The following is a 57,671-nucleotide window of genomic DNA, read 5'->3' as shown; positions in this document are numbered from 1 at the left end:
CCCACCTACATCGATGATTACATGATAATTGGGATCATGAAGTACACGATAAATTTCCCCTGAAACAATTGGTAGATCAGCAGTAGCGAGTTGCCCCTTTGGAGCAATCAGTTCTATCCCTTTTTGTTCAAAAAGAGAATGAGCCTCCCTAGAACGAAAGTAAGGATTGATGACATCTAAATCACTAATTGCAACTTTTAGAAATTGTTCTTTCTCCTTCAAACTTAAATTGATAGAAATCTCCGTTTTCCCGCTGCCAAAGTGACCAGTGATAATGGTTATTCTAGCATTATGATTCAACATAAACTTCCTCTAGAGCGTATTCTTTTACTTGTTCATACCCACGGAGTACCCTTAAACCACCTTCAGCTAATGCCTGCAATTCATTTTCCCCAGGAAGTATTTTCACAGGTGCGATCCATGCAATATACTCTACCAATTGGTCAATAAAGGTTTTACTGTATGCAATCCCCCCTGTTAATATAATTGCATCAACCTTTCCTTTAAGTGCTGCACTACTTGCCCCAATTTCCTTTGCGATTTGATAGATCATCGCATCCCAAACCAGTTTTGCTTTCTCATTGGCGTTTGTAATCATCTTCTCAACATCAACCATGCTATTTGTGCCTAAATAGGCAACAACTCCACCCTGGCCACTTATCTTTTTCTTTAATTCTTCTTGGGTAAATTGTCCTGAAAAACCTAATGAAAGTAAATCTCCAACAGGTAAACTTCCTGTACGTTCTGGAGAAAATGGACCCTCGCCATCTAAACCATTATTAACATCGATCACTTTCCCATGATGATGAGCACCTACCGTGATTCCACCACCCATATGACATACAACAAAATTTGCTGATTCATAAGTGAGGTTAAGTTCAGTTGCTACTTTACGCGCAACTGCTTTTTGATTGAGAGCATGGAAAATTGACCTGCGTTTAATTTCTGGTATACCACTGATTCTTGCAATCGCTTGTAATTCGTCTACTACAACTGGATCTACAATATAAGCAGCAATATTTAATTGTTTTGAGATTTCGTATGCAATCATCGCTCCTAAATTAGACGCATGTTCTCCATATCGAGCATCCTTCAAATCTTTGACCATATGTTCGTTCACTAGATATGTTCCACCCGGAATAGGTTTTAACAACCCCCCCCTGCCAACAACCGCATTTAATTTGGTTAAATTGATACCTTGGTTGTGAAGGGTTTCTAAAATCATATTTTTACGAAAATCATATTGATCGATTACTTTATTAAATTGCTTCAACTCATCGAGGTCGTGTCTTAATGTTTCTTCAAAAACTGATTTTTCATTATCATATAACGCTATTTTAGTGGATGTTGACCCAGGATTGATTACCAATAAACGAAAAATTTGCTCCATCACTTCCACTCCATTTCTTAGAGAAGGTGAAAAGCACTTGATAAGTGCTTTTCACTCAATAAGGTCTAACGGCCTAGAATACTTTTTTCTTGTCTAATAAAATTACTGCGGATCTTACGCATTTGATCAATTCTTTCCTCAGCCATTTTATTAGCCGCTTTATAGGACGGAATTCCATCTCTTTCAGCAATCTCAAACACTTTTAAAATATTATCATAGATGGTCTCTACCTTTTTCATTGCCCGATCACGATTATACCCGTTTAACTCATCAGCTACGTTAATCACACCACCAGCATTGATGACAAAATCAGGTGCATAAATAATCCCTTTTTCCTGAAGAATATCTCCATGTCTTTCCTCTTTTAATTGGTTATTTGCTGATCCTGCGATCAATTTTGCCTTAAGTTGTGGGATAGTATCATCATTAATCACTGCACCTAATGCATTCGGTGAAAAGATATCACATTCAACACCATATATTTCATTGATACCTACAGCCTTGGCTCCAAATTCTTTTACTGCTTTATTTACATTATCTTCATTGATATCGGTAACGATGAAATTTGCTCCTTCTTCATGTAAATGTTTGAGAAGATTGTAAGAAACATTTCCTACACCTTGAACAGCTATTGTTTTACCAGATAAATTATCGCTACCAAAAGCTACTTTAGCAGCAGCTTTCATTCCACGGTAAACTCCATATGCTGTGACTGGTGATGGATTACCGCTACTACCAAATGCTGGGGATATGCCAGTTACATAATCAGTTTCTAAATGTATATAATCCATATCTTGAACCGTAGTCCCTACATCCTCAGCCGTAATATAACGTCCATTAAGACTTTGTACATATCGTCCCAACGCTCGGAATAATGCCTCACTTTTATCTTTTCTTGGGTCACCTATAATTACCGTTTTCCCACCGCCTAGATCTAATCCGGCAGCAGCATTTTTGTAGGTCATTCCCCTTGCTAAACGCAAGACATCAATAATCGCTTCTTCTTCAGAAGCATATGTCCACATCCTTGTCCCACCTAATGCAGGGCCTAACGTAGTATCGTGAATAGCGATAATTGCTTTTAGCCCTGAAGCCTCATCGTGAGCAAATACCAGTTGTTCATAATCAAATTTCTCCATGTAATCAAAAATTTTCATTCTTTCTTCCTCCCATTTAAATAAATTTATATCTTAATAGAAAAATAAAAACTAAATATTTGCTTGTTGTGATAAAAGAACCGCTAATGCAATAGAATTTAACTTTGTTTCAAAAGAATCAGCCCTTGAAGTTAATACAATGGGTGATTTTGCTCCGGTAATCACTGCACCAACCTTGACCTTTCCAAAATAAACAAGGGATTTGTATAAAGTATTTCCCACTTCAATATTAGGAACTAATAAAATATCTGCTTGGCCAGCTACTTTACTTTTAATTCCTTTATGCATTGCAGCCTCCAAGGAAATTGCATTATCAAGTGCTAATGGCCCATCAACAATCCCACCACAAATTTGTCCTCGTTCAGCCATTTTTGATAAAAGTGCAGCATCCAATGTAGCGATCATATTAGGATTTACAGTTTCTAATGCAGTAAGAACAGCAACTTTTGGTTCTGTGAGTCCTATAATACGAGCAAAGTCAATCGCATTTTGAGTAATTTGTACTTTTTGTTCTAACGACGGAGATATATTCATTGCCGCGTCTGTTAAAAAGATCAAACGATCAAGTCCTTCTACTTCAAATAACGCGATATGACTCAAAATTCGATGGGTTCTAAGACCTATTTCCTTATCTAGAACCGCTTTTAAAATAATTGGAGTTGGTACTAATCCCTTCATCAAAATTTGCGACTCTCCAGTATTCACCGAATTTACCGCTTTAAGACTCGCCTTAACATAATCTCTCTCATCTGTAATCTTCACTTGATCTAGTGGGATCATACTTTTTTCAGCTAGCTGCCTTATTTTGCTTTCATCTCCAAACAAATGAAAGCGAGCAAATCCTTTCTCTAACGCGTTTTGTACAGCAATTAAAACCTCCTCATCTTCAGCAACGGCAACCGCAACTTGAGTTAGGGCATCCCTTTTTATCCTCGAGATGATTTTTTTAAAAGAATTCATTTAAAACCACCTTCATTCAACAACACATTTTATCTTTTCAATATAACAAATAGCAAAAACCATGCCAAGATTTTCTTTATGAAAGCGCTTTACTTTTTCAGGTTTAAATAAGTTTATATTAAAATACTGCCTGCAAAAAATTGCACATACGCAAATTTTTGCAGGCAGTATTTTTCATAATTATTCGTTATAATCCGTATTTTTCCAATTTATAATATAAGTTTCTGATCGAGATTCCTAGAAAATGGGCTGCTTTCGTCTTATTTCCATCTACTTTCTTAAGAACATGTTTTAAATACATTTTTTCCATCTTAGAAATCATGTCACTTAATGGAAGAATATGATCTTCCAAAGGAACGGTTGTGACCTTTTCGTAATTGGAAGGAACAATACTCTTTCCTAAAGAAGGTAAGTGTTCTATTTGAATAAACGTTTCGTTAAAAGTCATATTCATAATCGCACGGCCAATAACATTCTCTAGTTCCCGAACATTTCCTGGCCAAGCATATTCAAGGAAAATATGCTGGACTTCTTCTGCTATCCCTTCCACTTTTCTCCCGTATTCAATATTTAACTTTTTAATTAAATAACTTACTAATAAAGGAATGTCCGACTTCCGATCCCTTAGAGATGGAATCATAATCGGAAGAACATTTAGACGATAATATAAATCTTCACGGAATTTCCCATTCCGTATTGCTTTTTCCAAATTTACATTTGTCGCTGCAATCACTCTAACATCAATAGGTATTGGCTTTGTGCCACCTACTCTAACAATTTCCTTTTCTTGTAGGACTCGCAGTAATTTGGCTTGGGTGTTTAATTCTAATTCACCAATCTCATCAAGAAAAATCGTTCCACCGCTAGCTACTTCAAAAAAACCTTTTTTTCCACCTTTTCGAGCACCAGTAAAGGCTCCTTCTTCGTAGCCGAATAATTCACTCTCTAGCAATGAATCAGAAATGGCTGCACAATTCACTCTTACAAATTGGTTATATTTACGATCACTGGCATTATGAATTGCATGGGCAAAGAGTTCTTTTCCAGTTCCTGATTCTCCTCTAACTAATACTGTTGCATGGGTTAACGCTGCTTTTTTAGCTGTCTCTATAGCTAATCTCATTTCTTCACTACTGCCTACAATGTCATCAAAGGTATATTTAGCTTCTAACGTACGAATAATTCTTCTTGCCTTTTCAAGTTCTTCTGTTAGCTTTTTGATTTCTGACGTGTCATGAATGATTCCTACACTACCTTTTAATTTTCCATCCACAAGAATAGGTGCAACATTGACAACAACATCTCTACGTTTGGGACCAACTTTTAAATGAACGCCACGCACTGGTTTTTTCGTACGCAATACTTGCATATGCATGCTTTCTCCTTCAGAAATATCCACATCAGCTGGTTTATTGATCACTTCTTCTGCTGTTAGACCTGTTAGTCTTGTGTATGCCGGATTAATCATCAATCCTTTTCCCTCATGATCGACAACAGATATGGCATCCTCAGAAGAATTGATAATCGCTTCAAGCATGCTTTGTATCGATTTTAAATCGGAGACTTGTTCTGATAAGTTAGATACTTCACTTATATCTCTAAATACTGCTACAGCACCTATAATCTCTCCATCTGCATTAATCATCGGCACTCGGTTGGTCACAATTTTTTTATTATTATCCAATTGTTGTTCTTGATTTAATTCTGGTTTCCCTGTTTGTAAAACCAAGTGTAGCCTAGTATTTGGAATAGAGACTTGTGCTAACGTACCCAAAATAGACGAAGATTTTTTGTCTAATAGAAGTTCAGCCGCTCGATTAAATAGTGTAATTCTTCCGTCTTTATTGACTGCAATCATGGCGTCATGGGTTGAATTAAGAATCACATCTAGTTCCCTTTGTTGCCGCGTTAATTCCTGAATTAAACTTTCCTTCTCTTCAATTAAGCTCATAATAATATTAGCGATGGTTCCAGGAATGATAACAGTGTGCTCTGGTTTATGATTCTGAAGCTCCTCAAATACACGTACATCTCCTGTCGCATCAAAAATGACATCTATATTCTCATTTAAAAAAGAATAAAATTCTAATGAAACCTCAATTCCTAATTCTTTTGCTAATTGAATCCCTGGTGCTAAAAGATTCTGATCAACGATAGCCACAATTTTAAGTTTTTCCATTCCTTGTAAAGCCTTAAGCAGGGAGCTCCCACCATTACCAGCACCTATAATTAAAACTTTTCTTACCTTCATTTCCCCACATCCTCTATACCGTACCCCGACGGCCCCATAAATCTATCCTTTTTAAGATTTTATTATTTTCTATTAATCGAGAAAGCGAATAGCGTTCTGTGTAGATATGTAAACCAATTAAAAAAAGAATCATTATCCATTTTCCACTCATTGAGAAATACATACTATACCAAATCCCAAGGTGTAAACCGATTAGATTGGCTCCACTATCACCTAACATTATTTTAGCATGAACATCTTGAAAGAACACTATTGTTAATATTGTAAAAACCACTAAACCTAACTGATTTTTAGATAAAAAAGTGCTAGATATGCTTAACAAAAAAAATAAAATAAAAAAAACCTTAAGCGCTCTCCCTGGGCGAAGGTCAAACAAATTAATCGTATTGATCATAAATAATATAAGTAAAAAGTTCGTTACTTTAACTAAGTTTGAATCACCGATATAGATAGCTAGAAATAAAGCGATCAGCCCTCCTATAGCTGCTTTTAAAAATCCAGAAGTGATCTTCCCATGAAAGAAAGCCTTTATATGTCCTCGTAGTCCTTTTACTTTAGTATCACCAAATAAATCATCATATGTACCTATAAGAGTTATAATTAACAATGAAATCCATATATACCTATTTTCGTTTAATTGATATAAATAAATGATGATCGACTCGATCAAAAAAATAAAGCCTCCAAAACTAACAGGAATTATTTGTTTTTGAAAATTAAATCTTAAGCTACCAAACCTTATTAAAAATCTTTGATAAAACGGAAAGAATACGAACGTCACAAAAAAAGTAACAAATATTATAATCATCGTTGCTGCCTCCACTTAATAAATAAAGCTTTTGCCACCGCAATAAATTCTTTCCCCCTATGAATAAACCCTTTTAAATCCCTGCCCGTTTCTCGATGGTAAAGAGCTACTTCAACTTCTTTTATTTTAAACCCCATTCTAAGTACATCAATGGTTAAACCTACTTCTATTCCAAAACCACTAACTAATTCTGTGATTTGATCGATTACTTTTCTTTTCATTGCCCTTTGACCAGATAATGGGGCAATAGGTTGATAACCTGTCATGAAATAGATTCCACTCCTAGCTAATTTTTTAACTAGACCAAAACCTGCCTTCATACTTGATCGCGGAAGAATAGCAATGGTCATATCTGCATCATTCTTAAAAATTGGATCAAGCAAACGATCAGCATCCTTTGCGGAATCACCAAGGTCAGCATCTAAAAACATAATCACTTCTCCTTCAGCTTGTTTAACACCTGCCTTTAGAGCCTGTCCTTTTCCTTGGTTTAGTTTAAGAAAAATTGGCTTTACCACTGAATCTGAAGCTATTTTCATTAAAATCTCTTTCGTCTTATCAGTACTTCCATCATCAACTATAATAATTTCTTTATCATAGGTCCACTTACGAATCGCCTGAATCGTACTTTCGATATATTTTTCTTCGTTAAACGCTGGAACAATAATCGAAATCTTGGGTTGAGTCATTAAGATTTCTCCTCAAACAAGTTTTTAAGAAAAGTAATAAACTGATACTGGTCATTAAATGATTCGATATTGATCTTCTGTTCATAAACTTCTGCTTCTAAATCCAATTTTTCAATCCACTCATTTGATTGATTGGCCATATAAATGACTGGAATTCCATATTGAGCTAGTTGTTGGCTTTCCTTTAATTGCTCATTATTCTCTGGAACAAATATAATCGCGTCGTACTGTTTAGAGGCATTCATTGAAAAAGATGACCCCTTCATCACAACAGTACTAATCTCATGATCTAATTCATAAATAATTCCCCCAGCGATTTTAATTGATCGTTTTATCGATTCAAAATCTTCATTCGTTGAGTTAATCCATAAGAGTTTGCGACCATCAATTGTATGAGAAATGCTTTTAGTGAAAAGAATTTGAAAATCATCTTTTAAGGACTGATATGAGGACAGTAATTCATCATTTTTTTTCTCTAAATCTTGATTGGTTTTTTGTAGTTCTTCTGACTTTGCTTTAAAATAGGAAACCAGTTTTTGTTGGTTGTTATTAATCCATTGTTGGCCTAATGTTCCTCCAATTAAAATTCCCAAACTTAAAGATAAAAAAATTGCAATGATCGTTGTAATGTAATATTTATTGGTAATCAATAGTTTCACCTACGTAAAAAGCATTTTTATATTGAGCCACATCATTTCTAAAAGTCTTACCATATCTTGATTGATTAAGCTAATCGCTAAGATTGGGGTAATTGCCGCAATTCCGATTAAACTAATTGATTTCCATTGTGTACTTGGATGATACAGCTGACTAACACCTTTTGCATCCACCAACTTGGTGCCAATTTTCATTCGAACCAATACTGTGCTAGCCATTCCCTTTCTTCCTTTTTCTAAGAAATCAATCATATGGGAATGGGCGCCTAGTGCCACAATGATTTCCGCTTGTTGTTCATATGCTAATAACATCGCCACATCTTCACTGGTCCCTAATGAGGGAATCACCTTAGCCTCAAGCCCCAATTCTTTAACCCTTGTTATCCCTGGCGCCCTGCCATCTGGGTAAGCGTGGACTATAATTTCAGCGCCTGATTTTAGGGCTTCATCCGATACACTATCCATATCCCCTAGAATCACCTGAGGGATTAAACCATGCTCCATTAAAGCATCTGCACCACCATCTACACCAACTAAAATCGGATGATAATCTTCAATATAGGAGCGAATGGCTGCCAAATCTTCTCGGTAATGTTTTCCTCTTACAACAACAACAGCATGTTTACCTTTAAATTTTGTTTTTAGAGGTGGAATTTTTAACGGTTTTAAAACAAAATCTTTTTCTCTTGATGCGTATTCTAAGGTATTATCAATGAAATTGTTCAGTTCTTGTTCAATATTCTCTGTCGCGACTCTATAAATCTGTTTCCACTTATCAAAAGTCCACTCTTGAATTGCTACTTCCATTTGCGACTTCCAAATTGAATAAAAAAATGCTATATTTTCATCAAAATTAATTTCAACTTCATTTTCATCATGTAATTGTTCAAATATATGATAACCTTTTAAAACATCAAAAACAGGGATTTTTGCTTCTAATAATGTTTTTAACCCTAATGTAGGATATCTACCTGTCATCGTTTGAGAAAAATTAATAATTGCTTTTACTTTTTTTTCAATAAAACCAGATGCCGCAATCTCATCAATATCCGAATGACGAACGACTGCAATTTGATTGGGTTTGATACGAGTTAATAAGTGTTTTGTTTTTTTATCCACAATATAGGTACTTTTCATTGTTTTATTAGTTTTAGTAAATATCATCAAAATCATTCCCTTACTTTTTAGCTCTTTTATAGTATTTGCATAATATTAAATGCCATTCTATGGAAACAAAAAAAGCAAAACCACAAGGGTTTTGCATAATTTAGATATTGTTATTTTATCCTACTTTACTTTCAATTCTTAACTTGTCTGCCACCATGGCGATGAACTCTGAGTTCGTCGGCTTTGCTTTACTAATATTCACGGTATAACCAAATAAGTTCTTAATAGCATCTACATTTCCTCTACTCCAAGCCACTTCAATAGCATGGCGAATGGCACGCTCGACACGACTTGGCGTTGTGTTAAACTTTTCTGCAATTTTTGGATATAAGACTTTTGTTATCGAGCCAAGAATTTCAACATCGTTATAAACCATAGTAATTGCTTCACGTAAATACATATAGCCTTTAATATGGGCAGGCACCCCAATTTCATGGATTATATTCGTAATATTGGCATCCAAATTTTTGGTTTTTACAGGAACAGTAATCATTTGATTAGTTGTTAATTTAGTTGGAGGAGTGACAATTTTGTTACTAACAACCTGCCTAATACGATTTGTTAATACATCCATATCAAATGGTTTTAGTATGTAATAAGATGCTCCCAATTCAACAGCTCGCTGTGTAATATTTTCTTGGCCAAAAGCGGTGAGCATAATGATTTTTGGCGGCTTTGAAAAATGAATTTCTTTCATTTTTTCTAAAACCCCAAGTCCGTCCAAATGAGGCATAATAATGTCTAAAATCATAACATCGGGGGTTTCACGTTCTAATATTTTTAAAACCTCATTCCCATTATATGCTACCCCTATCACTTCAATATCTGACTGGGCTAGCATAAATTCTTTTAACAAATCTACAAATTCTTTGTTATCATCTGCAATTAAAATTTTAATTTTTGACAAGTTTTTTCCTCCTTCAGCCTCGCCCTAAACTTTTCCATTTTTTATTTCTGTTAAAAATTATTCGACATCTAGAACTTTTTTCCTTCTTGTCGAAAAAACTTTTTCAGCATTTTTTTCCGTATTACGCCCGTATTCTCAACTTTTCACTTATTTTTTATTAACGGAGAAAAACCCAAGGCTTAGCTTGCCTTGAGTTTTTCATCATCTAACATCCCTGCATCTCTAATCATCCATTCGATAAAGGAACCATACCCAGATGTTGGGTCATTAACAAAGACGTGAGTAACTGCCCCAACAAGTTTGCCATCTTGAATGATTGGACTTCCACTCATTCCTTGGACAATACCACCTGTTTTTTCTAATAATTTTGGATCCGTGACTTTGATAATCATCCCTTTAGTAGCGGGATATTTTTGGGGAACTACATTAATTATCTCAATCTTAAATTTTTCTACTTTCTGGCCTTCAATCACCGTTAAGATTTCAGCTGGTCCTTCTTTTACCTCTTCAGGAAATGCAATTGGAATTGATTGGTTGATTACACCATTGATCGGCTGTTGATCCATCTTCCCAAAAATACCGAATGGCGTATTTTTACTAATGTTTCCGATTACATGATCTTCATCTACAAATATGGCTCTTTTTTCGCCAGGTTTTCCACTTATCCCCTTATCAATCGAAGTTACGTTTGAATATAAAATTTGACCATCGCCAACAATGATTGGTTCTTGAGTATCCATATCCGTGATCACATGCCCCAGTGCGCCATAATTATGGTTTACAGGGTCATAAAAAGTTAATGTACCAACTCCGGCAGCTGAATCACGTATATATAAACCTAGACGATAAAGCTGAGCCTTTTTGTCATATAATGGATTTACTTTTACTTTTATTTTCTCCCTATTTCTAACGATATCCAGTACAATTTCTTCTTTCTTTTTCCCCATTTTGTTGACGATTTCAGCCACTTCTGTGACATCTTTTATCTTTTTATTTCCGATTTTAATAATTAAATCCCCTGCTCGAATACCTGCCTTTTCTGCAGGAGACACAGTGACACCATTCTCTTGTTGAATAACATGGTGCCCAACAACCATAATACCAGCGGATTTTAATTTGACGCCAATGGTTTGTCCACCAGGTATTACTTTAATATCCTTCATCACATTTACATCAAGTGATTTAAAAGGAATAACCCCAAATAATTTAACTGAAACTTTTGTGTTTCCGTCTTTCTTCGGCTTTACTGTTAAAGGATAACTTAAATTTGCCTTAAATTCATCTTGATGACCATTTACTTCTAAAATCTCAGGATTACTTGAACTTACTATTACTGAAAGTGGTAAAGCTAATTTTAATTGTTTAATTGCAGATTCAAACATGCGAATTTCTTTAGGAAAATTGACAAAGGACTGAAAGGATGAAGTAAAAGAGAAAACAACAATCAATGTTGCAACAAATAACCCAAACCATTTACGCTTATTAAGGGACAATCACATCACTCTCCTAGGCCACCTACCTGTACACCTCCAATTTCTCTGTACACTTAAGGTATCCTTTCTCAAATTGATTTAAACATCTAAATCATTCCTTTAGCGGTAAAGATATTATTCCCACAAAAGTGACGATCTCCTTCGAAGCGTATTCCGATTACTTTGTGGGGTCACAATTAATAATGAAAAAAAAGAAAGCCACCATAAAAGACAGCTTTCCCCTAGCTCAATTTATTTTTGTTTTTTTAAAGGATGAAGCTTTTTCAAGCATTTCTGTAGCATGTTTCTTTGTTAATTCTGTCATTTCTACACCACTAAGCATACGAGAAATTTCATCCACTTTTTGTTGATGGTTAAGAACTGTTACTTCTGTAGTAGTAGTCTGATCCTTTATATGTTTTCGAATCAAATAATGATGGTCTGCCATAGAAGCAACTTGTGGTAAATGGGTAATAACAAAAATTTGCTTATTCTTTGCAACTAACGCTAATTTTTCTGCAATCGCTTGTGCTGCACGACCACTTACACCAGCGTCAATTTCATCATAGATAATGGTTTCTACTTCATCATTATTTGCCAAAATGGTTTGAATCGCTAGCATGATTCTAGATAATTCCCCACCAGAGGCAATTTTTTGAATGGCTTTTAATGGTTCTCCTGGGTTAGGAGCAATAAGAAAATTAACTTTATCAATACCTAAATGGTTTATATGTAGCTTTTTTCCATTTATATCAATACCATCTGTATCTTCTTTATAATAAATGTCAATATTAAAAATTGCATTTTTCATTTCAAGATCACGCAATTCGTATTCAATTTTTTGACTTAGTTCTTTAGCTAATTTTTTCCTTTGATTAGATAACTCAGTAGCCTCAAGAATTAAATCATGTGTAATATCTTTTAATTTTTGTTGTATATGTTGAAGGTGTTGATCCCTATTTTCAATCACGTCGATTTCATCCTCAATAGAGGCGGCATATTCTAAGATAGCATCAACAGATTCACCGTATTTCCGTCTTAAATGGTGAATAACCGATAAACGTTCTTCAATTTGGTTAAGCTGGTTCGGTTCAAAATCCATCTGATATAACATTTGATTAAGTTGAGCACTTATATCATCAATTTGATAATAAGAGTTCATAAGCTGATTATAGTATTCTTTAATCTTTGTATCGTACTGAGTAATTTGATCAAGTATGCTAAGTGTATGTGATAATAAATCAATAACACCATTTTCTTTGGAAAGAATTTTATAAGAATGACCAATCCCCTTTACGATTTTTTCTGAATATCTAATTTGATCCCTTTTCTGAATGAGTTCTTGATCCTCTCCAGGTTGTAATTCAGCAGTAATAATTTCATTCAATTGGTATTTTAATAAATCGTAACGTTGAACTAATTCCTTTTCATTTTCAAGTAAGAGTTTTTCCTCTTTCCTTAGGGTATCATATTGATCAAATAAATGCCTAAATTCTTTTTTAGTCTTGTCTAGACTTAATTCACCGTATGCATCCAATAAAGCCAATTGTTTGTCCTGAAAAAATAAGCTCTGGTTTTGATGTTGAGAATGAAGTTGGATTAACCACTGCCCAACTTCTTTTAACATACCCAATGTCACTAACTGCCCATTGATTCGACATATACTTTTTCCATTTTGTAACAGTTCTCTTCTAATCAAAAGCATACCATCTTGAGGTAGTTCAATACCTAAAGAACTTAGAATCTGAAATACAGGATGTTGATCAGGTAAATCGAATAAAGCTTCTATTTCAGCTTTTTCAGCTTGATTACGAATAAAATCAACGGACCCTCTTCCCCCAATTATAAGTTGTATCGCATCGATAATGATTGATTTACCTGCACCTGTTTCCCCAGTTAAAATGTTGAGTCCATTTTTAAAATTAATTCTCAACTCTTTAATAATTGCAAATTGGCGAATCGCTAATTCTACTAACATTTCATTTCACCACTTTGTCTTAATCTGATATTGGCTTTATAACATTTCTAAGAATTTTTTTGAAATTTCCTTTGCATTTTCTTTAGTGCGACAAATAATTAGACAGGTATCATCTCCACAAATAGTTCCCATGATTTCATTCCATTGTAAATGGTCAATTAACGCTCCTAGTGCATTGGCATTACCAGGAAGCGTTTTCAATATGATCAGGTTTTCAGTGGAATCAATCCCAACAAAGCTGTCACTAAGAGTTCGCTTTAACTTATGTAATGGATTAAATCGTTGATCAGCAGGTAAGGAGTATTTATATCTCCCATCTTCTATAGGAACTTTTACTAAATGAAGTTCTTTTATGTCCCTAGAAATCGTTGCTTGGGTAACTTGAAACCCAGCATTTCTTAACTCATCAACTAATTCATCTTGGGTCTCTATATCCTTATTAGCTATTAGTTCACGGATTTTAAGATGTCTTTTTCCTTTCATGATTTCCCTCCAGGAAGAAACAATGTATTCTTATGAATAATTATACGTTAATTTTAAAATAAAGCAAACCATCAATTTTAAAAAAGAAACAACCCTTGAAGGGTTGTTATAACTCACGATGAGCGAGGTTCACTGTTTGAAAAATTAAATCCTCAAGATCTTCTATCGACTGTTCACTAGTTTGATAACGAAGGTATAAGAGGAATTCAATATTTCCTTCTCCACCTTTAATTGGCGAAAAGGTAACTCCTAGTATTTTGTAACCATGATCTATGGCAAAAGTTATCATTGTTTTAAGAACATCCAGATGAATTTTGGGGTCCTTAACAATTCCATTTTTCCCTACTAGATACTTACCAGCTTCAAATTGTGGTTTTACTAATGCCACAATTTCACCATTAGGTTGTAGAATAGAAGTTAAATGGGCTAAAATGGTTTTCAATGAAATAAATGAAACATCAATGGTTGCAAAGTTTGGTGGCAAGGAAACTAGATCCTCTTTTTTTAAGTAACGGAAGTTAGTCCTTTCCATTACATGTACCCTTTCATCTTGTCTCAAAGACCATGCCAATTGTCCATATCCTACATCCACAGCGTACACTTCTTTTGCACCATGTTGTAAAGAACAATCCGTAAATCCACCTGTTGAAGCACCAATATCAATCACAATTTTATTTGTCAGATTGATCTTAAAGGTTTCTATCGCTTTTAAAAGCTTAAGCCCTCCCCTAGAAACAAAAGGATGTATCTCCCCTTTAATGGTCACTTTAGCATCATTTGCTATCTTCATACCTGGTTTATCGATCACTTCTTCATTTACTTTGACTAGACCAGCCATAATCGCTCTTCTAGCCTGTTCTCTCGACTGAAAAAAACCTTTTTGAGTTACAAAAATATCAAGTCTTTCTTTATTTGCCATCATTATGCCCTTTGCTTTATTTGAGTTCCCAAGTTTTTTACTTGATTGACTAAATTTCCAACAGACAACCCTACAAGATTTCGAAGTTGTGCCATACTACCTTGTTCCACAAATTCATCCGGTATACCCATGATTGTTACTTCCATTTCGTTTTGAAGGTGTTTCGAATAAAATTCTAAAATTGCGCTACCGAAACCACCTTTTTCAACACCTTCTTCAATCGTGATGATTTTATATCGCTGTTCAGCTAATTGCATCAGTAAATCTTCATCTAATGGTTTTACAAATCGAGCATTAATAATCATTGGATAAATATCCAGTTCCATCAGTTGATCAGCAGCTTGTTCAGCAATATGTACCATAGATCCCACTGCAAGAATAGCAATATCTTGACCTGATCTAAGAATTTCGTATTTACCTATAGGTATTCTTTTAAAGGCATCTTCTAACGCTACCCCGACTCCATTCCCTCTTGGATAGCGAATAGCAACTGGTCCTTCACATTCTTCAATAGCCGTATAAAGCATATGTTGTAATTCATTTTCATCCTTTGGAGCCATAATTATCATGTTAGGCAAACTACGTAGATAAGCAATATCAAAAACGCCGTGATGTGTTTCACCATCAGCTCCAACAAATCCTGCACGATCAATCGCAAAGGTTACATGTAAATTTTGCCTTGCAACATCGTGAATCAATTGATCATATGCTCTCTGTAAAAAAGTTGAATAAATAGCCAAAACAGGACTCATTCCAGCAACCGCTAATCCAGCAGCCATTGTAGTAGCGTGTTGTTCAGCGATACCGACATCATAAAAACGATCTGGAAACGTTTCTTGGAACTTTTTCAATCCTGTACCACTTGGCATGGCAGCTGTAATCGCAACTACTTTGGTATTATTCTCTGCAATCTTTACAATTGAGCTTCCAAAAACCTCTGTATAGCTTGGTGGACCATCTTTTTTCATAACTTCTCCAGATTCAATTTTATATGGGCTAATCCCATGGAATTTATCAGAATCTAGTTCTGCAGGTTTATATCCCTTACCCTTTTTGGTGACAACATGAACGAGTACAGGCCCTTCCGTTTTGTTAGCTTGCTTAAAAGTTGTGATTAGCTCTTCTATATTATGCCCATCAATTGGCCCTAAATAAGTTAAACCTAATTCTTCAAACAAAACTCCGTTTAATACCAAATATTTTAAACTATCTTTAATCCGTTCAGCAGTTTTGGCCAGTTTACCACCGATTGCTGGGATTTTATTTAATAATGCCTCTAATTCATCTTTTGCTTTGACATAATGGACATTCGTTCGTAGCTTACCTAAATAATTATGGATAGCCCCTACGTTAGGCGCAATGGACATCTCGTTGTCATTTAATACGATCATAATATTTCTTTGCTCATGTCCAATATGATTTAAAGCCTCTAAAGCCATCCCACCAGTCATTGCTCCATCGCCAATCACAGCAATCACTCGATGGTTTTCTTTTTTTAAATCTCTAGCAATGGCTAATCCCATTGCTGCAGATAGAGATGTACTGCTGTGTCCGGTTTCCCAAACATCATGTTCACTTTCAGACCGTTTAGGGAAACCACTTAACCCCTTAAACTGTCGCAAACTATCAAACTGATCTGATCTCCCTGTCAAAATTTTATGAACATAAGCTTGGTGACCAACATCCCATAAAATCTTATCCTTTGGGCTATCATATAAATAGTGTAGAGCCAATGTTAATTCAACAACCCCTAAGTTTGGAGCAAGATGACCACCTGTTAAGGACAACTTTTCAATTAAAAAATTTCTGATTTCTTCTGCAAGAACTTGTAATTCCTTTACTGAAAGGGGTTTAATTTGCTTTGGATCTTTAATTTGATTTAACTCCATTTTTCCCCCTCACTTTCTTTTTACTCTTTTTATCTCCATTAAATATTTCTATGTTAAAATTTTTTTCGAGTAAATAAAAAAATTGACCTACTTTTAAAACGATTCTTATCGAGTTTTGAATGGCAAATGCTTTCCCCAATGCTTTACCACCCACGGTAAGTGCCGCCACAGTAGCAGTGAACAGCACAGAAAGCGCTTTAAACAACATAGACTGTTCCGTTTCGCCAAAGGTATATACTAACTGTAAAACCACCGCTGCACTAGCCGTACCACTTACAATTCCACTAATATCTCCAATTACATCATTGCAAAAATTAGAAAACTTATCCGCATTTCTTACAATCTTAATCGCTTGCTTAGCACCATGTAATTTTTCCGCAGCCATAGAATGATAAGGTTTTTCTTGTGCAGAGGCCGCAGCTAGCCCTAACATATCAAAAAAGACTCCTATGATCACAATAATCAAGACAACTACCATACCTATTCCCCAACCAACACCCGCTAATACAATAGTAGAAACAATTGTAAATGTTGCGGAAAGTAGTAAGGTAACCAAACTAATCAATAGACTCCATTTTATAGAGTCCTTAAAGGAAAATTTCATTTATGTAAATCTCCTAATATTAATCTTTTAAGCCAATATTGGAGTGGTAACTCTTTGAGTAAACACTGTGGCTTAGGTCCAGTAGGTTTTCCCAAGAGAGACACCTTTTCGTCGCCAAAAAGGCGGTTTCCCTTTACGCTCTCCTCAATGTTGTCACCAAACATTGGACTAGATTACCACTTAGTCCACACTACAATCCTCAAAGAGCCTCATTATGAGCAGTCTAGGAGTTTTCCTCAACAACCTTTAACCTATCCCTAGCCTCTTTTGCAATATAGATTTCATATAGAACGAATAAATCATCTTGGCCGAAGATGATTTATTGTTAGCCTATAATCCCACACTATATCACTCAAGGCAGGCTACGCTGCATACAAGTGAAACCTCGCATTGCAGGTTCATACCCCAAGCCATAATAATTTGGTAGGAACCTCCTTACTACGAACTTGGGCCTCCGCGGAAGAAGGGTCTACGCCCACATGCCATTGTGGATCGCCCTTCAACCTTAACTCCCAGCATCGACCCCCGACTGGGCGTCAGAAGCCAACACCAAGAACTTCATCGATGTGCCCTTTGACGGATTTTTAGGCCCGTCTTCAAGATAGGTAGGTTGACTAGAAATACTGCACCACTCCAATAAACAGCAATAATTATACCATAAATCTATTAAATTAACAAAAGCCATTTCATCTTAATTTTCCCGGTATATGAGGAAATTAGCAATTTCATATAAATGATTGGTCTCAATACCAATATCCTGAATCGATTTTTTTGCTGATGTAATTAGTTCGTCTACTTCTTTTTTCGATTGTTCGATCCCTTTAAAGTATGGATAAGTAACTTTTTGATTGATTTGGTCACTTCCAACTTTTTTCCCTAATTTATTCGAATCCCCAATGATATCAAGAATATCATCTTGGATTTGAAAAGCTAATCCTATTTTCCGCGCAAATTCTGTTAGTTTTTGTAATTGAAATTCTGATGCACCAGCTGCTAAGGCTCCCAAGCGAACAGAGAAAACCAATAAATCACCTGTTTTATGTGTATGTATTTGAAGTAAATTTTCTAATGTGGTGGTACCTTGCTCACCTAGCATGTCTAGGACTTGGCCACCAACCACTCCACTTGCACCAGTGTAGTTAGCAAACTCTTCAATTATTTGTAAAGCCGTTTCAATAGATACAGACATTTTTTTTAGAAATTTAGCCATATTACCAAAGGCATGAGTTAGTAACGCATCACCAGCTAAAACGGCTATTGCTTCGCCATACACTTTATGATTCGTTGGTTTTCCTCTTCGAAAATCGTCATTATCCATGCAAGGCAAATCATCATGAATTAACGAATAGGTATGAAGATATTCAAGATTAATTGCTAGGGGTAGAATGTCATTACCATTTTTATTAAAAGCTTCGTAAGTTGCGATTGCTAAAACAGGTCGAATCCGTTTTCCTCCAGCGGTTAAAGAGTATTCCATAGCTTCTTTTAAAATGGAAGGCACCCCATCTGATGGTAAAAATTTAGTAATTGCTTGGTTAATCAGATAGGCTTTTTCAGTGATGTAATTACTAATGACTGTCATCTTGGTATTTATTCCACTCCCTCATCATATTCAAATGGTTTTTTAAGCCATTCGCCATCTTTTTCTAACAAAACTTCAACTTTATGCTCGATATTTTCTAATTTTGAATGACAACGTTTTGCTAATTTCATTCCCTCTTGGAATAGATCGATTGCTTTTTCTAGAGGTACATTCCCAGACTCCAGCTTCTCCACGATGATTTCCAACCGTTCTAATGATTGTTCAAAAGAAAGTTCATTGATTTGATCATCAGTTAATAACTCTTCATTTTTCATTTTTTTCTTCCTCCAAACTCCACACCTGACAGTGTAACTGTCCATCTTGCAAGCGAAGTCGAATAATATCACCTAAGTTCACTTGTTGGATAGATTTTAATAATTGGGTGCCTTCCTCATTATATGCGATTGAAAATCCTCTTTGCATTACTTTTAAAGGGCTTAAAGCATCTAATTGTCCCATTTTTACTGCTAATTTTTTTTCGGATTGATCTTTAATCACTTTAAGTTCGCGAATGAGCTGTCTTTTTAAAAAGTTTAGTTTTTCTCTTTCCCTTTTCAGTTTTTGATCAGGTTTTTCTAATAATAACTGCTGATAAACATTTTGAACCTTTTCCTTGTGAATCGACACATAACGTTGTAGGGAGTGGTTTAACCTTTCTTCCAATCGATCCAATTGTTGTATCTGGTTAGACCACAGTTGTTCAGGGCGCCGAAAAATAATAGAGCGTAGAACATTGGATAACAAGTTTTTTGAATGTTCTACATTTTGTAATAATCGTTTTTCTAATCTCTTTACTAAATAAGCTAAGCTTACCTTTAATTCGTCAATATGAGGTACAGCAATTTCAGCTGCTGCAGTTGGTGTTGCTGCTCTGATATCTGCGACAAAGTCAGCAATGGTGAAATCTGTTTCATGCCCTACTGCACTAATCACCGGTATCTTTGATTGATAAATACTCCTAGCAACAATCTCTTCATTAAAAGCCCACAATTCTTCTATCGATCCCCCACCACGCCCTACAATTAGGATATCGATCCCAGCGTATTGATTCAACTTCTGTATGGCCTCTGCGATTGATTCAGCAGCTCCTTGTCCTTGTACCAAGACAGGAAAAAGCAAGATGTTTACCAGAGGATATCTCCTCTTCATGGTTATAATCATATCCCGAATTGCTGCGCCAGTCGGAGATGTAATAATCCCGATTGTTTGTGGGTAGGGGGGTAATAATTTTTTATTTAGCGGATCAAATAATCCTTCTTTTTCTAATTTTTCTTTTAATTGTTCATAAGCCAAATAAAGTTTACCAATCCCATCTGGTTGCATTTCCTGAATATAGAATTGATATTGACCATCTCGTTCAAAAATAGAGATATACCCTCTTGCCATCACTTTCATTCCGTTTTTCGGAATAAATTTAAGAAAACGGTTATTTCCAGCAAACATAATACAACGCAATCGGCTTTCTTCATCCTTTAACGTAAAATACATATGCCCGCTAGAATGGTGGGTATAGTTAGAGATTTCTCCTTGCAACCATACTTTTGAAAGGATTGGGTCATGATCCAATAAAGTCTTAAGATATAAGGTTAATTCTTTAATACTATATACTTTATTTTGATCAATTATCAAAAAAATCCTCCTACTTCAGTTTGTTTATTTTTTTTGCAGCTTCAATCGTATTTTTTAATAACATGGTGATGGTCATTGGCCCTACTCCACCTGGTACTGGCGTGATATAACTAGCGACGTTAGAGACTCCTTCAAAATCAACATCTCCAACCAATTTCCCAGTTTCTAAACGATTAACCCCAACATCAATCACGAGTGTTCCTGGTGATACAAAATCTTTTGTGATAATTTGAGGCTTTCCGATTGCTACCACCAGAATATCTGCTTGTCTCGTAATTTCCTTAAGATTTTGTGTTCTAGAATGGGCAATGGTGACAGTGGCATGTTCTTTTAATAAAAGAATTGAAACGGGTTTACCTACAATATTACTTCTGCCAATCACAACTGCATGCTTTCCTTTGATTTCAGTGCCCGTACGTTTAATTAACTCAATGATCCCATGTGGTGTACAAGGTAGATAAGCATCTTCACCAATCATCATTTTCCCAACATTGATTGGATGAAAACCATCTACATCCTTTTTAGGGTCAATCGCATTAATGATCGCGTCTTCTTCAATATGTTTCGGTAGAGGTAACTGAACTAATATACCATGAACATTTGAATCTAGATTTAATCTTTCTATTTCTGCCAAAAGGGTCTCTTGAGAAATTGTTTCTTCCATGTAAATCACTTCAGATTTAATTCCAACTTCTTCACACCCCTTTGCCTTCCCCTTGACATAGGAGTGGGAAGCAGGATCATTTCCTACTAAAATAACCGATAATCCAGGAGTAATTCCTTGCTCTTTTAACGTTTCAACTTCTAATTTTAATTCTTCTCTTATACTTTTTGCTACCTCTTTACCACTAATGATTTGCGCGGACATAAATAGACCTCCTAAAAATTATTTCATCATTATCATCTAGTGTAAATGGATAGGAAAGATTTTGTAAAGGGAAAACATAATAATATTCTAAACATTCCATTGATTAAGTCCGATGTTTGCTACTCCAAAAGCATTGTCCCCAGAGTATTCCTTTTTTGCAAAAAACAGAGCTGCTCCAACACTTCTATGTTCTAAACGTTTGATTAAATATTCTCGAATATATTGGTTTTGAGCAACCCCACCAACAATTAAAATTTCTTTTGGATAGCCTTGTTCAATAGCTTTTCTTAATACCTTACTTATCGTTGTTGCAATATTGTGCTCTATTGCCCTAGCTACTTCTTCTTTAGGCTCACCATTCTTAATTCTTTTCATTGCTTCATTCTCTGCACCTGAAAAATGAAAAGAAAGCTCTTTGATTGAAGAAGGAATTCTTTTGAACTCAGTGTGACTTGACAAGGCGAGTTCCTCGACAAAACGTCCAGCTGGAAATGAAAATCCGAGTAGCACACCAATACGATCAATGAGTTGACCAGCATGAAGATCAAGGGTTCCCCCAAGCTTTATGATTTGAAAACCTGAATCCATCTGATCTACAAATAAAATCTCGCTTGTTCCACCAGATAAATGAACTGTAAGAAAATGCTTATTTTTTGGTCGTTTTTCTGCACTATATAACCCTGCAGCGATATGGCCTTCTTGATGCGTTGTAAAATAGATTGGAACATGAAACGTTGCTGACATACTTTCAGCAACACTTAACCCTGCTAAAAATACGGGCATATAAGAATCTTTATCAGGCCTAGGTGCACGACTAACTGCAATTCCACTTAGTTCAAACTCCTCTGTGCCATGCCAATTTTTAAATAGTTCAGGTAAATTCCTGACATGTTGAAATAAGGCTTCCGACTGTTGAAGTCCTCTTTTCCCATGTCCAACCTGAAGGAGCTTTTTTGCTTCATAGAGTACTTCCCTATTTTTATCAATAAAACAGATTGATGTCATATAATTGCTGGTATCTATTCCCAAAAAACTTTTTTTCCTCATTTTAACTCCTATTCTGTAACCGTCTGTCCCTTTGAATCCCACTGTGGGTTAGCTTTAACCATTGAACCTAATACACCATTTATAAATTTTGGAGATTGATCTGAACCAAATCTTTTCGCTAATTCTACTGCTTCATTAAGGGTTACCTTAACAGGTACATCTTCAATATTCATCAGTTCAAATGTTGACATCCTTAAAATCGCTCTGTCAACCTTTGCAAGTCGATCTAGTTGCCATCCTTTTAAAAATTGACTAATTTCCTCATCAATTTCCTTAAGATGATGATACGATCCATTTACTCGATTTTTGATAAATGAGAGATCTTCCTCGCTAAAATTTTCGTCTTCTGTTACTGAATCTATGGCATTCTCTATTTCAATATCAGCTAGATCCATTTGAAATAAAATTTGTAATACTTTTTCTCTTAAGACACTACGTTTCACAGTCATTTCTCCTTCTTAAAAATTTCCTCTTTTATCTTATCATACCAAAAAAGAAAAACCACCATACTAGGTGGCTTAATACGTGTAAAAGAATGATAGTTTCTACTTAGTTGACTATCTTATTTTAAGAATTTTTCTGGAAGGATTTCCGCTAAGACATCATGCAAGTCTTCTCTAGCATCTATTTTTTTCCCGATGTACAACCCCATACCAACAAAGCCTAGAAAAATAATTGTTTTCCAAAACCCAACGAATAAAAAGATAAATCCAACAAATAAACCACTAATCAGCCCAACTATAGTACCTGGATGGTCTTCCCAAAGTTTTAAGAACATTCTATTAGCCCCCCTATTCTACACGAGGCTTTCTCACAGTATTTTGGCTAATATTGGAGATCATTACATGCACTTGTCCAACTATAATACCAGAAATATGTTCTATATTTTCTTTAACCTGTTGTTGAATTTCTTCTGTAATTAAAGGCATAGGCGTTTCTCCATCAACAAATACTTTCACTAGAATCGTAATCGTCCCGTTTTCTTCCGGTTTTACCCTTGCTTTTAATTCTCTTACACCTTTGACTTTAGAAGAAACTCTAGTTACAAGAGTTTCTAATGATTCCATTGAAATTTGAACCTCTCCAATTTCTGAACGTTTACGAAATGTGGAGATTCCCTTTTTAGATTGTAAACTTCTAGCCAAGAAATAAATGCTAAAAAACAAAGTAACTATGCTTATCCCTAATAAAACAAATGAATAATCAAAATAGATCTTTTCAATAAGTTCAATAAGCAAGTTATATTGTAGAAATCCCACTCCTACCAGTAGTGCAACCAACGATACAATTAAGAAAGTAATACTGTAAAGGAATAGGAAAAAACGATCGAAACTTTTCATTTGACGTCCTCCCAACCTATGAACCCCCCTGTTTGTGCACAGGGGGACTATTCCATTCATTATTCATCCTTTTCTTCAATTTGAATGGCATCAATATGTACATTCACTTCAACTACGGTTAATTCAGTCATACTCTCAATCGCATTTTTTACACTTTGCTGAATCTCCTCAGCCACTTTAGGAATAGGATATCCGTATTTTATAATCACGGAGACATCAACAGCTGTTTCTTTTTGCCCAACTTCTACTTTTATACCTTTTGTGGTATTTTTATTACGACCCAAGAATTCTACAATTCCTTCTGTAAATCCACCACTTAAACCTGCAACACCTTCTACTTCAATCGTACTTAATTTGGTAATGACCTCAATAACTTGCGGAGAGATCTGAATCGTTCCGATTTCAGTTACTGCATAATCCTTGATCTCATTTTCTATCATGATTTTACCTCCCAATGTCCTTTGGGTTTATTATACCAATGGGAGGTAAAAAAAGACAAGTTTACATTATGTTTTATGAATGGGGTGCTTTTCTAAAAATTTGGTATCAAAATCACCCTTTATAAATAACTCATGATTTAAGAGTTTTAAGTGAAAAGGAATCGTCGTTTTAACCCCTTCGACTGTAAATTCATCTAAAGCACGCTTCATTCTTGAGATCGCCTCATCACGATCTCTTCCCCAAACGATCAATTTTGCAATCATAGAATCGTAAAAAGGAGATATTGTATAACCTGGATAAGCGGCACTGTCCAATCGGACTCCAAGCCCTCCTGGTGGTAAATAAAAGTTGATTTTCCCAGGCGATGGCATAAAATTTTTAAAAGGATCTTCTGCATTGATTCTGCATTCTATCGCCCATCCATTAAATTGGATATCTTCTTGATTAAACGATAAGGGCTCCCCTGCTGCTACACGAATTTGTTCTTTTATCAGATCCACTCCTGTAACAAGTTCAGTCACAGGATGTTCAACCTGAATTCTTGTATTCATCTCCATAAAATAAAATTGGTCTTTATCTAATAAAAACTCAATGGTACCGGCTCCATGGTAATTGACTGCTTTTGCTGCACGAACAGCAGCTTCCCCCATTTTTTCCCTTAGTTCTTTTGTTAAGGCAGGTGAAGGTGCTTCTTCTATCAACTTTTGGTGTCGTCTTTGAATAGAGCAATCTCTTTCGCCTAAATGTACCACATTTCCATACTTGTCTCCAATAATTTGTATTTCTATATGTCTAGGTTCTTCTAAGTATTTTTCAAGGTAAACCCCTGAATTACCAAATGCTGATTTTGCTTCTTGTTGTGCCATACGAATGGATTTTCGCAACTCTTCATCATTATAGGCGACCCTCATTCCTTTACCACCACCACCAGCTGTCGCCTTAATAATCACTGGATAACCAATTTCCTTTGCTAACTGAATGGCTTCTTCTACATCCTCAATCAAACCATCAGATCCTGGTACAACAGGTACACCTGCTTTTTTCATTGTGTCCTTTGCAACAGCTTTTTCTCCCATCTTCTGTATCGCATCAGGTGTTGGTCCAATAAATTCAATTTGAAAAGAGGAGCATACTTCAGCAAAATCGGCATTTTCGGCTAAAAAACCATACCCAGGATGGATTGCATCTGCCTCAGTTAGTTTAGCAACGCTTATAATATTTGCGAAGTTTAAATATGAATCCCTTGAAGCAGTTGGCCCTATGCAATAGGCTTCATCGGCCATTTTTACGTGTAAAGAATCACGGTCTGCTTCTGAATAAACTGCTACCGTAAAAATACCCATTTCACGACATGCTCTAATGATTCTTACTGCAATTTCGCCACGATTTGCGATCAATACTTTATGAAACATGATAATCTCCTTCCCACCTCTACTCAACCTTTACTAAAAACAATGGTTGGCCATACTCAACCAATTGCCCATTCTCTACAAGAACCTCAACAATCTCTCCTTTTACTTCTGCTTCAATTTCATTCATTAATTTCATTGCTTCAACAATACAAACAATGGTCTTTTCATTTACTTTATCCCCAACTTTTACATATGGGTCTGCATCTGGAGCAGGTGCTTTATAAAAGGTTCCCACCATTGGCGAATTAATCTTATGAAGATTTTTATCCTCTACTTTTGCTGGGACAGTTTCAACTACCGATGCATTCGCCTTCGTTTCAGGTTCTACTTTTTCTTTTACCACTTGTGGTGTCGGAGTAGGTTGTTGAAGAGCAACTGGTGCCTGAACTTGTGGTTGTGCGGTGATAAATACCGGCTCCTCACCTCTTTTTTTCATCGACAATTTTGATCCTTCAACCTCGAGTTCAAATTCTTGGATACTTGATTGATCAATCAGTTTGATTAGTTCTCTTAATTCATGAATTTTAAACATTTTGTTAACCTCCGTTTCCTTTAATCATAATCGACATTATACCATAGGTTTATTCCAGTGGTAAGCCACTAGTTGTTTTTATTCTACATTAGATTATTATACAAACAAACCCGATCTCCTGCTGACCGGGCGTATTTTTAAAAATTTTACGAATATTTTTATTATTTATTCCTATTTATTGAATGCGACTGGCTTAATATGAACGTTCACTGCTGGAATATTAAGTCGATCACTAACCAACTTTATAATCTTTACAGCGTCTTCCTTTTTCATCGAATTGGTCTGTATCATGATATCAACGCCATTTTCTTTTGTTAAAACAACTGCATCATCATATCCTTCAGCAATGATTAGATTTTCCAATACCAACTCAGACTCTTCGATCGATTGAAGGTAATCGATTTTATCTTGAATATTGGCGATTGCTTCTTCAGATAAATCTGATTTCATCATCATGTAATAATCATCTAATTGTTTGGTTCTCATCGTATTACGATCCATTTTTAAACTAACAAAGTAATCACTCTCATTTGAGCCGATTTCGTCAGTTAAATCTGTAGCTTTACTAACCTCCTCTGTATTTACATCTATTGTTGTTTTCTCAGGTGATGTTATTTCTTTAGTAGTTGCCATTTGTGTGGGAGTAATTGGATCTGTCACTAAATAGTAAGCAGATAGGACCACCATTACGGTTAACATTGTCAATACCCACACAGTTTGTTTAGATTTTTCAACTGTTTTTTTCATTTTCATTTTCATTCCTCCTAACCTTTCCTCGGTAGAATAGCAATTTTATATGGCGGGACATCCAAAAGACGTTGGACTGCTTCAGCAATCATCGCTTTAACTTGTACTTTCTCAGCCCCCTTCGCTATGACAACAACCCCCCTTACTTTTGGTTTTAGGGTTTTAAGAACGACTGGTTGTTCTTGGTTATCTGTTTGATAAAGTACGACTTGTTCATCTTTTTTTATATCTGTAATATCACGAGTTCCACCTTGTTTATCTCTTTCTTTTGTTTGCTGTTCTGTATAATTCCTGTTTTTTTCAATCACAATCTCTTCAGTTGAATCAAGATTTACCTTAACTGTTACCTCTTCAACACCAATCATATCTGTAAGTATATCTGTTAATTGATTTTCGAAAATTTTTTCATAGTCTTGCATGGTTTTCGGAGATGGGGTCTTATCAATCACTCCAGCTGTTTCTTGTACAGTTAATGGTGGTGCATCATAGGGCTTCACTTGTTCAGTAATCCCAAAAATTGGGGATAAAAGCATAATCGCCATGCCAAGTAAGATCAAAAGGACGAGCCCAAACAACTTATTCGTACGCTTTTTTTCTCCAGATTCACCTCCAAGCCATTTCAGTAACCAATGTTGCTGCTTTTCTTTGTCCATTGCTTTCCCCCTCACTCTAATCAGAATTAAAGTTAATCAAAATTTGTTCCTTTTGTAAGCCCCATTCTTTTTGAATAAATGCTATAATCTCATTTACTTGCTTATTTTCTATCGAATGTATACTTTTTTCAGATTCTAATAATCCAGACTGCGTAAGATTCTTAGATGGTTCTATCTCAATCGATACAGCCTTTACATTTTCAATTTCATTGGGTGCATCGTTTTGATTACTTTTGTTGTTTTGTTCACTTTTTCCTTGCCCTTCAACTATGCTAAGTCGAACTTGTTGGATCGTCCATACTTCATTAACAATCGATGCTTCAAGATTGACATCAAAGACCGTGATATTAAAACGTTTTTCTAGCTGTTCTTTTAAATACTCCTTCATAATTTTCTCTACATTATCAACTAAGTTTTTTTGGTAGGTATCTGGTATTTGATTGCTTTGATTAAATCCCTCCATCGTAATAACGCTATCTTCCTTTGAATAAGCCTTTTGATCCAGTTGTTGAAATAGCGTTGTGACTGAAAATTGGTTAGAGAAAAGATCTAATAAAGGTGAAAGAATTGTTAACATAATCAACAACCCCAAAACCATCTTAGAATACTTTTGCAAATCGGAATTTGGTAGTAAAAGATCGACAAAGGTTGCTAACAATACGATTAAGATAATATTTTGTAACCAAGAGCTTATCCACTCAATCATATGCTCACATCCTATCGCATCATGACAGAAATATTTCCAGCTGTAATAATTATGGTTAGTGCAAGGAAAAACATAAGACCAATTGCGGCAAGAGCTGCGAAGACAAAAATTAAATTTTTCCCAATCATATTAAGTGTTCCTATAATAGGACTGTTTCCTAAAGGCTGCATGATTGCAGCAGACAAATTGTAAATAAATGCTAAAGTTAAAATTTTAACCGCTGGAAAGATAACAATCAATAAAAGGATTAAGACACCTGCCATTCCTACTGCATTTTTAACTAGCAATGAAGCTCCGATTACCGTATCTGCTGCATCGGAGAACATTTTTCCAACGACAGGTACAAAATTTCCAGTGATATACTTAGCGGTTCGAAGAGTAACTCCATCAGCCACTGAAGCCGACATCCCTTGAACAGAGATCACTCCTAAAAAGATGGTTAAAAAAACACCCAAAGCCCCGACACTTATATTTCTTAGAAGCTTGGCCAATTGCGATACCTGAAATTTATCTGAGATCGAGCTTACAATGGATAGGACAGCAGAAAAGAAGATTAACGGAAAGATCACCTTATACACTACAGTCCCGATCACGTTGATAAGGAAAATAATTAACGGATGAAACATGGCCGCAGAGATTGCATTTCCCATCGAGGCTAATAGGGTTAATACCAAAGGAATAAGGGCGACCATAAAGTTTATCATTTCTTGAATAGCATCTCTAGCTGAATTAATAGCTACAGTAAAACTATTGATGGCAATGATGATAAGAACCATGTAAGAGATGGCAAATGCGACTTTACTCACTGTATTTTTTTCAAATGCGGTTTGAATATGTTGAAGAACAGTACTAAATACGGTTAAAAGAATAATAGTTCCAATTAGTTTGGCGTTGTATAAAATTTCATAAAAAAAGTATTTTAAAAGTCCTACAAAAAATGACTGTAATTTGAAATCACGACTAGGAAGAACCATATCAAACAAACTCTTTTTATTTTCAGGAAAAAAACCACCATATTCATTCATGAGCTTATCCCAGTATTGCTCTATTTTTTGGGTTTCCACTCCCTTTAGTTGCTCTTTTATCATCTCTTCAGAAGGATTTATTGCTGCTTTTACTGAAAGGTGATTTAACCCAAGAAAAATAAATGCAATTAAGAATATTATTAAAGCATGTTTTCTTCTCATATTCATCATCCTTTAGTGGGAAGCAATTGAATAACCGTTTCAATAATTACACTAATAATAGGGATTGCCATAACCATAATCAAAATTTTCCCTGCTAATTCAATTTTCGCTGCAATTGCACCCTGCCCCGCATCCTTTGTCATTTGTGCTCCAAACTCTGCAATGTAGGCAATACCTATAATTTTTAATATGGTTTCAAGGTAAATTATATTGACGTTGCTTTGAACAGCTAATCTTTCTAATACATTGATTACAGATGATATTTTCCCAATTAAGAATAAGAAGATAGCAACTCCAGTAAAAACAGTAATTAAAAAAGAAAATTGAGGTTTTTGATCTTTTAATAAAACGGAAAGTATGGTTGCTATAAAAGCCAGTCCTACAATTTGGATGATTTCCATCATTTCACCCTCTAAGTATCGTTATTGAAATAAAAAAACTCTTTTGATTTCTTGAAAAAGATCGTTCAAGAACGTAGCAACCATATAAAGGATAATGATAAACCCAATCACTGTGATCCAGTGAGCAATATCTTCTTTTCCCATTTGTTTAAATATCGTGTGCATCATGGCGATAACGATTCCGATTCCTGCAATTGTAAAAAGAGTATTTACGTCAAATGTCATATTCCCCACCTCTAATACATCAAAATTACGATTAAGATTCCTAATAATACGCCTAAATTTTTGCTTAATTTTTCATTTATTTTTTGTTCGTCTCTTGCTAGCTGTTCCTCCGTAGCTAAATTTTGCATTGTTAAACGAATATGCTTCATCTGGTCTTCTCGATCAGAGATGCCAAGTGTATGGCCAAATTGAATTAAGATTGCTTTGTCCTGGGTTTTTAATGCCGTCTTTTGATAATGTTTTTCTATACTTAACCGCCAACATTCATAGGTTGAAGCTCCGTCCAGCATTTTTAAATTCTCACTCATCTCAAGAAAAAATGTTTTAACAACATTAGTAATTCGCTGACCAATATGCTCCATTGCTAAATGGAGGGGTACTGCCCCATAAACGATCTCTGTTTCAAGCATTTGTAAAGCTTGTTGAAGAATTCTTAGTTGTTTCGTTCTTTCATGGTAATTTCTTGCAATTTGAAATCCAGCTATAGTAGAAGCACCTATAATCAGTGTGGCACCAATTAACTTAAACATAGTTTTTCACCTTTCCCGTGATTGGCCTTAGCTGTTCATTAAGAATCGTTTCAATCGTCCCTATTCCCCGTTCCCTGCTTAATATGACGTATCTAGTAAAGATCTCTTGTTGGATAAGAGAAGAAAGGGAAGGCCTTTTTATGATTTCATGGATATCACTTCCATGAGCAGTTGCAATCACTTGAACACCAGCATTTCTAGCTTCCAATATGGCTAATGTGTCCTCCTGCCGACCTATTTCGTCAACAATCAAAATGTCTGGTGACATGGAACGAATCATCATCATCATTCCTTCAGCTTTAGGACATGCATCTAATACATCGGTTCTTAATCCAACATCATTTTGTGGAACTCCCCTTACACTTCCTGCTATTTCAGATCGTTCATCCACAATCCCTATTTTTTTAGCTAAAAAAGCAAATTTTGAAATCCCTGTTCCTAATTGTCTTGCCAAATCTCTTAATATCGTTGTTTTTCCACATTGAGGGGGTGAAATGATTAGAGTATTGTGCACCTTCATTTCTCTTAAATTGATGAGAAATGGAATAAGGGGATCTGCCATTCCGAACTTCTGCTTTGCAATTCTAATATTAAAGCTTGTCACATCTTTAATGGTCTTAACCTCTCCCTTTTCCATGATTACTTTTCCTGATATACCTACTCTATGTCCACCATGGACAGTAATATAACCTCTTTTTAATTCTTCTTCTAAACGATAAAGCGAATGGTTACTAATTAAATTTAACATTTTCATTGTATCTTCATTTGTAGGTAGATAGGATTTTTTAACATCTAAAGTAAGTTCTCCCTTTATAGTGAGAAATGCATGATGACCACTGTAAACAATCTCGAGAGGACGATTTTCCCGTATTCTTATTTCTTCAATTTGTTCACTGTGTTTTTGCTCAATCTGCTGGATGATTTTCCGAATCTCTGTTGGCAAAACGTTTAAGATCTCCTCTTTCACCACATTGCCCCCTTAAACCTGTCCACTAAGAATCTTCACTAATACATATGCCTGCTTGACCAAATTATGCTAAAAGAATGAAAAAGAGACCCTTAAAAAGGGTCCCGTAAAATAAAAAGAATTATTACTTATAAAGTGGTATTCGTCCCAATATATTGATCCTCATCATCAATAATTAATACTTCATTACAATTCGGACAAACAACCTCAGTTGGTTCGTCATGTTCAAGTAAATGATGATCGATCATGACCGTTTCATGACATGTTGGACATTCCACTTGGTAATAACCTTCATTTTGGTCGTCTTCCATCACCAATAATTCATCATCTATCCCCTCCTCGAGCTCATCGTCTTCTAGGTCTTCATCATCTTCATAAAAGTCCCATTCTAAATCATTAAGGTCTTCATCAATTGCTTCCACATACTCTTCTAATTCGCTTAGTCGATCCATGAAATGTTGTAAGGTTTGATTCATTTCTGTCATAATACCTACAATTTCTTCAAAAAATTTACCTTCTTTTTTATTTTGATACATCTCTAATCCTTCAGCTAATCCTTCTAAATAGGCAATTCTTTCTTGAATGTTACTCATCAAAAATCCCCCTCATTTTTTTTCATCAGTAGTATGTACTTTTTTAGGGGATTTATCCCATTCTATTTTCTAACACCAATTAAAATAAATCCTATACCGAAAAAAATCCAAAAAAATTTTGAAAAAGAGATTTTATCACTTATTCCAAACAACCCAATGGAGGTAGTCAGAATAAGCACAGTTGGTCCTACTAATGCAAGAAGTGAATTGACTACTAAGGCTTTATTTAAATCATTTAACTTTAACATCGATAAACCTGCTAAAATTTCAAGGCTCCCCGAGATAAAACGTAATAAGGCCATACTTAGAACAAACTTATTTAATAATTCCATTTTCCGCCCCCCAAGATTTTTTTTGAAATATGGAAAAGCTCTCTTCCTATTATTTCTATTATTTTTTATAAAAAAAATGAGTGCCAAAATGGCACTAAACATCAAATTATTTTATAAAAAGCTAAATTTAATTGGCTCATCTATAGAATTTATGCATATATTGTGACATAAGGAATAGGTATAGGAAAGCAAAGAAGTTCGTTTTTGTGCTGAAATCCTTAGGGAAGGAGAAGAAAAATGCGAATTGATGTGGTTTCTCATGTAGATGAAATAAAAACAGAAGAATTATTCAATAAAACAGTTATCATTATCGATGCCCTTCGAACCTCCAGCACCATTATTACTGCAATCGCTAATGGTGTTCAGATGATTGTTCCCGTTGAAACAATAGGTCAGGCAAAAAATTTGCAAAGTCAAAAACAAGAGTATTTATTAGCTGGTGATCGATTTTTCAAGAAAATTTCTAACTTTCATTTAGGAAATTCTCCTTTAGATTTTGTTAAACAACAATTAAATGGTAAAAGTATCATCTTAACCACGACAAATGGCACTCGAGCAATCAATAAAGCATTAAAAGGAGAAGAAGTATTAATAGGAAGTTTTTTAAATGGTGATAAATGTATCGAGCAAGCTTTGCATTTTAAAAAAGATTTAGTCTTACTATGTGTGGGTGAGCGAAATGAATTTGCGCTTGAAGACGGTTTAGCTGCCGGTTTTCTTATTGATCGCTTAATGAAGCATTATACGATTACCTTTGAATTAAATGATTTTGCTAAAGCGATGTACGCCGTATATAAATTTCATGAAAATGGTTTATTTGAAACGATAAAAACAACAGAAACAGCAAGAAAACTCATTCAATTAGGTTTAGGGGAGGATATTCATTTTTGTAGTCAAATCAATCTATATCCTATTTGCCCTTGTGTAGCTACCCACGAGGACATTACAATCATTATATAAAGGGTGAATATTGAAAAGCCCCCTTTTCCTTTGAAATTGGGGGCTTGTTGATGTAAGAAACTTTTCTTGTTTTATCTTAACTTACGCTCTAGAAACGTATGCTTCACTTCGTGTATCAATAATTAACTTATCGCCAACATTAATAAATAATGGAACCTGAATCGTTAAACCAGTTTCTAAAGTTGCTGATTTGGAACCACCTGTTGCGGTATCACCTTTTATTCCTGGTTCTGTGTCAACTACTTCTAAGATAACGGTATTGGGTAAATCAACACCAATTACTTCACCTTGATAACTTATAATATACACATTCATGTTTTCTTTAAGGAACTTAATTTCACGTTCTAAACGTGATGCAGGTAAGTTGATTTGGTCATATGTCTCTGTATCCATGAAGGTATACTCATCACCGCTATTGTATAAATACTGCATTTCCTTCGTTTCAATTCGTGCACGAGCAATTTTTTCACCGGCGCGGAAAGTTTTTTCTTGTACTGCACCTGTTCTAATATTTTTTAATTTTGAACGAACAAATGCAGCCCCTTTACCTGGTTTTACATGTTGAAATTCAATAACTGTCCAAATACCACCATCTACTTCAATCGTTAAACCTGTACGAAAATCATTTGATGAAATCAAAAATAAAACCTCCTATCATGATTGAATACTAATCAATAATCAATAATTCTTTTGTGGATTGTGTAATAATCTCTCTTCCATGATCCGTGATCAATACATCATCTTCTATTCGAACACCACCGAAGTCTGTGATATAGATCCCCGGTTCAACGGTAACAACCATTCCTGGTTGCAAAATAATATCACTTTTAAAGGATAAACCCGGCCCCTCATGTACGTCAAGTCCAATTCCATGACCTGTGCTATGTCCAAAATATTCTCCATATCCAAATTTACTGATAATATCTCTTGTTAGTGCATCAGCTTCTTTTCCTGACATACCTGCCTTTACATGTTGTACACCATTCAATTGGGCCTCAAGAACAATCTGATAGATTTCTTTCTGCTTCTGGTTTGGCTTACCCATTATAATCGTTCTTGTAATGTCAGATACATATCCTTGATAGATAGCACCGAAATCCATGGTGACCAAGTCACCAGATTGAATCACTTTATCACTTGCAACCCCATGCGGCATTGCAGAGCGGTAACCTGAAGCTATAATCGTATCAAAAGATGCACCTTCTGCACCCAATTCCCTCATCTTACATTCTAATTGAAAAGCCACATCAGTTTCTTTCATCCCGGGCTTTATTGCTGTCAGAATATAAGAAAAGGCTTGATCAGCAATCTCTGCTGCTTTACGAATCAAAGAGACTTCGTTAGGATCTTTTATCATGCGTAATTTTTCTATCACTTGTGAAATTGGTTTGAGTTCAATATTTACAAATGTTTCTTCAAACTGTTTATAAAGAGAATATGTAACAAAATCTTGTTCAAAACCCAAAACTTGAATACTTAATCGTTTTAATTGTTGATTTACTGTTTCAACTATGGATCCTTGATGTTGAATGACTTCATAAGAAACAGCTTGATTTTTGGCTTGGTCTACATAACGGAAATCTGTTATAAAAATGGCATCCTTTTGAGTTATTAGAACATAGCCAGCACTTCCTGTAAACCCACTGATATATTTTCTATTACTCGCACTTGTGATTAACATACCTTCAATTTGAAGGTCTTTAAACGTTTTTCTAAGTCTTTCTATTCGTTTCTCCATTCCATTCCCTCCTTCCCTAATTGGCAACACCCAGTCATTCAGCTTCAAAAGTAACTATTAACTTCGAGATTAATTCCCACTACTTTTATGGAACTTAAAAAAGTCAGCGAAAAATTGCAGTGCAGCAAAATAACCATACATTCCTAATCCCGAGATTTGTCCAACCGAAACAGGTGCTATCACAGAGTGATGACGAAAAGATTCACGCCTATAGATGTTAGAAATATGTACTTCAACGGTTGGAATTTGTACAGCAGATATCGCATCAGAAATTGCATAACTATAATGGGTAAACGCTCCAGGATTAATAATCATTCCATCATATTTCCCTAAAGTTCCTTGAATCTGATCAATGATTTCCCCTTCATGATTTGACTGGTAAAAGGCAACATCCATTCCTAATTCTTGAGCCTTTTCCTCCATTAAAAGAGTTAATTGTTCTAATGATGCTGTTCCATAGATCGTTGGTTCTCTTTTTCCTAACATATTAAGATTGGGTCCGTTAACTACAAAAATTTTTTTCATTTTACTCACCATTTTAATTTGCCATTTTTCCAAAATATTTTATCACAAATGATGAGTATTTGAACAGAGTGTTCCATTATTCATTTCTTTATTCCTCTTGATTGTTAAATTCAGCAGATAAAGAGTAACCAATAAAAAGGCCAATTAAAATAAATAAGGAAAACATAACGGAATTGGTATTCCACCCTAACTCTTTTAAAGGTTTTGTCAGATTAAGTAATGGATTAAGTACTATAAAAACAAAAGCCCATAATGCTAGGCCATAAGCAATCCCAACCCATGGACTTTTATATTTTGCTAAAAATTTCGCATAAAGAAAAGCAGCAATGAGCGCATAAAAAATAAAGAAACCCACACCGACAAAATGACCTTGCCATTTCAAATCATAATCGGGATTTAAAAATGGCTTTGCGAAGATCGATGGCCCTACATCTGTGAATTGTAGATAATACATCACTAGTGACATAAGCCCCCATAAAATGCCTGCTGATATACCGATCGAAATGGCCATATGAAATTTTTTCTTTCTCACTCGTGTTGATTGGTTCTGTTCTTGATTCTTCATCTACTTAAATTACTCCTCTTCAGTACTATGAAATCCACTGATATACAACCAATCTTTTATTTTTGAAATCATCTGATCGATAAGTTCATCTTTTTTTGCATTGTTTTCCGGAATCTTCATCTGTTCCTCATAAAACACTTCATAAAAGTAATCTTCATTTTCCTCAATAGAAGTAACTTTTTGTATTTTTAATTCCTCTTGTTCTTTAAGTTTATTGACAAAATCATTTTCATTTACTAGTATCCCTTTTTGGGGAAATGTAAAAGCATATAAACAATCCATTTGATTTGGATGATAGGGATACAATTCAATTTCAACATATGGACTATCCTCATCTGCTAAGTCTATTCTCGCATGAATTCTTACATAACTATCATGGATAACAGCTCCTAAAGGTTGTTCAATTAAAGTATGAACCATTGAGACAGGTATCATCTCATCCAATAAATCAATGAAACGTTTAATAAAAAGTTCCATACCGATCCTCCCTTTTAGTAAAAAATTTGAGTAAATCTATGAAATATTATTTGAAGATTGGAAAAATCTATACTGTACAAAAATTTTTACTTCTTGGTACCAAAGAATAAATCGTGTAAAATAAAAGGTACAAATATCAAACGTAGATGTTCATAGTTGAGGTGATTTTTTTGTCCAATAAAACCTGTCCAATGTACGGTGGTCAAGCAGTGGTTGAAGGTGTTATGTTTGGTGGTAAAAATGTAACAGTGACTGCTATTCGAAGAAAAGATCAAAGTATAGATTTTTTTCAAATAAACAATCATGAAAACCAAATTATAAAAAAACTAAAAAAAATTCCTTTTCTTCGGGGAATTGTCGCTTTGATTCAATCGAGTGCAAATGGATCTAAACATTTAAATTTTTCTACCGAACGATTCGATGTCAATCCTGGAGAGGAAATCACAGAAGACACTTCTAAATTAACTATGATTTTTGGTGTAGCCATTGTTGGTGTCCTTTCCTTGATTTTCGGCAAATTATTATTTACTGTTTTACCTGCATTCCTTGCCGATCTCTTATTTGGCCGTTTGGTTCCTAACCAATTTTTTAATAACCTTATTGAAGGTGGAATTAAGATTGTCTTATTATTCGCCTATATTATTGCGATATCGCAAACTCCATTTATTAAACGATTATTTCAGTATCATGGTGCTGAACATAAAGTAATAAATGCATTTGAAGCAGGTTCCCCACTAACAGTAGAAAACGTCAAAAAGTATTCTCGTTTTCACTATCGTTGTGGAAGTAGCTTTATTATCTTGTCTGTCATTATCGGTGTCATTATCTATTCACTCTATAACCAATTTATTTCTCCTTACGATTCAATTTGGGATCGAATTATACAACGTATTGCATTAATTCCACTTGTTATTGGTGTTTCCTATGAAGTATTACGTTTAACGAATTCAGTAAGGGAAATTCCTGTTCTTAAGTGGTTTGGCCTTCCAGGGATTTGGTTACAAACATTGACTACAAAGGAACCAGAAGATGATCAAATTGAAGTATCGATTGCTGCTTTTAATCGAATGAGAGAATTAGATACAAAAGAAAAAATGTTAGTTATGTAATGATAGAAAGAGGGAGTTTAATGAAGCGATTAGGTGCCATTACTTGGGTTTTTGTTTTTCTTTTCATCATTGGAATAGCAAAAACCTTTGTTAGTAATCCTATTGGGTTCCTTATTCCCATTGTGATTTTTGTTCTAATCTTTTATTTCCTTAAACATCCAAAAAAGCTGCTAAATAAGCAAGGATACAGGCCCAATAAAGCAACTCCAAAGTCAAAAAAATATCGGAAGCATAAAGAGAATCCATTTAAAGTAATATCAGGAAAAAAAGGATCAAGATAAATAAAAATCCACTAAAGTATAAATATTGACATCTTAATCTTTCGATTAGGGTGTCTTTTTTGATTGACGATATTGGAATGTATATCTAATATAGTTCCATTGGTCAAAAAAGTTCTTCGCAGCTTTCACTCCTGACTCAAATAATTCATCCCTTTTTTCTTTATTTAGATCAAAATCTGTGGTATTGACCCCAAGTGTTGGGACTAAGATTGATCGAACATAATCTTTTTCTTTAATATGGCGGGTGTCGTGAGCTTCTACCATTGTACTAATCAGTGAATATCCTAAAGATATTGGTCCATTTATCTTATTGGGTTGCCCTGTTTTTTCTGAAACAAGTCGAAAACCAAAAGTTGGCCACTTTGAGGATCCATCATCATCAAAAATCCAAACTGGAAAGTTGCTTAAAAGTCCACCATCAACAATATAATGATCCAGTTTTTTGTTATATAAACCTTTAAATTTTACAGGTTGAAAGTAAAATGGCAAACTTGAGCTCATCCTTACTGCTCTTGCAATATCAAAGGTTAAAGGGTCTACACCATAACGAGTTAAGTCTTGAGGGAGAACTAACATTTCCCCACTCGTAATATCTGAGGCGATAATATATAATGTCTTCTCTAAATCACCAAATGCTCTTACCCCTTTTACTCGTAATTTTTCACTTAACCATTGTTCAATATAATCACCAGAATGAATACCAAGTTTAAATATCAGGTTAAATGCTGCTCCAAGAAAGGGGATTTCGATTCCTTTTTTTTGAATAAATTTTTTATAGTCTAAATTCATCAGTTCATCCTTTAATTCAAAAGCCGTATAACCAGCTGCTAGCATTGCAGCAATCATTGATCCAGCCGAAGTTCCAGCCAAACGATTCCACTGGTATCCTCTTTTCTCAGCCTCAAAGATTGCACCAACCAGTCCGATTGCTTTTATACCTCCACCTTCAATCACCGCATCAGCTAACATCTCCATCCCCCCTTTTCTACTTACATATGATCAGAAAACAAAAAAAAGACTGAAAACAAGATCAGTCTTTAAATAAAAATTTGTATTTAAAACCAGCTGACACCAAACCACTTTGTAAGATAGACAGTAATCTTACTTAATTGATCTGTAAATAGTAAAAGACCAATTAAAATCAGAATCACTCCCCCGATTTTCATGATTTTATCGGAGTAACGTAGAATCCACCTGGTTTGGCTAATAAAGAAAGCCATAATAAAAAAGGGAATGGCAAAACCAAAACTATAAGCAATAAGTAGAATGATTCCTTGTGATGGATCGGAAGCAGCTAAAGTAAGTATCATCGCTAAAATTGGCCCGACACAAGGCGTCCATCCTGCTGCAAAACTGACTCCTATTAACGTTGAGCCAAGATAACCAGTCGGTTTATTTTTTAACTCAAATCGTTTCTCCTTCATTAACCAATTCCATTTAACCCAACCTGTAATGAATAATCCCATTAAAATAATGAGAACAGCACCTAATTTCCTCACAATATCCTGAGATTCATAAAATAGATTGCCAAGAAAACTTGCTCCAAACCCTAAGGAAATAAAGATAATAGAAAAACCTATAACAAAAAATAAAGTGTGCATGAGCGCACGGTTTCTTATCTCTTTTTTACTAAAATCATTTTTTAATTGGTCTACAGATATTCCTGTAATATAAGAAAGATATGATGGATACAACGGTAAAACACAAGGTGATAAAAAGGATAAGATTCCTGCCCCAAAAGCAATCCAGATATTAATACTAGCTCCATCCACTATGACAAAACCTCCTTAAGGAAATGGTTCATTTATTTAATTTAAGCTTACCATATTTTGATGTCAACTACTAGAAATCAAGACACCTCATCTCTATCCCATTCATATAATAGAATAGAATAATCTTAGATAATTGGTTTTTATTTCTGGAGGTGATTGAATTGAACATTGAACCTCTCTTATCCTATATTGTTGCAAGACAGATTACTGGGAAAAAAATAACGACATTAACAAATAGTTCAACAGGTGAACAATTTAGTTATTCTTATGGTGACCAAATTTATGATTATACGAACCAGTCCTATGCCAAAATCACACGTGAACATTTGAATATTACCGTTTATCTGTATAAAACAAGCCAATATTATCTGATTAAGCCCAAATCATCCGGCCTCTTCCTTGCCCATCGTTTCGGATCTGATGAATATTATGAAATCACAGTAAATCATAAATGGGTTTTGATCCGAAACCAAAAAGAACATACCAGCCAAATTTTTAGTTTTTCTTAAATAAACTCAACAAAAAAAGCATGGTGGCAGTTACTCCATGCTTTTTATTTAAATAGAATATCGATTCTTCCATCTTCTAATTCTGCAATCTTTTTAAGTTCTACTTTTAATACCCCATCTTCATATTTAGCAATAGCACCTTTGGTTGTAACTTTAGCAGGTAATGGAACGGTTCTATAAAAATACTCAGAATAATGATTTTTTATTCTTTTTCCATGATCTGACCTTACATCATTAATTTTTTCTATTGTACCTTGAACGATAAGGTGATCATTGTGAACATTTAGATCTAATTGATGCTCTTTTGTTAGGCCAGGAATATCAAGAGACACATGTATTTTATTTTCCTTCTCTCTTATTTTAACCTGTGAATCATCTAATAATCCTGAGATCATAGAACTGGTATTCAGCCACTTATTCAGATGATTGGCAAAAACCCGTTCGATATCAAATATTAATTTTTCTATTTCATTCATTTCAATCACTTCCTTTCCAATGACATCCTATGATTGAAAAATAAGCAAAGTGCTAGGGAAATGTCTATTTTTACGTTATAATAGAGTTGAGTGAAAGTGCTTTTCTAGAGGTGATTAAGGTGGATGAAAGAAAGCGTTCTGGTGAAGAAAGAAGAAGAATTCTTTTACAATGGCTAAAAGAAAGTGAAGAACCATTGACGGGGCAAATACTAGCTGAGAAACTAAATGTTAGTAGACAAGTCATTGTCCAAGATATTTCCTTATTAAAAGCAAAAAATGAACCTATTATTGCAACTGCTCAAGGTTATGTATATTTGCGTGAAAAGGAATCAGCTCATTCCTTTAAGAGAATCATAGCTTGTAATCATACCCCTGCTCAGACTGAGGCAGAGCTTAATCTAATTGTTGATCATGGTGTATTTATCAGAGATGTGATCATAGAACATCCAATATATGGAGAAATGACTGCCTCCCTTGTCATAAAAAATAGGAGAGATGTAAAACAATTCATTCAAAAAATGGAAGACTCCAAAGCTTCCTATCTTTCAGACTTAACAGAAGGTACCCATCTTCACACCCTTGAGGCAGACACAATTGAACAACTAGATGAGGTTTGCCTAGCTTTAAAAAAAGCGGGATTCTTACTTGAAAAAGAAAATGAAAGTGAAGTAAACCCATGAATATTAAAAAAAAGGATACCATTGTATCCTTTTTTTAAATGGGATTAAACCTTTACATTCTCATAATTCATCTTAACTAAAATTGCTCTTGTTGGGGCTGCTTCTGCTCCTTTAATAAATAGGGGAGCAGCATATAGAAAATATTCACCTTCGTCAATATCTTTAAGCCTTAGTCCTTCCAGAATAACAATACCTGCTTCCATTAAGCTTATATGCGTTTCATGGCCAGGCTGGCTTCGTTCTATGCCAAGTGCGTCGATTCCGACACCTTTAATTCCTTTTGTAGTTAAATACTGTGCACCACTCCGATCCAAATAAACAAACTCTTGGTTAAACTGATCATCGTAGGAATTTTTTGTTTTGAATAAAACAAAGTCATTCTTTTGGAGATTTATTGATTGAAGATCTTCTTTTGTTATCTTCTCTTTTATTGCAGTCAGATCAATCACCTTGCAAGGAGTGACAACTTTTCTTAAATCAAGGGTATCTATCGTATTTCCATTTTCAATCATATGAAGAGGTGCATCAACATGAGTTCCTGTATGCATATCCATTTGTATTCGAGACTCAAAAACATGACCAGTAGCAAAATCCTGCATCGTTTTGAGAACCGGTCTTTTCTCTTCTTTGTTTTTATATACTGGCATCTCTTGATGAATCATCATTGAAATATCATATATCTCCATTTAACATTACACTCCTATATTCCACCATTTTCGTTGGTCTCTATGTAAAAGTTCATCTGCTTCCTTTGGACCCCAACTACCTGCTTCATAATTAGGTAATTCTATCTTTTGCGTTGTCCATGCTTCAGCAATCATATCAACAAGTTTCCAAGAATATTCTACTTCATCCCACCTTGTAAAAAGAGTTGAATCTCCCCTCATCACATCATAGAGCAATCTTTCGTATGCTTCAGGAGAGTTACTACCAATCTGGCAATTTTGGCAAAAATCCATTTTAACGGGGATAATCATATTCTTTGTACCCGGTTGCTTTGCATTAAATTGTAGAAAAACTCCTTCTTCGGGTTGAATACGAATAACCAATAGATTAGGCAATAGATTACCATATTCTTTAAAATATAAAATATGGTCTAACGGTTTAAATTGAACAACCACTTCTGTCGACTTGACCGGCATTCTCTTACCTGTTCTAATATAAAACGGAACTCCTGCCCACCTGAAGTTATTGATATTTACTTTTAATGCAACAAATGTCTCTGTTTCAGAGATTGGTGAAACTCTTTCTTCCTCGCGATAACGAACCACTTTTTTTTGTTGAACAATTCCCTCACCATATTGTCCCCGAACTACATTCTTTGCGATCAAATCAGGTGTAAATTCCTGAATAGAACGAAGAACTTTCACTTTCTCATCTCTGATTGTTTCAGTTTCAAGACTTATGGGTGGTTCCATTGCTGTTAATGTAAGGAGCTGCAGCATATGGTTTTGAACCATATCCCTTAATGCACCTGCTTTTTCATAATAGCCGCCTCTATTTTCCACTCCAACTATTTCACTTGAAGAGATTTGGATATGGTCAATGTATTTATTATTCCAAATCGGTTCAAATAAAGCATTAGCAAAACGAATAACCATGATATTTTGAAGCATTTCTTTGCCAAGATAATGATCAATCCGATAGGTATGTTCTTCTTTAAATACAGACGTTATTTTTTGGTTTAAATATTTTGCTGATTGCAAATCTCTTCCAAATGGTTTTTCAATCATCACTCTCTGCCATGAATCTTCATTGTTAGCCATGCCATGATCATGTAATTTTTCAACAATCAGGCCAAAATATTCAGGGGCAACAGCTAAATAATAAATCCGATTCCCCATGGTTTGATGTATTTGGTCAAGTTCTTCTAACCAACTTTTTAATAGGGGATATCCTTGGTCATCGGTAAAATCCATCTGTTGATAGTAAATCCGTTCACGTAATGTATTCCACTCAGATTCATCTAGTTGGAAACGAGAAAATTTTTTTATTGCTTCATATAGTTCGTTCCTATATTCCTCGGTCGTTTTATCACGTCTTCCGATCGTAACGACTGCAAAATGTTCTGGTAACATCTTTCCGTATTGCAAATGATATAAAGCTGGGATTAATTTCCGATAGGTTAGGTCCCCAGTACCACCGAATATGACAAAAATATTTGACAGATTTTCATTATTGTTATTCAACGGTATACCCTCCAAATTAATAATAAGCACCTTTCTTTACCAATAAAAAGAAAACTTCTTACTTATTTTTTAAACATATCCTATTTTATATACCAAACTAGCCATTTTTTCCATATAATAAGTGCAAAAGACCCAAAACGAAAAAGGAAACCATATTGCCCCCCTTGCATCGTTTTAGGTCTTACTGCTAAACAGCTACAATCCTTGGTTCTCATCCAACTAACATTTTAACAAACTAAAAACAAAAGTCAAATTTCAAGCTTTATTTAATTTTGCGTACTCAGTAGCGATAAGTGCTCCTACTTTTGCATTATGTTTTACCAATTCAATATTAGCTGTTAAGCTTTTACCCTCTGTGATTTCTTCTAATTTTGATAATAGGAATGGTGTAATTTCTTTACCAATAATCTTATTTTCTACACTTTCCTTTAAAGCATCCCTTATTTTTTGGTTAATATAGTTTTCATCTAGTGCATGTTCGGCAGGGATGGGATTAGCGATCACAATACCACCATCTAAACCCATATTCCATTTTATGTTCATGATGTTTGCCATTTCCTCCGCACTTTCTACCTGATAATCTACATTAAACCCACTATCACGGGTATAAAATGCAGGAAATTGCTTTGTTTGATATCCTAAAACAGGAACCCCTTGGGTCTCTAAATATTCTAAAGTTAAGCCAATATCAAGAATCGATTTTGCCCCTGCACAAACAACTGCTACATTGGTTTTGGCTAGTTCTTGCAGATCTGCAGAGATATCCATCGTCTCAGTTGCACCACGATGAACTCCGCCAATTCCTCCTGTGACAAAAACTTTAATTCCTGCCATCCTAGCCACCAACATCGTACCTGCTACTGTAGTCGCGCCAGATAATTTTTTAGCAAGGATGACTGGCAAATCACGCCTACTCGCTTTCACTACATATTTTTCTTTTGCTAAATCCTTAATTTCTTTTTCCGTTAACCCAACTTTGGTCACTCCATTGATAATTGCGATCGTTGCAGGAATTACACCTTGCTCTCGAATTATCCGTTCTACTTCTAAGGCTGTCTCTACATTAGCTGGATAAGGCATTCCATGCGTAATAATAGTTGATTCTAATGCCACAACTGGTCTTCCCGAAGCTAATGCATCCTTCACTTCCTCTTTGATGTGTATTTGTTTCTTTAAAAAATCAATTTTAGTCTCCACTAGAAAATCTCCTTTTTTAACTGTTCTAAAATGTGTATGTTTAAATCATGGACAACGGTTTCTTCCCGTTTAAGAGTGATTGCTGCCATAGTATGGCCATATTTACATGCCTCGATAAGCTCTTTATCATTTACTAAACCATAGATAATCCCGGAAACAAAAGCATCGCCAGCTCCTGTCGTATCTTTCACATCAACCTTAGGACTAGGAAGGAACTCCTGAATTTCAGGTGTGGCCACAAATACCCCTTCAGCACCTAAAGTAATTACGACTTGCTTTACTCCTTGAGAAAAAAACTCGTATACTACTCGGTTAAGATCCGTTTTACTTTTTATTGTAATGCCAGTTAGAATTTCTGCTTCTTCCTTATTTGGAGTAATTAAATCTAAGTCCTCTAAATATCCTTTTAATTTTTCGGCTTTCTTAGCAGATACTGGGTCGATAACGATCATCGTTTCCTTGTCTTTGAGCCAATGAATAAGAGGTACTAATGTAGACTGAGGAAGATTCGTATCTAGAAATACGATCTTTGCTGTAATCAATTTTGGATAAAGGTTTTGTAGAAACAGTTCGTCCATTCTCTCCATAATTTGCATATCCGAGATGGAACCAACTTGTTCCCTATTTTCATCCAGAATGGATAGGTATTTCCCTGTTCTCTCATTAGCTAATCGTTCAATATATTGAATGTTGACACCCGCTTTTTGTGTTACATCCAATAGCCAATCCCCTTCTTCATCACGTCCAACAACGGTAAAAAGAAATGTAGACAACTGAAGCTTTGCAAGATTCTCTGCTACATTCCTTGCAACACCACCTGCTGTACGATAGACTTTTCCCGGATTACTACTTCCTTGTCTGAATGACCCATCAGCAATTCCTTTAATATCCACATTTGCCCCACCAATTACAGCAATTTCATTCATTCTCTCATTAAGAATATATCCCCTTTGCAAGATTCCTTTTTTGCTCAACCTTGCAAGATGGCCTGCAACAGAAGATCTTGCTAGTCCAAGTTGATTTGCAATTTCCTCTTGCTCTATAAAGGGATTTTTACGCAGAATTTCAATAATTTCTTTTTCCTTTGAAGTTAGTTGATTGATCATCACATCACCAAACTTAAGTTTTATGATATAACTTTTGTTTTATCTTAGCATAAAATACCTTTATGATGCAACAATTTTCGATTCAAATATTATAATTGGTATCATTAAAGTACAAAACGAGCTTGATTATTTACAAGCTCGTTTCTTTCTGTGATTTTTTTTGTGAATTCTCCTGCAAAAGAAGATGTTCTATTATGAACAACGGGTATATCCACAAGTAATACAATGCTTACAGCCTTCTTCGTTGACTAAAGATGCTGATCCACAAGTTGGGCATAAATCTAATCCATCAGGCACTGCATCATCAGTAAAATCATGGTCATGATCAAACGAACCAATTCCTTCATGATCAAGATGTCTATTTAAGACTTGTTGCTCTGATGAAGCAGCTATAGAATCGTCGGATTCTTCTCCATCAATATGCATCTCTAACGCTTTTGCTACTGCATCAGCAATTGATTCAACTCGATTTGGTCCAAATCCAACTGCCCCTGAACCACCAATGCCTTTTAGATGTTTGATCAATAAACGTGCCTTATTACCATCTGGAATTTCCCCGAAGCGTAAAAATAGTGTTGACACTCTTCCCAAAGCTTCAGACATGGCGAAGACATCACTACCTGCTTTTCCTACATTAACAATCACTTCAAAAGGTTTACCTTCCACATCATTGATGGTGATATAGGCTTTACCTAACGGCGTATTCATTTTATAGGTTGCACCTGTTAATTTTTTTGGTCTACGACGATATTCTTTTTCAGGTTTATGATCTAATTGTTGTTCAACTTCTAGTTTTACTGCATCTTTTTCTTCCTTTTTCTCAGTTGAAAGTACTTGCACATCACGGCTTCCATCACGATAGATGGTTACTCCTTTACAACCTAATTCAAAGGCATATTCATAAAGTTTCTTAGTATCCTCCACCGTAAAATCTGCTGGTGCATTTGCGGTTTTACTAATGGAAGAATCTACCCATTTTTGAATAACAGCTTGTACACGGATATGGTCTTCAGCAGAAAGTTCCATTGCACTTACAAAATAGTCAGGAAGATCTTCACCAGGATGCTGGTCTAACCATTCTTTTGCAATCGGTACATATTGCTTGTCCAAACCTAATCGACTTTGACGAACATATTCAAAAGCAAAGAAGGGTTCAATCCCAGTAGATGTTCCAACCATGGTACCTGTACTACCTGTAGGTGCTTGAGTAAGAACAGTAACGTTTCTCATCCCTTTTTCTAGGATCGCATCTTTAACTTCGTCATCAAATTGTTGGACAAAAAGACTTTGTAGGAATTTTTCTTTATCAAACATTGGGAATGATCCCTTTTCCGCCGCAATTTCCGCTGAAGCTAGATAGGCTCGTTTTGCAATAAAGTTGTATAGTTTATCTAAGAATGCTAAGGATTCTTCACTACCATAACGAATCTTTAATTTGATGAGCATTTCAGCTAAGCCCATACTACCTAATCCAACACGACGTTCATTTAACTGATTTTTTTTATTTTCTTCAAAATGGTAAGGTGTAGCATCAATTACGTTATCTAAGAAACGGACAGAGATTTCAACAGTTTCTCCGAGAGCATCCCAATCCACTTCTCCATCTTTTACAAATTTGGCTAAATTGATCGAAGATAGATTACATACACCCCAAGCTGGTAAACCTTGTTCCGCACAAGGATTCGTACTAATGATTGGATTAAAATACCAACTATTAGACATTTGATTATAGTACTCCATAAAAACAATACCAGGTTCTGCCGATCGCCAAGCAGACTCAATAATGGTATGCCAGATTTCTCTAGCCTTTAATGTTTTATATACTTTCACGGATTTACCGAGTTCTTTCCATTTTTGGAGATTACCATCCCAAACTTCATCATATTCAGGATCACTTGTATCAGGGAAAACTAATTCCCAATCTAAATCTTCTTTTACTGCCTTCATAAAATCGTTACTTACAGCTACAGAAAGGTTAGCATTTGTGATTAGATCCATTTCTTGTTTTACGGTAATAAATTCTAATAGATCAGGATGCCAATCATTTAACATGAGCATTAAAGCTCCACGACGCGAGCCACCTTGTTCAATTAAACCAGTAGTATAGCTAAACAATCCACCCCAGGAAACAGCTCCACTGGATGAACCATTCACCCCTTTTACAACTGCTCGACGTGGTCTTAAAGAAGATAGGTTAATACCAACTCCACCACCTCGTGACATAATTTCTGTCATCTGGCTTAGCGTTTCCATAATTCCACCACGACTATCCTTGGGTGAAGGAATAACATAACAGTTGAATAAAGTTAATTCATCACTCGCTCCAGCCCCTGCAGCGATCCTGCCACCGGGAACTAATTTCCAATCATCTAATACATGGCGAAACTTTTCTGTCCATTCTTGTTGTTTTTTAGGTTTTTCAACAGAAGCAATCGCTTTTGCTAAACGGTCCCACATTTTTTCAGGTGTTAACTCCAATGGTTTTGTAATTTTGCTTTGTTCGGTTTCTATAACTTGTCCACTTCTTAAACCAACCGTAATCGTCAAACCATCAATCGAAAGGACTTCACCTACTTCTTTTTGTGGGAACTTTGGATCATCTTTTGTTAAAACTAATACAGTATCCCCTACATTTACTTGTTGATCAGTGACGTCCTTTAATGCATAGCGATCCAGGAAGATTTTTTCGCTTAATCCTTCTAAGCGTATTTTCTTATCATTTTCCATTGATTGTTTCACTCTCCATCTTTCCTAATATTTCTCCTTATACATCTCATTATGTATGATCTCTTTGCTGAAATATCAATATATATGAGGTTTTTTCATTATACAACACTATATCTAGTATTTCTAGGAATCAAAAGTCCTAAAAAGTAAGAATATCAAATGAATAACATGGCCTAATTTTAATTTGCTTCCTTATTCTTAGGTATTAAAAAAATCTAAAAAAATCAATAAATACTAAATCCCATTCTTCTGAGTTCATGTTACAATAAGAGTATTAACAACTTGAAGCTCCATCTTAGTTATAGAAAAATACACTTTTAGAATTGGAGTGACTTCAATGATTCTTATGAATGATCAATTTATTACAAGAGGGGAGGCTCACATCGATATAGAGGATCGTGGGTATCAATTTGGGGATGGAATTTATGAAGTGGTTCGAGTTTATGATGGCAAACCATTTCGTTTTGATGATCATTTAATTCGATTTGAAAGAAGCGCAAAAGAATTAAGTCTTTCTTTACCACTCTCTTCAGAAGAAATTAAGTTAAAGATAACACAATTAATTGAAATGAACAACCTTCAAAACGGTATTGTTTATTTTCAGACAACTAGAGGTGTAGCGCCTAGAAATCATGCATTTCCTACTGATTCGACATCGGTACTAACTGCATATACAAAAGAATTGAATAGACCTTACGAAAAATTGCAAAAAGGGATTAAAATTGTCACAATTGAAGACATTCGTTGGCTACGTTGTGATATAAAAAGTCTTAACCTATTAGGTAACATTATGGCAAAACAATATGCCGTTGATCATCAGGCCTATGAAGCAGTTCAAATTAGGGATAACATTGTGACTGAAGGAAGTTCATCTAATTTCTTTATCGTAAAGGACGGTAAAATCCTCACACATCCGGCTAATAACTTTATTCTAAACGGAATTACAAGATTAGTGATTGAAAAAATTGCTGATAAAATTGGTATCCCCTTTGTAGAAAAAGAATTTAATCTCAAACAAGTCTACCAAGCTGATGAGGCCTTTGTAAGTAGTACAACAATGGAAATCATGCCAATTAACCAGATCAACGATAAAACGATCACCAATTCTCCAGGATCTATTACTAAAGCATTACAAGAAGAATTTGAAAAATTAATCAAGTTGAATTGACAGAGTGACATACAAATAAACAAAGGACCCTGTATCTTACAAGGCCCTTTGTTTTTTTCGATTATTTTTTATTTTGTATATCTTAAGATTGGGTTTCTAGCAGCTGTGACTTCATCTAAACGGCCAACAACCGTCGTATGAGGTGCTTCTAATACCTTTTCTGGGTCTACTTCTGCTTCTTTTGCGATTTGGATGAGTACGTCGATAAAAGAATCTAATGTCTCTTTACTTTCGGTCTCCGTTGGTTCAATCATTAAACATTCTTCCACGATAAGTGGGAAATAGATGGTTGGTGGATGAAAACCAAAATCTAATAATCGTTTTGCAATATCTAGTGTACGAACACCTAGTTTCTTTTGCTTCTTACCAGACAATACAAACTCATGCTTACAATGTTGTGAGAATGGTACATCATAATAATCCTGTAATCTTCGAAGCATATAGTTTGCATTTAATACTGCGTTCTCTGCTACTGCTTTAAGTCCATCTGGTCCCATTGTACGGATATAGGTATACGCCCTAACTAGAATTCCAAAATTACCATAATATGATTTCACGCGACCAATAGATTGAGGAATATTATAATCTAAGTAATATCGATCCCCATCCCTTGCAACCATCGGTTTTGGTAAGAATGGTTCTAATATCTTTTTAACTCCTACTGGTCCAGCACCAGGGCCACCACCACCATGGGGAGTTGAGAAAGTTTTATGAAGATTCAAATGTACAACATCAAATCCCATATCCCCTGGACGTGTGATGCCTAAGATCGCATTCGCATTAGCTCCATCATAATAAAGCAATCCACCTGCTTCATGTACAATTCTAGCAATTTCCACAATATCTTTTTCAAATAAGCCAAGGGTGTTTGGGTTTGTAAGCATTAACGCCGCAGTCTCATTACCAACAGCTTGTTTCAAAGCTTCTACGTCTACATTACCAAATTGATTAGATTTTACAGTAACGATTTCAAATCCTGCTACTGTTGCAGATGCTGGATTCGTTCCATGAGCAGAGTCAGGAACTATCACTTTATTCCGTTGATGATCACCACGGTTTTCATGGTAGGCACGGATCAGCATAAGTCCTGTCCATTCACCATGAGCCCCTGCTGCAGGTTGTAATGTCACCTTATCCATTCCTGTAATTTCCTGAAGTTCCTCTTGTAGGTTGTACATCAGTTCTAAAGCACCTTGAACGGTTTCCTCCGCTTGATAAGGATGAATCTGGCTAAATCCAGCATATCTTGCAACATCTTCATTTACTTTAGGATTATATTTCATCGTACAAGACCCTAGAGGATAGAAACCAGAATCAACTCCATGATTTCGCTGAGATAATTCTGTATAATGGCGCATTAAATCCAATTCTGACAATTCCGGGAATTCTGGTGGATTCTCACGGATCACTTCTTTTGGAAGTAATTCATCAATTGGAATCTCTGGTATATCTAATTCAGGCAAGCTATAAGCAACTCTACCTGGTTTGCTCAATTCAAATATGAGGGCTTTTTCTTTTCTCATAATAATCCCTCCAATCTTGCTGCGAATTGATCAATTTGTTCTTTTGTTTTGACCTCAGTTACAGCAACAAGCATGATACCTTCTAATTCGGGATAGTCTTTACTTACATCATAACCGCCTATGAAATGATCTTGTAATAAGGCCTTATTGATTTCAGAAACAGGTTTAGGTAGTTTAATTGCAAATTCATTAAAGAAAGGAAGGTGAAATGCAGGCTCTACTCCATTGATAGAAGTTAGTACTTTATATGCATAATGAGCTTTTTGAAGATTTTGTTTTGCCACTTCTTGAATTCCTTGTTTTCCCATGGTATTCATATATACAGCAGAAGCTAGTGCCATTAATGCTTGATTTGAACAAATATTCGAGGTTGCTTTTTCCCGTCTAATATGTTGTTCACGTGCCTGCAGGGTAAGAACAAAACCTCTATTCCCTTCATCATCAACCGTCTGGCCAACGATTCTTCCAGGCATCTTTCGAATTAACTTTGAATTTGTTGCAAAGAATCCAACATGCGGTCCGCCAAAGGAGGCTGGAATTCCCATTGGCTGGTTATCACCAACAACTACATCTGCTTTATATTCTCCTGGAGATTTTAAGATAGGTAATGCCATTGGATTGGCACTTACAATGAAAAGTGCTTGGTTTTCATGAGCAACTTTTTCAATGGTTTTAAGATCCTCGATAAGGCCGAAAAAGTTCGGGTATTGAACAATCACCGCTGCAGTATCATGATCGATTCTACTCTTTAACTCAGCTAAATCTGTAACCCCATCTTTTATGTTTACTTCGACCACATCTAAATTATGACCTTTGGCACTCGTTTTTAAAACGGTTCTTGCTTCTGGATGGACAGCGCGAGATACAATAATTTTTTGACGACGGGTAGAGCCTGCAGCCATTGCTGCAGCCTCTGCTAAAGATGTAGCCCCGTCATACATTGAAGAGTTCGCTGCTTCCATCCCTGTTAACTCCGCTATCAATGTTTGAAACTCAAAAATCCCTTGTAATTCCCCTTGGCTAATTTCTGGCTGGTAAGGAGTATATGCTGTATAAAATTCTGAACGAGAAATAACGTGATTCACTACACTTGGAATAAAATGATGATAGACTCCCGCACCTAAGAAACTCGGGTAATCATTCATTGTAATGTTTTTATGCGCTAATTTAGACATCAAATGAGTTACATCTTGTTCAGATAAAGCTTTTGGGATATTTAGTTCCCCTTCAAAACGGACAGTTTGTGGGATATCGGCAAATAAATCCTCTACCGATTCAACCCCAATGGCTGCCAACATCTCTCTTTGATCTTCGACAGTGTTTGGGATATATCGGAATTTCATTTAAATTATTCCTCCTCTTTAATAAAGGCCTCATATTCCTCCGCAGACAACAATTGATCTAATTCGGATGGATTACTAAGTTCAATCACAACCATCCATCCTTTTCCATATGGATCTTCGTTAATCACTTCAGGTGCATCTTCTAAGTCCTCATTTACTTCAACAACTTTACCAGAAACTGGTGTGTATACATCAGAAACAGCTTTTACTGATTCAACAGAACCCATGGTTTCGTTTGCTGATACATCGCTACCTTCTTCTGGAACTTCAACGAAAACAATATCACCTAAAGAGTGTTGAGCATAATCAGTGATGCCCACTCTTACTTTGTTTTCGCCTAGCACTTCAACCCATTCATGTTCCTTGCTGTACTTAAGGTTTTGTTTTAATTCACTCATCAAAAATACCTCCCACATCAATTAAATGATTTTTTTACTTGCTCCTTTTATAAAAAGGAGTTTTAACAATTTTAGCCTTTAACTTTTTGTTTCTAATCTCCACAAATACCTCATTACCAATATCTGCATGCTCTTTCTTAATCAAAGCAAGTCCGATATTTTTTTGTAAGGTAGGAGATTGAGTTCCGGTCGTGACTTCACCGATCACTTCATCGCCAACATAAACTAAGTAGTGAGAACGGGGAATTCCACGGTCGATCATTTCGATTCCGACTAATTTTCTTTGTGCCCCATGCTCTTTCTGTTCTGCTAAGATAGCTTTTCCAATAAAGTCACCCTTATCCAATTTTACAAAAAAACCTAACCCTGCTTCAATAGGAGATATGTCTTTTGAAAGTTCTTGCCCATAGAGAGGTAGCTTTGCTTCAAAACGCAGCGTATCTCTAGCACCTAACCCACAAGGTAATACTCCCTCATCTTTACCAACTTCTAATATTTTCTCCCATAACTTGGGGGCATCTGCATTGGATAAATAGATTTCAAAACCATCTTCACCTGTATATCCTGTTCGGGAAACCATGGCTCTTATCCCCTCAATATTAGCCTCGGGAACGAAATAGAAAGGTTCAATCGAAGATAAATCAGTATCCGCCATTTTCTGTAAGACTTTCTCGGCCAATGGTCCTTGAAGGGCTAATTGAGATACTTGATCGGAAATATTTTTAATATGTACATCTCCCTCTAAATGGGATTGAAACCATTCGAAATCTTTCTCGATGTTAGCAGCATTGATAACAATTAGATAATGATCTTCAACATATCTGTATACTAATAGATCATCAACCGTTCCACCATCTGGATAACACATCGGACTATATAAAGCCTTACCATCTACTAATTTTGACGCATCATTAGTAATTATTTTTTGGATATAATTTAGTGCATCTTTCCCCTTAACTTCAACTTCACCCATATGGGATACATCAAATAATCCTGCTCTTTCTCTTACTGCCTGATGTTCATCACTAATCCTAGAAAATTGGACAGGTAGTTCCCATCCTCCAAAATCAACTAATTTAGCACCATATTTTTCGTATAGTGGATAGAGCGGTGTTCTTTTTAAACCCTCTACCATAACATCACCTCCTAAATGGATTATAACAAAATTTTTCCTTTCCATAAAAAAAAGACAGAGCGATAGATAGTTCAATCTACTCTGTCCTTTGTGCCTGAGAGTTACCTAAAAAAAGTTGCTCCTTTGGCGGCTCATAGAGCACTCTCCAGAGATGCGTCCAATAGAAGTACTTTTGCCTGAGAGATTCACCTCTTTGGCTTGCTCCTTCGGCGCTACATTTCGTAGTCTCTCCTTCTATCTTCATTCGCCCATATTTCATTTTAATCTTAGAAATATTATATCAATTAAAACTCTTACAGAATAGCATTTTATTTCATAATCCAACTTTTTCTTCATAAAAGAGAAGAATTCGTTTCATACTAAGGATTACACGAATATTTCAAAAGGAGTTTAGCCCATGAGTATGATGCAAGAAAAAATATACTCCATTGATCAAGGAAATATTACAATTCCAATTCATTTTGAACAACAATGGGTTTATGATCTGCAACAATCATTTAAACAAGACGGACCATGGGATCTATGGGAGGCTTTTCAACTTGCCTATCAAGCGGAAGAAGTGATGCAAATCAAAGATTTTAATGAACTACAATGTTTGGCTCATCTTCCATACTTAACTCCTTTTCCCCACCAAATTGAAACCGCAAAAAAAGTATTAAATGAAATGCATGGCAGAGCCATCCTTGCAGATGAAGTAGGTTTAGGAAAAACAATAGAAGCAGGACTAATTATGAAGGAGTATTTAATCAGAGGCCTGGCAAAGAAAATTCTTATTCTGGTCCCAGCTTCCCTTGTTTTGCAATGGACAAGAGAATTAAATCATAAATTAGGAATTCCAGCTGTGGCACAAAAGAAAGAATGGATGTGGGACAAGTACGATATTATTGTGGCCTCCATGGATACGGCAAAGCGTCCACCCCATGTCGACTATGTTCTAAATCAACATTATGATATGTTAGTAGTTGACGAAGCACATAAACTAAAAAACAAAAATACAAAGAACTGGGAGTTTATCAATAAAATTAAAAAGAAATTTATTCTATTACTAACAGCAACCCCTATTCAAAATGATATGACCGAATTATATAATCTAGTCACCCTTTTAAAACCGGGTCAGCTAGGAAGATACTATCATTTTCAAAAAGAACATATGAAGGACAAAAGAAACCCTAAAAATAAAGAGATCTTACGACAAGAAATTGAAAAGGTAATGATTCGCAATAAACGCTCTGATGAAAAGATAGAAATTGAATTTCCTCAAAGAATCGTAAAAACGATACCGATTGAACTAACTGCACCTGAACGAGAACTATATGATGAAATCTCCAGCTTTGTAAGAGGATATTACCGCCAGTTAAAAGGTGATATTCAGAATATGCTATCTCTAATTACACTACAAAGAGAAATATGTAGTAGTCGTGACGCAGCCTTTATTACTCTTGTTAATATGTTTAAAAAATCAGGTGGTAATGAAGAAATGAAAAATGAAATCCTGCGGTTGGTGCAGATCGCCAAAAAGGTAGAAACTCAATCAAAAGCAGATAAAATTATTTCTTTAATCAAAGAAATCAATGATAAAGTAATTATCTTTACAGAGTACAGAGCAACACAAGAATTTCTTATTACTAAACTTAAAGAACAAGGAATTACTTCTGTTCCCTACCGTGGAGGGTTTAATCGAGGGAAAAAAGATTGGATGATGGATCTATTTCAACGAAAAGCTCAAGTGATGGTAGCAACAGAGGCTGGAGGAGAAGGAATCAACCTTCAATTTTGTAATCAAATTATTAATTACGACATGCCTTGGAATCCGATGAAAGTGGAACAAAGAATTGGGCGTGTACATCGTCTTGGCCAAACAAGAAACGTGTATATTTATAATCTTTCTACAAATCAAACGATCGAAGAACATATTCTTTATCTTCTTCATGAAAAAATTAATATGTTTGAAAATGTCATCGGTTCACTTGATGTGATCTTAGAAAAATTAAAATTAATTGACCTTGAAAATAACATCATGAAAATGATGATCGGTGCAAAGGATAACGAAGACTTTAAAGAAAAATTGTCACAGATCGGCAATCATATTGTTAATGGGGTGAACGGATAGATCATGGATCAAAAATGGGTTAGAGAGTATGTAGAGCAATACCTGCAGCTTTTTCAATGCCATATTATTGAAAGAGAACCTTCACACACTACAGCCAAACTTTCTGTTCCTGTAGACAAAGATCTAACCAACCGTCCATATTATTGGACTTTTGTAGAAAGAATGGGTGTTGAGCCTGAAACAATGACGATGACTTTTATTTTCGATCCTGAGCATTCTTCACAAGGGATCCGTGGGGAAGAGATTCGATTTGGCTCTAATCGACTCCAACAAATTTTTCATTCCACAAAAAAACGAGGAAAAATGGTTCGTCTCTATCAACAACAGCTTGATTCCATAAAAACATTCAATACTTTGAGTCCCTGGCTTGGGGTTAATTATAAAATCGAATTTATTAGCGATAAGAAAAAAGATAAATTGGTTTCAGTGGGGATAAATTTATCTAATGGAAAGATGAAGGAAAATTTTATTCAGACTTTACAAAAAATCAATCTCAGCCCCATGTTACCTGCTAACGTTTCTACTGTACCCACTTTCATTACCTTTAGAGAAGCAGCCTTACAATTAGAGGAATGGATTTTACATGAAATCAAAAAGGAAAATTTTAAGTGGGCAGAGGCTGCACAGCAGCGATTAGAAGAAGAGATTGAACAAATAGAATCCTATTATCTGATTCATGAAGATCCAGAAAAAGAATTTAATCCTGAACAACAGGAAGAAAAGTCACAAAAACTTGTCGAAAAGGAAAGAAGATTGAATGAAGTAAAATGGCAGTATTCACCAAGAATTGAAGTAAAGCCAATTAATTATGGGGTTTTTTATTTGAGTGAGCAAGTACCAGAAAATGTCGAATATATTCATTAAATGTTTCATAATCATAAAGAGAAAGATTCCTTATGCGAACTTTCTCTATTTTTCTTGTTCCCTCGATAAAACTTTCTAAAAAAATCGCAATCAGTAGCGACAGATTCTAACAGACATCGCAAAAAATTCAGAATAAAATGGAACCATATAGAAGAGGTGATAAAATGTATCGGATGATTGGTTTAAAAAGGAAATTATCTTTCTTATTTCTTATCTTTTTCTTTATTCTGCTACTACAACAAGTTGGATACTCTGAAACAAAGGAAATCAATTTAGAAAAACAAATAGAAACATGGC

The 57,671-nt window shown here is 35.3% G+C and carries 63 protein-coding genes and 2 riboswitches (2 of these 65 cut by a window edge); of the genes, 9 read left to right on the top strand and 54 right to left on the bottom strand.

Going from position 1 to position 57,671, the window contains the following annotated elements; genetic code table 11:
- The 37 genes from BEN26_RS05410 to BEN26_RS05230 all read right to left on the bottom strand — a co-directional run.
- Positions 1-303: the start of a hypothetical protein gene (locus BEN26_RS05410; RefSeq protein WP_069797556.1), read on the bottom strand. It extends 375 nt beyond the left edge of the window; only the first 303 of its 678 coding nucleotides appear in the window; it begins with the start codon at positions 301-303; the stop codon falls past the left edge of the window.
- Positions 290-1,399: a butyrate kinase gene (buk, locus tag BEN26_RS05405; protein WP_255421858.1), complete on the bottom strand. Its 1,110-nt coding sequence runs from the start codon at positions 1,397-1,399 to the stop codon at positions 290-292. The genes BEN26_RS05410 and buk overlap by 14 nt, the downstream gene beginning before the upstream one ends.
- Before the next feature lie 56 nt (positions 1,400-1,455).
- Complete coding sequence (locus tag BEN26_RS05400; protein ID WP_069797559.1) at positions 1,456-2,547, bottom strand: Glu/Leu/Phe/Val family dehydrogenase; 1,092 nt, start codon at positions 2,545-2,547, stop codon at positions 1,456-1,458.
- 51 nt (positions 2,548-2,598) lie between these two features.
- Positions 2,599-3,507: a phosphate butyryltransferase gene (gene ptb, locus BEN26_RS05395; protein WP_069797561.1), complete on the bottom strand. Its 909-nt coding sequence runs from the start codon at positions 3,505-3,507 to the stop codon at positions 2,599-2,601.
- A 187-nt stretch (positions 3,508-3,694) separates the two neighbouring features.
- The gene (locus BEN26_RS05390) at positions 3,695-5,758 is read right to left on the bottom strand and encodes a sigma-54 interaction domain-containing protein (RefSeq protein ID WP_069797563.1); all 2,064 of its coding nucleotides are present in this window, start codon (positions 5,756-5,758) and stop codon (positions 3,695-3,697) included.
- 13 nt (positions 5,759-5,771) lie between these two features.
- Positions 5,772-6,428 (bottom strand): MraY family glycosyltransferase, encoded by a 657-nt coding sequence (locus tag BEN26_RS05385; RefSeq protein ID WP_181482206.1) that lies wholly within the window; start codon positions 6,426-6,428, stop codon positions 5,772-5,774.
- Positions 6,429-6,562: 134 nt separating this feature from the next.
- Complete coding sequence (locus BEN26_RS05380; RefSeq protein ID WP_069797567.1) at positions 6,563-7,255, bottom strand: glycosyltransferase family 2 protein; 693 nt, start codon at positions 7,253-7,255, stop codon at positions 6,563-6,565.
- Positions 7,255-7,905 carry a copper transporter gene (locus BEN26_RS05375; RefSeq protein ID WP_069797569.1) on the bottom strand — a complete coding sequence of 217 codons (651 nt, stop codon included), beginning with the start codon at positions 7,903-7,905 and terminating at the stop codon, positions 7,255-7,257. The genes BEN26_RS05380 and BEN26_RS05375 overlap by 1 nt, the downstream gene beginning before the upstream one ends.
- Positions 7,906-7,914: 9 nt before the next feature.
- The gene (steA, locus tag BEN26_RS05370) at positions 7,915-9,075 is read right to left on the bottom strand and encodes a putative cytokinetic ring protein SteA (RefSeq protein ID WP_220126412.1); all 1,161 of its coding nucleotides are present in this window, start codon (positions 9,073-9,075) and stop codon (positions 7,915-7,917) included.
- Positions 9,076-9,193: 118 nt separating this feature from the next.
- The gene (spo0A, locus tag BEN26_RS05365; RefSeq protein WP_068723641.1) at positions 9,194-9,985 is read right to left on the bottom strand and encodes a sporulation transcription factor Spo0A; all 792 of its coding nucleotides are present in this window, start codon (positions 9,983-9,985) and stop codon (positions 9,194-9,196) included.
- Positions 9,986-10,164: 179 nt separating this feature from the next.
- Complete coding sequence (gene spoIVB, locus BEN26_RS05360; RefSeq protein WP_069797571.1) at positions 10,165-11,478, bottom strand: SpoIVB peptidase; 1,314 nt, start codon at positions 11,476-11,478, stop codon at positions 10,165-10,167.
- Between the two features lie 226 nt (positions 11,479-11,704).
- The gene (gene recN, locus BEN26_RS05355; protein WP_069797572.1) at positions 11,705-13,435 is read right to left on the bottom strand and encodes a DNA repair protein RecN; all 1,731 of its coding nucleotides are present in this window, start codon (positions 13,433-13,435) and stop codon (positions 11,705-11,707) included.
- Positions 13,436-13,471: 36 nt separating this feature from the next.
- Entirely contained in the window at positions 13,472-13,921 is a 450-nt protein-coding gene (ahrC, locus tag BEN26_RS05350) for a transcriptional regulator AhrC/ArgR (protein ID WP_068723634.1), read from the bottom strand.
- Positions 13,922-14,024: 103 nt separating this feature from the next.
- Positions 14,025-14,840, bottom strand: a complete 816-nt coding sequence (locus tag BEN26_RS05345) for a TlyA family RNA methyltransferase (protein ID WP_399168017.1) — start codon at positions 14,838-14,840, stop codon at positions 14,025-14,027.
- Positions 14,840-16,726: a 1-deoxy-D-xylulose-5-phosphate synthase gene (gene dxs / locus BEN26_RS05340; protein ID WP_069797576.1), complete on the bottom strand. Its 1,887-nt coding sequence runs from the start codon at positions 16,724-16,726 to the stop codon at positions 14,840-14,842. Before dxs ends, BEN26_RS05345 begins: the two co-directional genes overlap by 1 nt.
- Complete coding sequence (locus tag BEN26_RS05335) at positions 16,707-17,330, bottom strand: hypothetical protein (protein ID WP_068723628.1); 624 nt, start codon at positions 17,328-17,330, stop codon at positions 16,707-16,709. Before BEN26_RS05335 ends, dxs begins: the two co-directional genes overlap by 20 nt.
- A 691-nt stretch (positions 17,331-18,021) precedes the next feature.
- Positions 18,022-18,912 carry a polyprenyl synthetase family protein gene (locus BEN26_RS05330; protein ID WP_069797578.1) on the bottom strand — a complete coding sequence of 297 codons (891 nt, stop codon included), beginning with the start codon at positions 18,910-18,912 and terminating at the stop codon, positions 18,022-18,024.
- Positions 18,913-18,920: 8 nt separating this feature from the next.
- A complete protein-coding gene (gene xseB / locus BEN26_RS05325) occupies positions 18,921-19,187 on the bottom strand; it encodes an exodeoxyribonuclease VII small subunit (RefSeq protein ID WP_069797581.1) in 267 nt (88 codons plus the stop codon).
- On the bottom strand, positions 19,177-20,538 hold the full coding sequence (gene xseA, locus BEN26_RS05320; RefSeq protein ID WP_069797713.1) for an exodeoxyribonuclease VII large subunit: 1,362 nt from the start codon (positions 20,536-20,538) through the stop codon (positions 19,177-19,179). The genes xseB and xseA overlap by 11 nt, the downstream gene beginning before the upstream one ends.
- Positions 20,539-20,551: 13 nt before the next feature.
- Positions 20,552-21,409 carry a bifunctional methylenetetrahydrofolate dehydrogenase/methenyltetrahydrofolate cyclohydrolase FolD gene (gene folD / locus BEN26_RS05315; RefSeq protein ID WP_069797583.1) on the bottom strand — a complete coding sequence of 286 codons (858 nt, stop codon included), beginning with the start codon at positions 21,407-21,409 and terminating at the stop codon, positions 20,552-20,554.
- 87 nt (positions 21,410-21,496) lie between these two features.
- On the bottom strand, positions 21,497-22,456 hold the full coding sequence (locus BEN26_RS05310; protein ID WP_069797585.1) for a Kae1-like domain-containing protein: 960 nt from the start codon (positions 22,454-22,456) through the stop codon (positions 21,497-21,499).
- An 8-nt stretch (positions 22,457-22,464) separates the two neighbouring features.
- A complete protein-coding gene (nusB, locus tag BEN26_RS05305; RefSeq protein WP_068723618.1) occupies positions 22,465-22,899 on the bottom strand; it encodes a transcription antitermination factor NusB in 435 nt (144 codons plus the stop codon).
- A gap of 119 nt (positions 22,900-23,018) precedes the next feature.
- Positions 23,019-23,234, bottom strand: a complete 216-nt coding sequence (locus tag BEN26_RS05300) for a DUF2273 domain-containing protein (protein WP_069797587.1) — start codon at positions 23,232-23,234, stop codon at positions 23,019-23,021.
- Positions 23,235-23,247: 13 nt separating this feature from the next.
- On the bottom strand, positions 23,248-23,796 hold the full coding sequence (amaP, locus tag BEN26_RS05295) for an alkaline shock response membrane anchor protein AmaP (RefSeq protein WP_181482205.1): 549 nt from the start codon (positions 23,794-23,796) through the stop codon (positions 23,248-23,250).
- A gap of 59 nt (positions 23,797-23,855) precedes the next feature.
- A complete protein-coding gene (locus tag BEN26_RS05290) occupies positions 23,856-24,236 on the bottom strand; it encodes an Asp23/Gls24 family envelope stress response protein (RefSeq protein ID WP_069797590.1) in 381 nt (126 codons plus the stop codon).
- Between the two features lie 66 nt (positions 24,237-24,302).
- Positions 24,303-25,649 carry an acetyl-CoA carboxylase biotin carboxylase subunit gene (accC, locus tag BEN26_RS05285; RefSeq protein ID WP_069797592.1) on the bottom strand — a complete coding sequence of 449 codons (1,347 nt, stop codon included), beginning with the start codon at positions 25,647-25,649 and terminating at the stop codon, positions 24,303-24,305.
- 19 nt (positions 25,650-25,668) lie between these two features.
- Positions 25,669-26,181 (bottom strand): acetyl-CoA carboxylase biotin carboxyl carrier protein, encoded by a 513-nt coding sequence (gene accB, locus BEN26_RS05280; protein WP_068723608.1) that lies wholly within the window; start codon positions 26,179-26,181, stop codon positions 25,669-25,671.
- Positions 26,182-26,352: 171 nt separating this feature from the next.
- Positions 26,353-26,934 carry a SpoIIIAH-like family protein gene (locus tag BEN26_RS05275; RefSeq protein ID WP_069797595.1) on the bottom strand — a complete coding sequence of 194 codons (582 nt, stop codon included), beginning with the start codon at positions 26,932-26,934 and terminating at the stop codon, positions 26,353-26,355.
- A gap of 11 nt (positions 26,935-26,945) precedes the next feature.
- Positions 26,946-27,581 (bottom strand): stage III sporulation protein AG, encoded by a 636-nt coding sequence (gene spoIIIAG, locus BEN26_RS05270; RefSeq protein WP_068723603.1) that lies wholly within the window; start codon positions 27,579-27,581, stop codon positions 26,946-26,948.
- A 16-nt stretch (positions 27,582-27,597) separates the two neighbouring features.
- Positions 27,598-28,287 (bottom strand): stage III sporulation protein AF, encoded by a 690-nt coding sequence (gene spoIIIAF, locus BEN26_RS05265; RefSeq protein ID WP_069797597.1) that lies wholly within the window; start codon positions 28,285-28,287, stop codon positions 27,598-27,600.
- An 11-nt stretch (positions 28,288-28,298) separates the two neighbouring features.
- Positions 28,299-29,480, bottom strand: coding sequence for a stage III sporulation protein AE (gene spoIIIAE / locus BEN26_RS05260; RefSeq protein ID WP_068723599.1), 1,182 nt, complete (start codon positions 29,478-29,480; stop codon positions 28,299-28,301).
- Entirely contained in the window at positions 29,480-29,875 is a 396-nt protein-coding gene (gene spoIIIAD / locus BEN26_RS05255; RefSeq protein ID WP_068723597.1) for a stage III sporulation protein AD, read from the bottom strand. Before spoIIIAD ends, spoIIIAE begins: the two co-directional genes overlap by 1 nt.
- Positions 29,876-29,896: 21 nt before the next feature.
- On the bottom strand, positions 29,897-30,100 hold the full coding sequence (spoIIIAC, locus tag BEN26_RS05250; protein WP_068723595.1) for a stage III sporulation protein AC: 204 nt from the start codon (positions 30,098-30,100) through the stop codon (positions 29,897-29,899).
- Between the two features lie 11 nt (positions 30,101-30,111).
- A complete protein-coding gene (gene spoIIIAB / locus BEN26_RS05245; RefSeq protein ID WP_068723592.1) occupies positions 30,112-30,630 on the bottom strand; it encodes a stage III sporulation protein SpoIIIAB in 519 nt (172 codons plus the stop codon).
- Positions 30,623-31,597 (bottom strand): stage III sporulation protein AA, encoded by a 975-nt coding sequence (gene spoIIIAA, locus BEN26_RS05240; protein ID WP_069797599.1) that lies wholly within the window; start codon positions 31,595-31,597, stop codon positions 30,623-30,625. The genes spoIIIAB and spoIIIAA overlap by 8 nt, the downstream gene beginning before the upstream one ends.
- A gap of 128 nt (positions 31,598-31,725) precedes the next feature.
- Positions 31,726-32,190 carry a CD1247 N-terminal domain-containing protein gene (locus BEN26_RS05235; protein ID WP_068723588.1) on the bottom strand — a complete coding sequence of 155 codons (465 nt, stop codon included), beginning with the start codon at positions 32,188-32,190 and terminating at the stop codon, positions 31,726-31,728.
- Between the two features lie 62 nt (positions 32,191-32,252).
- Positions 32,253-32,522: a YqhV family protein gene (locus BEN26_RS05230; protein ID WP_069797601.1), complete on the bottom strand. Its 270-nt coding sequence runs from the start codon at positions 32,520-32,522 to the stop codon at positions 32,253-32,255.
- A 237-nt stretch (positions 32,523-32,759) separates the two neighbouring features.
- On the opposite strand from BEN26_RS05230, the gene BEN26_RS05225 reads away from it, so the two are divergent.
- Complete coding sequence (locus BEN26_RS05225) at positions 32,760-33,482, top strand: 2-phosphosulfolactate phosphatase (protein WP_069797603.1); 723 nt, start codon at positions 32,760-32,762, stop codon at positions 33,480-33,482.
- Between the two features lie 81 nt (positions 33,483-33,563).
- Here BEN26_RS05225 and efp read toward each other — a convergent pair whose 3' ends face one another.
- The 5 genes from efp to BEN26_RS05200 form a co-directional block, all read right to left on the bottom strand.
- Entirely contained in the window at positions 33,564-34,121 is a 558-nt protein-coding gene (gene efp, locus BEN26_RS05220; RefSeq protein WP_069797604.1) for an elongation factor P, read from the bottom strand.
- A gap of 28 nt (positions 34,122-34,149) precedes the next feature.
- Positions 34,150-35,220, bottom strand: coding sequence for a M24 family metallopeptidase (locus tag BEN26_RS05215; RefSeq protein WP_069797606.1), 1,071 nt, complete (start codon positions 35,218-35,220; stop codon positions 34,150-34,152).
- A gap of 69 nt (positions 35,221-35,289) precedes the next feature.
- A complete protein-coding gene (gene aroQ / locus BEN26_RS05210) occupies positions 35,290-35,745 on the bottom strand; it encodes a type II 3-dehydroquinate dehydratase (protein WP_069797608.1) in 456 nt (151 codons plus the stop codon).
- An 88-nt stretch (positions 35,746-35,833) separates the two neighbouring features.
- Positions 35,834-36,310, bottom strand: coding sequence for a YqhR family membrane protein (locus BEN26_RS05205; RefSeq protein ID WP_069797610.1), 477 nt, complete (start codon positions 36,308-36,310; stop codon positions 35,834-35,836).
- A 9-nt stretch (positions 36,311-36,319) separates the two neighbouring features.
- A complete protein-coding gene (locus BEN26_RS05200; RefSeq protein WP_068723571.1) occupies positions 36,320-36,787 on the bottom strand; it encodes a hypothetical protein in 468 nt (155 codons plus the stop codon).
- A gap of 170 nt (positions 36,788-36,957) precedes the next feature.
- Here BEN26_RS05200 and BEN26_RS05195 point away from each other — a divergent pair, with 170 nt between their 5' ends.
- Together BEN26_RS05195 and BEN26_RS05190 are read left to right on the top strand one after the other, a co-directional pair.
- Positions 36,958-37,896 carry a DUF1385 domain-containing protein gene (locus BEN26_RS05195; protein WP_255421857.1) on the top strand — a complete coding sequence of 313 codons (939 nt, stop codon included), beginning with the start codon at positions 36,958-36,960 and terminating at the stop codon, positions 37,894-37,896.
- Positions 37,897-37,916: 20 nt separating this feature from the next.
- The gene (locus tag BEN26_RS05190) at positions 37,917-38,177 is read left to right on the top strand and encodes a hypothetical protein (protein WP_069797614.1); all 261 of its coding nucleotides are present in this window, start codon (positions 37,917-37,919) and stop codon (positions 38,175-38,177) included.
- A 45-nt stretch (positions 38,178-38,222) separates the two neighbouring features.
- Here the strand turns inward: BEN26_RS05190 and BEN26_RS05185 are convergent, their stop codons facing one another.
- A complete protein-coding gene (locus BEN26_RS05185) occupies positions 38,223-39,146 on the bottom strand; it encodes a patatin-like phospholipase family protein (RefSeq protein ID WP_069797616.1) in 924 nt (307 codons plus the stop codon).
- An 86-nt stretch (positions 39,147-39,232) separates the two neighbouring features.
- Positions 39,233-39,949, bottom strand: coding sequence for a cytochrome c biogenesis CcdA family protein (locus tag BEN26_RS05180; RefSeq protein WP_069797618.1), 717 nt, complete (start codon positions 39,947-39,949; stop codon positions 39,233-39,235).
- Positions 39,950-40,110: 161 nt separating this feature from the next.
- On the opposite strand from BEN26_RS05180, the gene BEN26_RS05175 reads away from it, so the two are divergent.
- Positions 40,111-40,458, top strand: a complete 348-nt coding sequence (locus BEN26_RS05175; protein ID WP_068723559.1) for a hypothetical protein — start codon at positions 40,111-40,113, stop codon at positions 40,456-40,458.
- A 44-nt stretch (positions 40,459-40,502) separates the two neighbouring features.
- Here BEN26_RS05175 and BEN26_RS05170 read toward each other — a convergent pair whose 3' ends face one another.
- Positions 40,503-40,934: an Hsp20/alpha crystallin family protein gene (locus tag BEN26_RS05170; RefSeq protein ID WP_068723557.1), complete on the bottom strand. Its 432-nt coding sequence runs from the start codon at positions 40,932-40,934 to the stop codon at positions 40,503-40,505.
- A 113-nt stretch (positions 40,935-41,047) separates the two neighbouring features.
- Here BEN26_RS05170 and BEN26_RS05165 point away from each other — a divergent pair, with 113 nt between their 5' ends.
- Positions 41,048-41,614: a transcription repressor NadR gene (locus BEN26_RS05165; RefSeq protein WP_399168031.1), complete on the top strand. Its 567-nt coding sequence runs from the start codon at positions 41,048-41,050 to the stop codon at positions 41,612-41,614.
- A 44-nt stretch (positions 41,615-41,658) separates the two neighbouring features.
- Here BEN26_RS05165 and BEN26_RS05160 read toward each other — a convergent pair whose 3' ends face one another.
- The 5 genes from BEN26_RS05160 to BEN26_RS05140 all read right to left on the bottom strand — a co-directional run bounded on the left by BEN26_RS05160 (position 41,659) and on the right by BEN26_RS05140 (position 48,833).
- Positions 41,659-42,300: a cyclase family protein gene (locus tag BEN26_RS05160; protein WP_068723555.1), complete on the bottom strand. Its 642-nt coding sequence runs from the start codon at positions 42,298-42,300 to the stop codon at positions 41,659-41,661.
- Between the two features lie 6 nt (positions 42,301-42,306).
- Positions 42,307-43,803, bottom strand: coding sequence for a glucose-6-phosphate dehydrogenase (zwf, locus tag BEN26_RS05155; RefSeq protein ID WP_069797620.1), 1,497 nt, complete (start codon positions 43,801-43,803; stop codon positions 42,307-42,309).
- Positions 43,804-44,058: 255 nt separating this feature from the next.
- Positions 44,059-45,000, bottom strand: coding sequence for a pseudouridine-5'-phosphate glycosidase (locus tag BEN26_RS05150; RefSeq protein ID WP_304650433.1), 942 nt, complete (start codon positions 44,998-45,000; stop codon positions 44,059-44,061).
- Positions 45,000-46,106 carry a carbohydrate kinase gene (locus BEN26_RS05145; RefSeq protein ID WP_068723553.1) on the bottom strand — a complete coding sequence of 369 codons (1,107 nt, stop codon included), beginning with the start codon at positions 46,104-46,106 and terminating at the stop codon, positions 45,000-45,002. The genes BEN26_RS05150 and BEN26_RS05145 overlap by 1 nt, the downstream gene beginning before the upstream one ends.
- A gap of 192 nt (positions 46,107-46,298) precedes the next feature.
- Positions 46,299-48,833 (bottom strand): adenosylcobalamin-dependent ribonucleoside-diphosphate reductase, encoded by a 2,535-nt coding sequence (locus BEN26_RS05140; protein ID WP_069797622.1) that lies wholly within the window; start codon positions 48,831-48,833, stop codon positions 46,299-46,301.
- A 337-nt stretch (positions 48,834-49,170) separates the two neighbouring features.
- Between BEN26_RS05140 and dat the strand changes: the two genes are divergently transcribed.
- Positions 49,171-50,001, top strand: coding sequence for a D-amino-acid transaminase (dat, locus tag BEN26_RS05135; RefSeq protein ID WP_069797624.1), 831 nt, complete (start codon positions 49,171-49,173; stop codon positions 49,999-50,001).
- Positions 50,002-50,069: 68 nt separating this feature from the next.
- On the opposite strand, the gene gcvPB is transcribed toward dat, so the two are convergent.
- Genes gcvPB through gcvT form a run of 4 tightly spaced genes read right to left on the bottom strand, consistent with a single transcriptional unit; the run spans position 50,070 to position 54,400 of the window.
- Complete coding sequence (gcvPB, locus tag BEN26_RS05130; protein ID WP_069797626.1) at positions 50,070-51,524, bottom strand: aminomethyl-transferring glycine dehydrogenase subunit GcvPB; 1,455 nt, start codon at positions 51,522-51,524, stop codon at positions 50,070-50,072.
- The gene (gcvPA, locus tag BEN26_RS05125; protein WP_069797628.1) at positions 51,521-52,867 is read right to left on the bottom strand and encodes an aminomethyl-transferring glycine dehydrogenase subunit GcvPA; all 1,347 of its coding nucleotides are present in this window, start codon (positions 52,865-52,867) and stop codon (positions 51,521-51,523) included. The genes gcvPB and gcvPA overlap by 4 nt, the downstream gene beginning before the upstream one ends.
- 5 nt (positions 52,868-52,872) lie before the next feature.
- Entirely contained in the window at positions 52,873-53,265 is a 393-nt protein-coding gene (gene gcvH / locus BEN26_RS05120) for a glycine cleavage system protein GcvH (RefSeq protein WP_068723543.1), read from the bottom strand.
- A gap of 34 nt (positions 53,266-53,299) precedes the next feature.
- Positions 53,300-54,400 carry a glycine cleavage system aminomethyltransferase GcvT gene (gcvT, locus tag BEN26_RS05115; RefSeq protein ID WP_068723541.1) on the bottom strand — a complete coding sequence of 367 codons (1,101 nt, stop codon included), beginning with the start codon at positions 54,398-54,400 and terminating at the stop codon, positions 53,300-53,302.
- A gap of 79 nt (positions 54,401-54,479) precedes the next feature.
- A riboswitch (glycine riboswitch) is annotated at positions 54,480-54,551 on the bottom strand.
- 3 nt (positions 54,552-54,554) lie between these two features.
- Positions 54,555-54,644, bottom strand: a riboswitch (glycine riboswitch).
- A gap of 153 nt (positions 54,645-54,797) precedes the next feature.
- On the opposite strand from gcvT, the gene BEN26_RS05110 reads away from it, so the two are divergent.
- From BEN26_RS05110 to BEN26_RS05100, 3 genes are all read left to right on the top strand, one after another.
- Positions 54,798-56,510, top strand: coding sequence for a DEAD/DEAH box helicase (locus BEN26_RS05110; protein WP_084818697.1), 1,713 nt, complete (start codon positions 54,798-54,800; stop codon positions 56,508-56,510).
- Between the two features lie 3 nt (positions 56,511-56,513).
- Positions 56,514-57,374 (top strand): YqhG family protein, encoded by an 861-nt coding sequence (locus tag BEN26_RS05105; protein WP_069797630.1) that lies wholly within the window; start codon positions 56,514-56,516, stop codon positions 57,372-57,374.
- Between the two features lie 164 nt (positions 57,375-57,538).
- Positions 57,539-57,671 carry the 5' end (the start) of a hypothetical protein gene (locus tag BEN26_RS05100; protein WP_069797632.1) on the top strand. Its footprint extends 716 nt past the window's final position, so the window shows 133 of its 849 coding nt (coding positions 1-133); the start codon lies at positions 57,539-57,541; its stop codon lies beyond the right edge, outside the window.

This window comes from Tepidibacillus sp. HK-1, from assembly GCF_001748485.2.
Taxonomy (GTDB): domain Bacteria; phylum Bacillota; class Bacilli; order Tepidibacillales; family Tepidibacillaceae; genus Tepidibacillus_B; species Tepidibacillus_B infernus.
This window is presented reverse-complemented; position numbering and strand designations above follow the sequence as displayed.

Coding starts and splice junctions, on each gene's coding strand:
- BEN26_RS05400 (WP_069797559.1), bottom strand. CDS start 2,547: ATGAAAATTTTTGATTACATGGAGAAATTTGATTATGAACAACTGGTA.
- ptb (WP_069797561.1), bottom strand. CDS start 3,507: ATGAATTCTTTTAAAAAAATCATCTCGAGGATAAAAAGGGATGCCCTA.
- BEN26_RS05390 (WP_069797563.1), bottom strand. CDS start 5,758: ATGAAGGTAAGAAAAGTTTTAATTATAGGTGCTGGTAATGGTGGGAGC.
- BEN26_RS05380 (WP_069797567.1), bottom strand. CDS start 7,255: ATGACTCAACCCAAGATTTCGATTATTGTTCCAGCGTTTAACGAAGAA.
- steA (WP_220126412.1), bottom strand. CDS start 9,075: ATGATATTTACTAAAACTAATAAAACAATGAAAAGTACCTATATTGTG.
- recN (WP_069797572.1), bottom strand. CDS start 13,435: ATGTTAGTAGAATTAGCGATTCGCCAATTTGCAATTATTAAAGAGTTG.
- BEN26_RS05345 (WP_399168017.1), bottom strand. CDS start 14,840: ATGATGGCAAATAAAGAAAGACTTGATATTTTTGTAACTCAAAAAGGT.
- dxs (WP_069797576.1), bottom strand. CDS start 16,726: ATGGAGTTAAATCAAATTAAAGATCCAAAGCAAATTAAACCCCTTTCA.
- BEN26_RS05335 (WP_068723628.1), bottom strand. CDS start 17,330: ATGAAATTTTCCTTTAAGGACTCTATAAAATGGAGTCTATTGATTAGT.
- BEN26_RS05330 (WP_069797578.1), bottom strand. CDS start 18,912: ATGACAGTCATTAGTAATTACATCACTGAAAAAGCCTATCTGATTAAC.
- xseB (WP_069797581.1), bottom strand. CDS start 19,187: ATGAAAAATGAAGAGTTATTAACTGATGATCAAATCAATGAACTTTCT.
- folD (WP_069797583.1), bottom strand. CDS start 21,409: ATGTCCGCGCAAATCATTAGTGGTAAAGAGGTAGCAAAAAGTATAAGA.
- BEN26_RS05310 (WP_069797585.1), bottom strand. CDS start 22,456: ATGAGGAAAAAAAGTTTTTTGGGAATAGATACCAGCAATTATATGACA.
- BEN26_RS05300 (WP_069797587.1), bottom strand. CDS start 23,234: ATGTTCTTAAAACTTTGGGAAGACCATCCAGGTACTATAGTTGGGCTG.
- amaP (WP_181482205.1), bottom strand. CDS start 23,796: ATGAAAAGTTTCGATCGTTTTTTCCTATTCCTTTACAGTATTACTTTC.
- BEN26_RS05290 (WP_069797590.1), bottom strand. CDS start 24,236: ATGATAGAAAATGAGATCAAGGATTATGCAGTAACTGAAATCGGAACG.
- accC (WP_069797592.1), bottom strand. CDS start 25,649: ATGTTTCATAAAGTATTGATCGCAAATCGTGGCGAAATTGCAGTAAGA.
- accB (WP_068723608.1), bottom strand. CDS start 26,181: ATGTTTAAAATTCATGAATTAAGAGAACTAATCAAACTGATTGATCAA.
- BEN26_RS05275 (WP_069797595.1), bottom strand. CDS start 26,934: ATGAAAATGAAAAAAACAGTTGAAAAATCTAAACAAACTGTGTGGGTA.
- spoIIIAG (WP_068723603.1), bottom strand. CDS start 27,581: ATGGACAAAGAAAAGCAGCAACATTGGTTACTGAAATGGCTTGGAGGT.
- spoIIIAF (WP_069797597.1), bottom strand. CDS start 28,287: ATGATTGAGTGGATAAGCTCTTGGTTACAAAATATTATCTTAATCGTA.
- spoIIIAE (WP_068723599.1), bottom strand. CDS start 29,480: ATGAATATGAGAAGAAAACATGCTTTAATAATATTCTTAATTGCATTT.
- spoIIIAD (WP_068723597.1), bottom strand. CDS start 29,875: ATGGAAATCATCCAAATTGTAGGACTGGCTTTTATAGCAACCATACTT.
- spoIIIAC (WP_068723595.1), bottom strand. CDS start 30,100: ATGACATTTGACGTAAATACTCTTTTTACAATTGCAGGAATCGGAATC.
- spoIIIAB (WP_068723592.1), bottom strand. CDS start 30,630: ATGTTTAAGTTAATTGGTGCCACACTGATTATAGGTGCTTCTACTATA.
- BEN26_RS05235 (WP_068723588.1), bottom strand. CDS start 32,190: ATGAGTAACATTCAAGAAAGAATTGCCTATTTAGAAGGATTAGCTGAA.
- BEN26_RS05230 (WP_069797601.1), bottom strand. CDS start 32,522: ATGGAATTATTAAATAAGTTTGTTCTAAGTATGGCCTTATTACGTTTT.
- BEN26_RS05225 (WP_069797603.1), top strand. CDS start 32,760: ATGCGAATTGATGTGGTTTCTCATGTAGATGAAATAAAAACAGAAGAA.
- BEN26_RS05215 (WP_069797606.1), bottom strand. CDS start 35,220: ATGGAGAAACGAATAGAAAGACTTAGAAAAACGTTTAAAGACCTTCAA.
- aroQ (WP_069797608.1), bottom strand. CDS start 35,745: ATGAAAAAAATTTTTGTAGTTAACGGACCCAATCTTAATATGTTAGGA.
- BEN26_RS05205 (WP_069797610.1), bottom strand. CDS start 36,310: ATGAAGAATCAAGAACAGAACCAATCAACACGAGTGAGAAAGAAAAAA.
- BEN26_RS05200 (WP_068723571.1), bottom strand. CDS start 36,787: ATGGAACTTTTTATTAAACGTTTCATTGATTTATTGGATGAGATGATA.
- BEN26_RS05190 (WP_069797614.1), top strand. CDS start 37,917: ATGAAGCGATTAGGTGCCATTACTTGGGTTTTTGTTTTTCTTTTCATC.
- BEN26_RS05185 (WP_069797616.1), bottom strand. CDS start 39,146: ATGTTAGCTGATGCGGTGATTGAAGGTGGAGGTATAAAAGCAATCGGA.
- BEN26_RS05170 (WP_068723557.1), bottom strand. CDS start 40,934: ATGAATGAAATAGAAAAATTAATATTTGATATCGAACGGGTTTTTGCC.
- BEN26_RS05160 (WP_068723555.1), bottom strand. CDS start 42,300: ATGGAGATATATGATATTTCAATGATGATTCATCAAGAGATGCCAGTA.
- BEN26_RS05145 (WP_068723553.1), bottom strand. CDS start 46,106: ATGATCAATCAACTAACTTCAAAGGAAAAAGAAATTATTGAAATTCTG.
- BEN26_RS05140 (WP_069797622.1), bottom strand. CDS start 48,833: ATGGAAAATGATAAGAAAATACGCTTAGAAGGATTAAGCGAAAAAATC.
- dat (WP_069797624.1), top strand. CDS start 49,171: ATGATTCTTATGAATGATCAATTTATTACAAGAGGGGAGGCTCACATC.
- gcvPB (WP_069797626.1), bottom strand. CDS start 51,524: ATGAGAAAAGAAAAAGCCCTCATATTTGAATTGAGCAAACCAGGTAGA.
- gcvPA (WP_069797628.1), bottom strand. CDS start 52,867: ATGAAATTCCGATATATCCCAAACACTGTCGAAGATCAAAGAGAGATG.
- gcvH (WP_068723543.1), bottom strand. CDS start 53,265: ATGAGTGAATTAAAACAAAACCTTAAGTACAGCAAGGAACATGAATGG.
- gcvT (WP_068723541.1), bottom strand. CDS start 54,400: ATGGTAGAGGGTTTAAAAAGAACACCGCTCTATCCACTATACGAAAAA.
- BEN26_RS05110 (WP_084818697.1), top strand. CDS start 54,798: ATGAGTATGATGCAAGAAAAAATATACTCCATTGATCAAGGAAATATT.
- BEN26_RS05105 (WP_069797630.1), top strand. CDS start 56,514: ATGGATCAAAAATGGGTTAGAGAGTATGTAGAGCAATACCTGCAGCTT.